The following is a 57,671-nucleotide window of genomic DNA, read 5'->3' on the forward strand; positions in this document are numbered from 1 at the left end:
CGAAACGTGCGGTCCGGTCGGAGAGGGCTGGGTCGGCTTCGCACGTCGTTCATCGGAGAACCGGCGGTCGCGGATGAGACGGGCTGCGATCGCCGCGAAGGCCGGAAGGTGCTCGGGGCCTGCGCTCGTACCGACGACGCAGACGTTCACCCGCAGGGAGCAGGCGACAGTACGCCCCTGGCCCGACGGCGCCGGCCGGGCATGCCGAGGAGAGGTGATCGAACGGCCCGATTCGGGACCGCCCGGCCACGCGGGCCCGTGAGGCCGGGGCAACGTGGACGGACGCTGGGCTCGCCGCCCACGGACGGTCCGGTGAGGGCCCGCCACCCCGGGCGTCCGCACATCATCAACGGCCGTCGATCAGTACGAGTTCCTCGAGCGCCTTGCGTACCTGTGGGCGCCAGCTGACGTGGCCGACCTCGTGGTGGGCGGCGGGAAAACGGCGGACGGGAGGCTTCCTGTCCCAGGCGCGCTCATCAGGTGCCGCCCGCCGAACGTGGACCAGGGCCCCGACGACGTTCGTGTGGAAGACGACCTCCAGTTGTTCCGGCCGCCCGGGTCCGGGTGAGCGGTCCGTGAGGACGAAGGACTGGTGGAAGCCATGGCGCTGCTCCACCTCGGGGATGTAGGAGCCCACGACGTACGCGGAGTCGCAGTAGTACCCCTCCTCAGCGAACGCTTCCAAGACGGCCTCGTGCAGGGGCAGAGCCGAAATGTGCAACAGGTCGTTGTCCACATCCGCCCCCTCGTCGTTCCAGTCGCGGCGAAGTCTGCTCTTGACCGAGAGCACCACTCCCAGGGCCCGGCCGCCGAGTTCGCTCACCGGAGTCTCCCAGGGCAGCCGTTCGCAGAAGGTGAGCCGTTGCTCCTTGCCCTTGCGCAGGGTGAAGCCCGAGGGTCTGGCACAGCAGCTGTCGAACTCGTAGTCGCACTCCTCACCGTTGTAATTCGTGTACCGGACCGTCATACGCAGATAGACGGCATCGATCGGCGTGTCGCGCGACCCGCCTCTGAGGAGGACCTCACCCTTCACGTCCCCGCCCGGATACACCGGTCCCAGGATCTGGGTGTCCACCTCGATCGCTTGGTCCGGATCCCCGATCCCGAACAGCCGCTTGAACCCCACGCGCGCCCCTCCCCGAGTCCGCGATGACCAGGTCAGAAGGCTAACAGCGGAGCCCGTTGTGCCCGGCGCGGGCGTCAGGAACCTCGGTCGGACGGCGGCGAGCACTGTCTGCCCCGGACGACGAGCCCGGTTCGCCGTAGGCGTCGACCCGGGCGCAGCCGCAGAGAAACCGGGAGGCCGGCCCGGAGGCGGCTCGGACAAGTGGACGGGGCTTTGCGGGAGTTGGACGAGCATCGCTTACCTGCCAGGTCATCGACCCCGGTGCGCCCGCCTGTCATGATCGTCGGTGTACAGGCCGGACCGAACCCCGGAAGGACGTCATGCCCGCCTACGCCATCGCTCATCTCCAGGAAGCCGCACCGCACCCGGAGATCGCCGAGTACATCGAGCGGATCACCGCCACCTTCGAGCCTCACGGCGGCCGTTTCCTGGTCCACGCCTTGCCGCACGAGGAGAAGGAGGGCAGCTGGCCCGGACATGTCGTGGTCATCGGCTTCCCCGGGATGGACGAGGCCCGGGCCTGGTGGGACTCGCCCGCCTACCAGGAGATAGCACCGCTGCGCTCGAGGCACATCGCCGGCGACATCATCCTCGTCCCGGGCGTCCCCGACGACTACGACCCCGCTGCCACCGCCCAGGCGATGCGCGAGGCCATGTCCGCGCAGTAGCCGTCCACGGGCAGACCCCGGCAACCCCGGCGCGCAGGTCAGAGCTTCGTACCGAAGTCCTGTGTCCACCACGGTCCGCCCGTACCCGTGTGGACGCCCACGCCGATGTTCTTGAACGCGCAGTTGAGGATGTTGGCGCGGTGGCCGGGACTGTTCATCCAGGAGTCCATCACGGCCTGCGGGGTCTGCTGGCCCAGGGCGATGTTCTCCCCGTAGGCGGACCAGCGGTAGCCCGCGGCCGTGATGCGCTGCCCTGGGCCGAGACCGTCCGGGTTGGTGTGGTCGAAGAAGTCACGGGACGCCATGTCGTCGGAGTGGCCCTGTGCGGCCTTCTGCAGCTGCGGGTCCTGGGCGAGAGGTCCGCAGCCGGCCGCCGCCCGCTCCTTGTTCACCAGCGCGACCACCTGCGTGACGGTGCCCGAAGGAGCCGTCCGGGTCTGTGGTGCGATGGACGCGGTCCGAGTGGGCCGGGCGGCCTGCCCGGGGGTGGACGCGCTCGATGCGGCGGGGTGCGGGGTCTTCTTGGCGACGGGCTTCTTCGTCGCCGACGCGGTCGGCGCGGAAGGTGTCGTTCTGGTCGGTGGGGCGGTCTCGACCGGGCGCGGGACGGAGAGGTCCGCGACGGGATCGTCGGGGGTCTGTGCACGGGTCGCGCTGCCGTTCCCCGTCCCGGCACCGGTCCCGAAGTACCAGAGGCCGCCGCCCGCGACGCAGGCCACCAGCATGGCGCCGCCGACGGCCCGGCGCCGCACGCGCCGACGACGGCGCCTCTCGCCGCGGGAGCCGGCCCGGCCGCGGGCGGCCCGGTGCTTCGCCGCCGGGTCCGTGCCGGCGCCCCCGGCGGACATCCGCGCTGCGTATGCCGCCGTCGCCGTCCGGTCCGCGGTGGGACCCCACTTGGCGAGCAGCGCGGACGACACCGAGACCAGTGCCAGGCCCGCCAGGAGTCCCTCCGCGGGCATCAATCCGCTCCACAGGCCGGAGCACCGTATGCAGCTGCGGGCGTGCCGGGCTATCCGCTTGCGCCACAGTGCCGAGGGCCGGCCGTCCCAGGGATCCAGCATGCCCCGGAGTTCCTCGCAGGGAGGCTGCGCGTCGAGCGCCCGCACCACGACACGGGCCGCCGCCAGCTGTGCCTTCATGCGCTGTACCCGTACCGCGGTGTGCTGCGGCGACAGCTCCAGGGCCGCGGCGACCTCGGTGCGGGTCAGCTCGCCGGCGCACTCCAGCCACCACAGCGACAGCAGTCCTCGATCGTCCGGATCCAGCCAGCGAGTTGCTCGCGCGGTCTCCTGCCGCTGGCCGGACAACTGCAGCCGCACCAGGGTCAGGTCCACGAAGTCCGCACCCGGATCCGCGAGATCGGCGGCTTCCTCCACGGCGTCCGGCGCGGACTGCCGGGCCTGCCAGTGCGCCCGGACCTGGTTCATCGCGATCGCCACGAGCCAGGAGCGGAAGCGCTCGGGAGCACGCAGGTCACCCAACGCGTCCAGAGCCCGGAGCATCGTCTCCTGCACCACGTCGTCCACGTCGACCGAGCCGTTCAGAGCACGGCCCACGATGTTGTAAACCAGCGGAAGGTACGCGCTGACCAGGGCGTCCTGGGCCTCCGGGTCGCCTGCTCCGGCAGCGGTCACCAGCGCTGCCGACTCCACCGCATGCTGTGTACTCATCAAAAGCTTCCCTGTCCTCGATACCGAACGGCGCTGCCCGGCACATGGGAGACCGCGCGGCGAGCCCCGGATAACACTTCTTCGCAGACTCGTTCGAGCAGAGGCTCCTCGCACCGGTCGACGACCGCAATGGAGGAGATCACAGGGCCGCCAGTGGGCGCGTGATCGCGGGCGCGAGGGGCGGAAGGGGGAGGTGCGGTGGACGTCGGCGCCGTGCTGGACAACCTGGCGAAGCGGTGCGTCGAGGCGGTCCTGGTGGAGGTGACCGGATCGGGGGGCGAGACCGGGGTACAGCTGGCGGCCTGGCTCGACGGCGAGTTGGTGGTGGACGCCGGGCGGGGACGGCCGATGGGCTCGGACGCCTTGGTCCCGGCCTGGTCGACCGGGAAGGGCGTGGCGGCGGCCCTGGCCGCGGTGCTGGTGGACCGAGGAGTGCCGGCCTACGAGGCACCGGTGGCGCGGTACTGGCCACGGTCCGGCAGGGCCGAAGTGCTCATCCACGTCCCCGAGCACCTGGCGTCCAGGGTGGCCACCCGCTACGACGGTGGTCACCTGCGACGACGGCGGCCGGGCTGCGCGGCTGCAACGGATGCCGCCCAGGGCGCCGTTCTTAGACTGCGTTCCGCACAGGATGCTCCCTGTTGCCGAGCCGGCCAACCGCCGCGACGTCCGGGGCACGGCACTGCCGGCCAACGGCATCATGGCCGCACGCGGGCTGCCCGGATGTACGCGGCGCCGGCCCGCGGCGCCGGCCCGCGGCGCCGGCCCGCGGCGCCGGCCCGCGGCGGCGGCCCGCGGCGGCGGACTGCAAGGCGTGCGGCTGCCGTCGGCGACGACCTCGAAGGCGGCGGCCACCGGGTGGGTCGAGCGGGGTGGACACGGTGCTGGGCGCACCGCGGACCGTGGGTCACGGCTTCGGGGTGGGGGACAGCGCATCCGAACCGGCGTGCCCCGCGGGCGGCTTCGGCCACAGCGGGTCCGGCGCTAGCACGGCCTGCGCCGACCCGCTGACCGGGTTCGCCTTCGCGCTGGGCGGGCGTCGTGGTTGTGGTGGCTGCGGCGCTGGGCCTCGGGGTCTCGGGGTCTCTGTACTCCTTGGGACGCCGACGGCCGGAGACGGTGTCCCCGTCAGGAATCCGGCGCGGCCTTGTAGAGCCGTACCGTGGTCGCGACTCTCCGTACGGTCGCGTCCGGTACCTCGTCGGGCACGTTCTTGGCCCCGACGAACGACCAGGAGACCAGATCCCCTGCGGTGTTCTTGAAGGCGAAGGTCCATGCCTTGCCGTCCGTGGCGCACTTCTTCGACTTCTTCACGCCCACGGACCAGGCAACGCCCAGCCTGCCCTCCAGGCCGGAGTTCGTGGTGAACGCCTCGACGGGGGCGGACTTCACCTTCGCCTTGTCCGGCTGCGTGTAGGCCCCGTACACCCAGGTCTCGGGGTCTGAACCGGCGATCTCCTGAGTGGACCGGTAACCGTTGTTGCCCCTCGTACCCACCTCGGCCAGTGGTGTGTCCTCCGGCGTGCCGTCCCGGTTCCCGTCCGAGGAACACCACTTCTTCTCCAGCATCGCGACATTGCGTATCGCGATGAGTGGTTTGTCGTCCGGGTCCCCGTCCTTGGAGACATAGGAGACCCAGCCGGACGACTGGAGCTCCCATTGGGGCGGGACATCGAACGCGATTCCCTGGGTCGGGTTCACCACGACCTTCCAGCCCTTGACCGTGGCGGTCCGGGTGTCGGATCCCCGGGGATCGGCCGAACTCCGCGACGGTGATGCGACGTCGGTCGGCTTCGGGCCGGGCCCGTCGTGCCGGTGGCCGTCGAGCACGAGGAATCCGGTGACGCCCGCGGCGAGCACGACGGCCGCCGCGGCGACGACGGCGACGAGTCCGGTCCGGTTCCGGGCGCCGCCCTTCGACGGGGGCACGGGTGCGCCGGCTGCCGGCTGCGTGGACATCTGCCAGGACTGGGGCTGCCCGTAGGAGTCCGGCTGGAACGTGCTGCCGGGGCTGGGCTGCTGGTACGGGTTCGACTGGAACGTGCCGGGGTCGGGCTGCTGGTACGGGTTCGACCGGCCTCCGGCCGCGGGCTGCTGCGGATTCTGTCCGTCTCTTGACGACTGCTGTCCTGGCCACATGCGCCGTAACGATACGACAGCCGCTTCCAGCCACAACGACCAAGGGTGTCCGGGGCGTTGCCGGGTTTGCCGGAGTGACGCATCCGCTGAGGGCCGGACCGCCGGCGGTGCCCACTCACGGACGGCGTCAGGCGGCGGGACGAGCCGCCGCCGCGCTCACCCGGTGGCCGTGTCCGGGACGGTGACCGCAGCCCCATGCCGGTCGGCCCGGGGCGAGGAGGCCCATCCGCCTGCTCGGCGAGGAGGAGACCTGCGGCCAGGCGGCTCCTGGTGGCGGTGCAGCCGGCTGCGATGCGTTCGGCCGCCCACGCAAGTGGGCCCGCCTCGGGGCGCCGGACGCCGCGCCAGACCCAGTCGACCGCCCCCAGCGCGTCACCCGCTGCGCATCCTCAGCGGGCGCCCGGCACTCAGTCCTGCCGGCCGCAACGGTAGAGGGCGAAGCTGCCCCTGGTGCGCCAGCCGTAGGCCCCGGAGCGGATACGCGTGCAGTGCGACTTCACCCAAGCCGTGGCGGGGGTGGCGGGCCGCCGGGGGGTGAGAAGCGCGTAGCTCAGTTGGTGAGTGGCGACGAGGGTGCTCAGCTGCCGGGCTGTGGGGAAGGGGGTCTTGCCGGTGAATCCGCCCATCACCAGCGTCGGGTGGGAACGGGCACGCAGAAGGCGCTCCGCGGGATAGGCGGCCTGGGTGGCGAGCAGGTACTTCTCGCCGTGGCGGTGCGCGGTGAGGTAGTCGAGCAGTGCGGTGTCCCGGCTGCTGGGACGGTCGAGCTCCACCCGGCGCAGAGCGGATCGGTTGTGGACGGCGCGGTGATACGTCTTGCCGACCGGACCGGCCGTGGGTGAAGTGGAGGCGCCCGCGTAGAGCGGGTCGAGGCAGGAGACGGCCCAGCCGACAGGTACGAGCAAAGTGGCCGCGATTCCGGCGGCCAGAGCCCCCTGGACCATCCGGTAGGAGGCGCGCGGACCGAGGACCCACAGGCCCAGCGCGGCGCACATCCCAAGGATCACGGCGAGCAGCAGCAGCAAGGAGAGGAACCCGGTCGGCCAGTCGAGCACCAGCGCCCAGGCCACCGTCAGCACGATGGCCGACGGAAGCGCGATGCGCCGCCGACCGCCCGCCTCGTACTCGGACCGGAAGAGGGCGAGCCCGCCGCCCGCCAGCGCGGCGAGTGCCGGGGCGATGACGGCGGTGTAGTACGGGTGGTTGCCGTTGGAGACGCTGAACACCACGGCGTGTATGGCCAGCCAGCCGCCCCAGAGGAGAAATCCGGCCCGCAGCACGTCGGTGCGCGGCTCGCGGGCGCGCCAGACGAGGCCCAGCACGGCGGCGAGCACGGCGAGCGGCAGGAACCAGGCGACCTGCGGGCCGACGGTGTGATTGATCAGCATTCCCCAGCCGGTGTTTCCGGTGGTCCGGCTGGCGGCGGTGCCCGGAACGGCACCGAAGGCGTGGGGATCGCTGCTGAAGCGGCTCATGCCGTTGTATCCGAAGACCAGACTGAACGGATTGTTGTTGGAGGTGCCGTCGAGGTAGGGGCGGTCCGCGGCGGGGGTTGCCCAGGCCAGCAGCACCCACGAGCAGGAGACGAGGAGTGCGACCGCTCCGCCCAGCAGGAAGCGCAGAGCCCGCTTCAACGGGGTGCCGGGCGCGGTGATCTGGTGGACGACGGCGAAGACCGGCAGTACCAGCCACGCCTGCAGCATCTTCGCCTGGAAGGCGAGTCCGACCCAGATGCCGCAGGTGATCAGCGGCAGCAGCCGCTCGGTCCGCGCTGCCTTATGCAGAGCACCGGCGGCTGCCACCAGCAGCAGGGTGAGTGTGGTGTCCGGGATGGTGGCCCGGTTGAGTACCACGGTGACCGGGGTGAAGGTGAGCGTCAGTGCGGCGACCAGTGCGGCGAACGGGCCCGCCCAGCCCCGCACGATCCGATGCAGGAGCCAGACGGTGAGCACGCCCTCGGCGACCTGCGGCAGCGCGGCTGCCCACGTGTGCGGGCCGAAGAGCCAGACGCCGGCGGCCTCGGGCCAGAAGGCGCCGGGCAGCTTGTCGAGGGTGATCGAACCGCTGGGGTCGAGGCCGCCGAAGAAGAAGGCGCGCCAGCTGGTGGCCATGGACCGTATCGCCGCACTGTAGTAAGGGTGGATCGCGGCGTGACCGATGCCCCAGGCGTACAGCAACGCGGCGACGGCCAGGACCGCGGCGAGCGCCGGGCGTTCCCAGCGGGCAGGGGCTTCCGGCCGGCCGCCGCGGCGGTGCGATGTCCGGCGGCGGCCGTGGGAACCGGCGGGCTGGGCGTGGGAGGTGGTGGCCATGGGGAAGGGTCCTCGATCAGTGGTCAGGCGGGGCGGCGGCGGGGTACGGGCGGCGGGCGGCCCGGAAGCCGCGGTGCACGGTCGGTGGCGCCCAGCAGTACGCGGCCCGGCGGATGGTGCGTGCTCGGGGCGGCGGCCCAGCGGCCGGGGCCCAAGCGGCGGCGGCTGTGGTCGACGAGGCCCCGGTACGTGCGGCAGTGGTCGCCGGCCGCGGCCGGCGACACCGCGCCGCCGGCGTCGGTACGTCAAGGGTGTCCACGGCGTCGCGGATGCCCACGGTGCGTCCGGTGCCGTGCGCTGCCACGGATGTCCGCGGCGGTCTGCCGCGCTCCCGGCGGCACGGCCTGCGGAATGCGCCCGGAACCGATGCCGCCCAGGCCTGCCCGGGTGGGAACCACCACCGGGGACGGCAGCGCGATGCGCGGGGCGACCGGCAAGCGCACCCCGTCGAGCAGCGGCACATCGGCGGGACGGAGGGTGCGGTGTCGGCGTGGCGTCCGAGAAGCGGTGGCCAGGGCAGCGGATCCTCTCTCAACCGGCGACAAGCGCTCGAACGTTCGACAAGTGCACACATTAGCCGCACGAGATCACACGACCATCACACTCGCGACCATCACACTTACGACCCTTCGCCGGGGCCTCCACGTCGTTCCCCCAGCGGAGACCGGGCCCCTCGTACGAGGCCCGGTCTCCGGATGCACGGTCAGCGGACGAAGGAGATCTCCGGGTAACTGCTGGCGGGTCCGTCCAGCAGGGACCTGTGCTTGTGGCGCAGCTCCTGGTCGAAGAAGGCAGCGAGGTAGACACGCTGGATCTTGATCGCTCGGTCCGGGTCGATCGTGCCGTACATCTGGTCCAGCTGGTCCGGGGAGAGCCCCAGCAGCTCCGCTTCCTGCGGCACCAGCGTCTCGCTGTCGCTGAACGACAGGTGCTTGGAGCCGTGGAGCTGGATGTCGACCCGGTATCCCTTGAGATGGGACCACAGCGTGCGCCACGACGCGTCGTTGTTGCGGTTGTGCGTGCCGGAACTGAACAGCATGAAGGGCCGGTCCAGGTCCTTGCCGGGCGCCGAGCCGAAGAACTGGCCGTCCAGGTTGGCGCCCGCGTCGATGCGGTGGTCGAGCTGCATGGCGGTGTCGACCGCAGCGCCGCCCAGCGACCAGCCGAACATCCCGATGCGGGACGTGTCCACGGCGTGCGACAGACCGGAGGGGAGCTTGGCGTGGTCGACGTCCGGGTTGCCCCCCTGGGCGATGACGCCGAGCTGGTTGATGACGAAGCGGATGTCGGCAGCGCGTACGTTGAGCGTGTCGGAGGAGTGCGCACCGGCCGGCATGGTGCTGAACTCGAGCCGTCCGTTCGGGAACTGGACCTCATTGGCGTCGTGGGTGTGATCGACGGTGACGACGATGTAGCCCCGGCTGGCGAGGTCCTGGACGAGCGCGGTGCCCATCGCACGGTCGGAGTGCAGCCCGGTCGAGTACAGCAGAACGGGCAGCTTGCCGAGCGTGGTGTCGACCGGGGCGAGCATGTGGCCGGCGGTCTGCGGCAGCGCCACCTGCTGCGGCGTCAGGCCGCGTGTGGCGAGGAAGTGACCACCGGAGACCGACGGCATCCACGGTGCCCGTGCGTGGCCGGACGTGGAGGAGGCCGGATACCAGATCGTCACCATCAACTCGCGGGCCCTGTTGCCCGGTACGTAGGGGTCGATGCGGGACCTGTCGACGAGGTGCTGGCTGAACCTGCCGACCGGGTGGCGTCCGCTCGGCGCGGGAAGCGTGAGCTGGAGAGTGGAACTTCCCTCCTGGTCGGGTGTGACGGCCGGGTGCACGGCTTCCTGCGGTGGCGTGGCGTCGTTCTCCGGTGCCCAGGGCGCGGCCTGGTCGGGCGCGGTGGCCGTGCTTTTCCGAGGCGTCTTTCCAGAGGCCATCGCCGGGGTGATTCCGGCACTTACTGCAACGGCCAGCACGCCTGCGGTACCGACCGCTCGGGCTATACGTCTGCTGCGGTGGCGGGGTCGGCGGTGTCGCATGGAACTCCCCTGGTTGGTCATAGGCCACGGGCCCGACGAATGTCTGCGGCACACCGTACCGCTGCCCGGGGCCACCGGGTCCGGGACCATGTGTCTACCGCGCCCACCCGCGACAAGCAAGGTCGGATCACGGCCAGTGCCTCATCCGGCAGCCGCACCGCAGCCGCCGCGGTCACTCCGCAGCCACCCCTGGGAAGCGGGCCTTTGCCGGTGGTCCTCCCACCGCCCTCGGCCGGGTGACGGCTCGTGAGGAGCGGTCCGGTCGACTGCCGGCGGGCGCTTTTGCGGCGGAGGAGTCACTCGATGCCGACGCACGGGGAACCATGCCCGCGCCCGGCGTCGTCGTCCGCACGGAACGTCTCCTCGACGAGCCGGTGGTGAGGAGGACCGGACGCGGAGCCAGGCTTTTCCATCTGGAGGGCCAGCACCTGCGGGCCCGGCTGGGAGATCCGGCTGCTCCAGGTGACCGTCTCGGGCGCGGCAGCCGAACAGGGGCCGCTGTGAGCGGGCCGACCTGGTCGCCCCGCTCACAGCGGCCGGTGCGGTGACCGGCCGGCCATGACGTGTGCCTGCGGGGAAAGCCCCGTCGGCGCCGAACGGTTCAGGGCAGCGGGCGGCCACGCGCGGCGACCCACAACTCGTACCACTCCTCGTGGGTGAGGTCCGGCTCGCGCAGGACCGCGTCCCGGCAGGCGCTGATGCGCTCGGGGCGGGAGGTGCCGATGACGGGGGTGATTCCGGCCGGATGGCGTTGCAGCCACCACAGGAGGATGGTCTGCGGTGTGGTGTCCTTGCGCCGGGCGAGGTCGGCGACGAGCCGGTTCACCGGGGTGTCCGTACCGGTGGTGAAGCGCCCCTGGGCGAGCGGGCCCCAGGCCTGCAGCCGGATGCCGCCGGACGCGCAGGACTCCAGCGTGCCGGGAGCGAAGCCGTTCTGCGTGGCGGCCGGCGTGTTGAACAGGACACCCGCCTCCACCCAGTCGCGCTGGGCCAGACTCATCTCCAGCTGGTTGACGACGAGCGGGACGTCCAGGTGCGCTTGGAGGGAGGCGATCTGCGGGCCGGTCATGTTGGACACGCCGAACTGCCGGACCAGGCCCTGGGCCCGCAGCGAGGTCAGCGCCTCGGCGATCTCGACGGGGTCGGCGAGCGGGTCGGGCCGGTGCAGGAGGAGGACGTCCAGCACGTCCGTGCGCAGCCGGCCCAGGCTTTCCTCGACCCGCCGCAGGATGCTCGCCGCCCGCAGGTCGTAGTGTCCGGGCTGGTCGCCGTCGGGCATCCGGATGCCGCACTTGGTCTGCAGGACGATGCGTCCCCGCAGCCCGGGCGTCCGGGCGAGCACCTCGCCGAAGACGGCCTCCGACTTGCCGTACCGGTAGATGTCGGCGTGGTCGAACGCCGTGATCCCGGCGGCCAGGGCCGCTTCGACCGTGCTCTCGGCGTGCTGGACGTCCTCGGCCGTGTACGGCCGGCTGTCCCAGCCTCCGCCGAGTCCCATGCAGCCGTGGATCAGCTTGTGTGCGCGTATGTCGCTCTGTTCCGCCATGGCGGTCTCCGTGATGAGTGCGGGTGGTGAAGGGACGGTCAGGCGCGCAGGGTGTCGGCGAGCATCTCGGCGACGGCCAGGACCGGCAGCTGGGTGTTGGCGGCGGGTACCGTCGGCAGGACGGAGGCGTCGGCGATCCGCAGTCCGGCCACACCGTGGACCGCGCCTTCCCCGTCGACCACCGACTGCCGGTCGTCCGCCGGGCCCATGGCACAGGTCCCGACGGGATGCCAGTACGTGCCCACCCGGTCGCGGAGATCGGCGTCGGCCAGCGCGTGAACCGGTGCCGCGTCCGCGGGCGCTGCCAGCGGCTTCATGACCGTCGCCAGCTGCTGCGCCTTCTCCAGCCCCGACCGCAGGACGGCGAGGTCGCGGCCGTCGGGGTCAGTGAGGAACGCCGGGTCGATCTGCGGGGGTTCGAGGGGATCGGCCGAGCGGAGCCGGACGTGCCCGCGGGAGACCGGCTTCATCAGGAAGGCGGAGACACCGGCCTCGTACGTCCCCGGCGCGAGCTTGCCGAACAGGGGCGGACCCGCCGTGGGCAGCAGGTGCAGGTCCCACGCCCCGTCCGGACAGTGCTCGCTGGCCGCCCGGACCAGCATCCGGCTGACGTACAGCTCCCCGGCCCTCTCCTTGGCGGCCAGCGCCGCGTTCAGTCCGTCCGTGGGCGACAGGGGTATGAACACACCGGGCTGGTCCGACAGGTTGGCGCCGACACCGGGCAGATCCGCCTCGCACCGGATGCCGGTCTCCTTCAGGTGCGCGGCGGGTCCGATGCCGCTGCGCAGGAGCACGGCGGGGGAGCCGAAGGTGCCGGACGCCAGCACGTACGTGTCGGCCGCCAGTGTCACCTGCTGCCCGTCGACGACGACGTGCACGCCGTGCACCCGGCCCGCGCGGACGACGAGCCGGTCCACCACGGCACCGGCGAGGACCGTCAGGTTCGGCCGCGACCGGGTCGCCGGATCCAGGTAGGCGAAGGCGGCGTTCCAGCGCAGGCCGTCGGCGGTGTTGAGCAGCGGCCGACCGTAGCCGGGCCGGCCGGGCGCGCCCATGTCCACCTCGGCGTAGCCGAGTTCGCCTGCTGCCGCCAGGGCGGCCAGGGCCCAGGCGGACAGTTCGCGGTCGGGGACGGTGCGCAGGCCCATCCGGTCCACGGCCCGCAGACGGTACGGCTCCAGCGCCGCGGCCGACCACCGCCGGCCGCCCGCGTGCGTCCACTCGTCATGGTCGGCGTGCGAACCCCACGTGTTCCACGCGCCGTTGATGCATGAGGAACCGCCGAGGACCCGGGCCCGGATGCGGTAGAACGCGGTGTGCCGCTCCCACACGTCGTCACGCGGCAGGGCACGGGCGTTCAGCAGCTTCTGCGGCCACTCCTGCGGCCGTGGCCCGTAGTCGGGGCCCGCCTCCACCAGGCACACCGACCGGCCCGGGTCCTCGCTGAGGCGGGCCGCCAGCACGCATCCGGCCACCCCGCCGCCGAGAACGACGACGTCATAGCCGGAGGGGGTGGATGAGTGGTTCGTCATGGTTGCTCCGTCGAGGTGTCGGCGCCGGGGGAACGGCGGTCGGAGGAACGGTGGTCGGAGGAACGGTGGTCGGGGGACCGGTCGAGCCGGGGAGGGCGGAGGCGGAGGAGGGCCCGCAGGCATCAGGCAGGCGGCACTCCGAGTTCGGCGAGGAGCAGACGCCGTTCGATGTGCCGCGCGGTCGCCGGGTCCGCGGCGGCCTTCCAGCGCCTGACCGCCGCGCGGAGCGCTTCGGTGTCCGCGTGGCGCAGGGCCGCCGCGAACCGCTCCGGTTCCCGGCCGCCGCGCGCCTCCTCGGGGGTCGGTACCGGACCGGCTGCCGGCGTCCTCGCTGCGACCGGCTCGCCGACCAGCGCGGGGACCAGCTCCGGGGAGAACAGGCAGGCCAGCTCCGTACGGCGCTCCGGGCCGGCCAGGGAGCGCAGCAGCTTCACGGCCAACGGCTCCTCCGCGTGTCCGCGCGGCGAGCCCCAGGAGGCGATGTCCGCGGCGGGCAGCGTGCTGAGCGAGGCCAGCAGAGCCAGCGCCGACGCACCGGGCCGGCCGCGCAGCGCCCGCCCGGCGCGGTCGCACCAGCGCGCCAGCCGCTGCCGTGCGGCGGTGTCCGGTGCACCGCCGGCGGGCAGCGGCGAGAGCAGGATGCTCCAGCAGTCCAGTTGGACGTCCAGGACCTCCTCGATGAGTGCGGACGCCCGCGGGAGGTCTGCCTGCCGGTCGTCGGCCAGCGCGGGAACGATCTCGCTGTACAGCAGCCGTACGATCCGGTGCGGGCTGCGCTGGACCCGCCAGCAGTCGTCATGGGCGTGGTCCGCCAGCAGCTCCTCCACCGTGACCGGCTCCGCCGCAAGGCCGGTGCGCACGCCCCCGTCCTCCGCCTCGAAGTGGTAGAGCTCGTCGAGGTGTTGCCCGGGCCGCAGCGGGGCGGACACGCGCTCCACCTCCGCCAGCACCGCATCGCTCCGCTCCAGCAGTACGGCACGGCGCTCGGGCGTCATGGCCTCGGCGTACGGTTTGAGGCGGTCCAGTTCGCGCGAGAACGCCTGCAGCAGGAACGGCGTGGTCAGCCGGTGGCTCATCGGCAGCCCCAGGTAGGGGAAGACCGCACAGGTGCGGCACGCGGGGCGGTGTCCCACCTCCTCGTCCCGCACCCGGATCAGCTCCGGGTCCCGCACCAGTTCCCGGTACGGCCGTTCCCAGGCGAGCGAGGCGTCCCAGTCGTGGTAGCAGGGCAGCATCACCCGGCCGTCCGGACCGATGGTGAGAATGCGCGAGCCGGCCCCGCAGGCGGTCACGGTCGCCGGGTCGAGCGTGCGCAGATGGTGCAGGAAGGCCAGGTTCACCACGGTGCGCCGCTCGTACCGCTGCTCCGCGACCTTCCGCAGCAGGAGGGACGAGGGGACCTTGCGCGGCGCCTGGGCCGGGGCGGTCGCGTCGCTGCGCCCGTTGACGGCGGCCAGCTTGAGCATGCGGACCGAGCCGGCCGGGCGCACCTCGCTCTGCGCGGCGAAGTAGTCGAACATCGGCGCCAGGTAGATGTCCACCTCGTGCTGCTGCGCGTAGGCGACCACGTCCTGCAGTTCCGCCGCGTTCTGGTCGGTGACGACGCAGATCAGCTTGAGGTTGTCCGCCCCGTCGGCCCGGAGCTTCTCCACCAGGGTGAGGGTGCGGTCCAGTGTGTCGGTCCCGCGGATGCGGTGGTAGCGCTCGGCGCTGAGCGTGTCCAGCGAGATGTTCAGTGTGTCGACGAGCGGAACGATCTCGGCGGCCTGCGGGGCGAACCGGATGGCGTTGGTGGTGAGTTCCACGGTCATGCCGAGGTCACGGGCATGGCGCACCGCCGTGACCAGCTCGCGGTGCAGGGACGGTTCGCCACCGGTGATATCCAGGTAGGTGACGCCCAGTTCCGCGAGTTCCTCCAGGCAGCGGCGCAGTCCGTCGGCCGTCAGCTCCCGGTGTCCGTCGAAGACGGGGTCCTGCCAGACATTGCAGTATCCGCAGCGGGAGTTGCAGCGGAAGGTGAGGTACAGCCGGGCATGCCGGAAACGCGTGGGTGCTGTGGCCAAGGTGGCTCCTCGTGCAGGTGCGGGTTCAGACGGCGGAAGTCCCGGCGAACGCCGGCGCCAGCACGCGCGCTCCCTCGCGCACGCCCCGGACGTTGATCTTTTCGGTGGCGGGGAGATCCGCCAGCAGCTCGCTGGTGAGACAGGCGTTCACCGGGCGGGAGGCATAGCGCGTACGGGCCCGCGGCACCGGTGTCACCAGGCCCGTGGGGACGCCCAGCGCCCGCGCGATGACGGTGGCCCACTCGGCGCGTGTGACGCGGTCGGGCCCGCCCAGGTGCAGCACCGGGGGCAGCGGGTGTCCGGCGTGCAGGAGGGCGGCGGTCACCTCCGCCACGTCGTCCAGGAGGACCGGTGTCGTCCAGTGGTCGTCAGGGGCCTCGATCCGCTCACCGCGTTGCAGCCCGTGGGCGCAGGCGGCGAAGAAGTTCAGCCACTTGCCCGCGTCGGCCGGCTCGTGTCCGTAGACCAGGCTGACGCGCAGGACCACGGCACGGGGGGCGTTGGTGAGCAGCGCCCGCTCGGCCGTCAGCTTGGCCCGGCCGTAGGCGTTCGCCGGCGACACGGGGGTGCTCTCGGTGTTGTGGGCCGTCCCGCCGCCGAAGACGTTGTCGGTGGAGATCATGACGATCCGCGTGCCGGGCGCCAGGGCGGCGAAGGTGCCCGCCACGGCGACGTGCGCGGCCCGCGCCTCCTCCGGGTGGTCCTCGCACCAGGTGACGTCGGACGGGCCGTGCACCAGGACGATCCGCCCGGGACGCAGACGGTCGAGCAGCCCCTGGCAGGCCTCGGCGTCGGTGGCGTCCAGGGCGTCCCAGCGGGCTCCGTAGCTCTCGGGCGGCAGGACGGGCCGGCGGCGCGAGACGAGGGTCACGGCCTCACCCGCCGATGCCAGATGCCGGGCTATGCCGGTGCCGACCAGGCCGCTGCCCACCACGAGGGTGCTGTCAACGCTCACGGCGCCCCCTGCGAGGAGGACACCAGGGTCCGGTCCGCCAGCAGCCGGCCCGCACCGATCAGCCCGTGGTCGTCGTCGGCGACCCCGAGCGACACCATCCGGTCGATCTGGGCGGCATCGAGGCCGAAGCAGCCCAGCCGCACCAACTCGCCCACCAGCAGCCGCCGGTACGGTTCTCCGACGGCCAGGGCGAAGCCGCCCATCAGGATGAAGCGGCACACCGCGATCGCCGTGAAGACTCCCGTGATCGCCTGGGCGAGGCAGGTGAGGGTGGCGCGCAGCACCTCGGTGGCGAAGGGATCGCCCGCGCGTACCGCCGCGGCGACGGCCCGGTTGTCGATGTGCTCCGCACGGCCGTCGCACAGCGCGGCGAGGCGGGAGCCGCGGAAGGCGGTCCCGTCCGCGTGAGCGGCCCGGCGCGTCGCTGCCAGCACGCCCCGCCCGGAGGCGATGGCGCCCAGGTGGCCGCGTCCCCCGCAGTCGCACAGCGGCGCGTCCGGGGAGAGGTCGCAGACCCAGTGGCCCAGCTCGCCGCCGTGGCCGTCGGCGTCGACGAGGACCTCGCCGCCGCGGAACACCTTGTTGCCGATGCCGGAGCTGACGGTCAGCAGGCAGAAGTCCCCGGGTTCGGTGGCCGCGTACCGCCAGGCCGCCGCCGTCAGGTCGTTCACCACCACGGCCGGTGCACCGGTGCGTTCCGCCAGCAGCTCGCCGAGCGGCAACGGATCCCCGCGCCGCCCCCAGACGGTGGGGGCGGCGAGCACCAGCCCGGCGGCCGTGATCGGCCCCGCGAAGGCCACGCCCAGCGCCCGCGGCGGACGTCCGCCGGTGTGCACGGCGACCTCGCGCACGATCTGCTCCACCACCCGCCGCTGGAGCACCGGCACCGGTGCACCGGGATCGCGGTGCATGCCGTCGACCGGCACCCGGCGCACCCGTGAGACGGCGCCCGTCGCGGGGTCGTAGGTGCCCACCCGCAGCGTGGTGCCGCCGACGTCGAGCACGGTGAACACGTCGTCGGCCAGTATGCCGCTCACCCCAGTTCCTCCTCGAAGACGAGCAGTCTGAGGTCCCGCTCACCGTCGTTGAGCAGGCCGTGCTCCCCGTGGGCGGCGTTGACGACGACGTCGCCGGGGCCCACCGGGAACTCCTCGCCGTCGCGGTACATCAGGCCGCTGCCGTCGAGCACGACGTAGGTCTCGCGGTCGGCGCCGTGGCGGTGCCGGCCGATCGAGGTGCCCGGCGGCAGCACGGCCAGGTCGATGAAGTCCGCGCCCGGGGAGCCCGGCCGGCGTGCGAAGAGACGGTGGGCGAGGATCGTGCCGACACCGCCGTGGTCCTGCTCCTTGCCGGCCAGCAGGTCCCGCAGGTTGACCAGGGGCTCAGGCATCGGCGCGCTCCCCGTTCGCCGCCAGCGCCTCCAGCGCCGCCGTCAGGACGTCCCCGGGCACGTCCTCCAGCTCCTCCACGAAGGCCGCCTTGCCGATGCCCGTCGGGACGACGAGGTGCAGCTTGCGGCCCCGGCGCTGCCAGGAGGCGCGCAGGGCCTGGGTCATCAGCTCCGGTGTGCAGGTGCCGGGGTCGAACACCGGCAGTCCGATCCGCCGCAGCAGCCGGACGATGCGGTCGCAGGTCTCGTCGTCCGCCAGTCCCAGCAGGCGTGCCAGGTGCGCGGAGAGCGCCATGTCCACGGCGACCGCCTCGCCGTGCTCCAGGCGGTGTCCGCCGGCCGTCTCGACGACCGGGCTGAAGGTGTGGCCGAAGTCGACGAGCCGGGCCAGGTCGTGTTCCTGGAGGTTGGGGCAGAGTTCCTCCATCATCAGGCGCATCGACGTGCGCAGGACGTAGGTCTCCAGCTCCCCGTGGGAATGGTCCGGGCGGCCGTCGTCGTCGAGGCGCCGGAACGCGTCCGGGTGCCGTTCCAGCGTCCGGAACAGGTCCCCGTCCAGGATCACGGCCATCTTCACGATCTCGGCGAGCCCGCAGCGGATCTCCCGGTGCGGGAGCGTCGCGAGGAAGGCCGGGTCGTTCACGGAGGCGTGGGCCGGGTGGTAGGCGCCGAACATGTTCTTCGTCTGCAGGGCGTTCACTCCGGTCTTGACGCCCACGCCGACGTCCACCTGGCCCACGAGGGTGGTGTTGACCTTGATGTAGCGGATGCCCCGGGCGTAGATGGACGCGGCGAAACCGACCACGTCGGCGACGATGCCGCCGCCGACGGCGAGCATCACACCGTGCCGGTCCAGCCCGTCCGCCTTGGCGAGCGCGCAGACGTGCTCCGCCGCGGCGAGCGTCTTGTGGTGCTCGCCGGTCGGTATGACGTGCAGGGTCCACTGGCCGTGCCGGCCGTGGGCGTCCAGGTAGGCGCGCAGCCGGTCGCCGTAGAGCCGGTCGACGGTCGGGCTGACGAAGGCGACGACCCGGCGGCCCTCCAGGTAGCCGGCCAGCAGGGCGTTGTGCGGGTCGAGCGCGCCGGTGGTGACGTCGACCCGGTAGCGGACGCCGTCCGGGGCTCTCAGGTCGAAACCGCCGGGGTCCTCGCGGACCCCCGCCGGCGGATGGCCGACCCGATCAAGAACCTGGCCTGACATGTCTCTCCTCAACTGTTCTCACGGTTGACGCCGAAGTCCGCGAACACCCGGGACACAGCGGCCACCAGGGGCCGGCCGGGCAGGTCCTCCAGCGGTACGGGACGGCCCTGGTCATCGCTCACGGGCAGCCGCCAGTTGGGGTGCACCGTCGATGTGCCGGGAATGTTCTGAGGTCTGCGGTCGCCGGTCGCGTCCGGCAGCCACACGCCGAGCAGACGTGCCGGGGTGCGGCACAGGAAGCGGTGCAGCGCGACGACCTCGCCGTCCGGATCGGGCAGCAGCCCGAGCCGCTCCAGCTCGGCCAGCCAGGCATCGCGTTCGGCGGCGGCCTCCGCCTTCTCCTCCGCTTCCGGGCGGGTGAGCAGGCCCAGCCGCGCGCGGAGTTCGACGTGCTCACCGCTGAGCCAGGCGGCGGTCGTCGGCAGGTCGTGGGTGGTGAGCGTGGCCAGGCAGTCGTGCCGCCACCGCTCGGGCGGCAGCGGACCCAGCCGGCCCTCCGAACCCCCGAGATACTCGAACCGCTGCACGGACGTGCCGAGGACACCGCGCTCGTCGAGCGCCCTGCGTACGCCGGCCTCGACCGTGCCGAGGTCCTCACCGATGACGGCCGCGCCGGCGCGGTGCGCCTCCACCATCAGCACACCCAGCATCGCCTCGGCGTCGTAGCGGACGTAGGTGCCCTCGGACGGCGGCCGGCCCTCGGGCACCCACCACAGGCGGAACAGGCCCATCACGTGGTCGACGCGCAGGGCGCCCGCGTGCCGCAGCCCGGCCCGCAGCAGCCCGGCCAGCGGCCGGTAGCCGGACGCGGCGAGTCTGTCCGGGCGCCACGGCGGCTGGCCCCAGTCCTGCCCGAGCGGGTTGAAGTCGTCCGGCGGCGCGCCGACGCTCATCCCCGTGGCCAGGCAGTCCTGCAGCGCCCAGGTGTCGGCGCCCTCGGGAGCGACCCCGACCGCCAGGTCGTGGATCAGGCCGATGCTCATCCCGGCCGCGCCTGCCGCTGCCTGCGCGGCGGCGAGCTGCTCGTCGGTGACCCAGGCGAGCCAGCGGTGGAAATCGACCTCGGCGGCCAGCTCCTTGCGGGCGTGGGCCACGGCCGGGGAACGCGGGTCGCGCAGCTCGGCCGGCCAGGAGCGCCAGGCCCCACCGTGCACACCGGCCAGCGCGCACCAGGTGGCGAAGTCGGTCAGGTCCTCGCCCTCGCGTGCGGTGAACTCCGCGAAGGCGGCTGCCCGTCCGGGCGGCAGGGGCACTTGGTGCACCACACGCAGCGCCTCCTGCTTGAGGAGGCGCACACTCTCCCGGTCGATGAGCAGGTCGCCGCGCAGCACACCCTCGTTCAGCGCCCGTGCCCGCGTGACACACCGGTCGGCGCTGCGGCGCGCCGCACCCGTCAGGTAGGCGTACTCCGGGATCGCCTCCACCCTCAGATGCAGAGGGTCGGGATACCGGCGGGAACTGGGCCGGTACGGCGACGGGTCCGGCAGCGGCCCGGGCTCGACGGCGTGCAGCGGACCGAGCTGCACGAAGCCGGCCCCGAGGGCGCGTCCCGACCAGGAGGCCAGCTCCGCCAGGTCACCGAGGTCCCCCATGCCCCACGAGCGCCGCGACAGCACCGAGTACAGCTGGACCAGGAACCCCCAGTGCCGCCCGGCCGGCACGGGCAGCCGTTGCGGTACGACCAGCAGCGGCGCGGACTGCCGGCGCCCCGGTGCACGGACGTGCAAGGTGTGCCGGCCGGTGGGAAGGGATCCGGACAGGGCAGCCGCGCCGCCCCCCTCGAGCTCCACCTCCGCCGTGGCGTCACCGGGCAGGCCGAGCCGGGGCACGGCACCTCCCCGCAGGACCACGCACTCGGGCAGCAGCCGGGCCGCCGTATGCTCGCGGTGGGCCGCCAGCGCGGCACGGGCCGCCGCGTCGGTGGCCGCGTCCACGCCGCAGGCGGCGAGCACGGCCACGAGCGTGTCCCGGGCCACCGCCACCCGGTGCCCCCGGTCGGTGGTGTAGGCGGTGGATACCCCGTGGGCCTGGGCCAGTTCGTGCAGGATCTCGGTCATGAGGCGGGCTCCGCGGTGCCGAAGAGGCGTTCCAGGACGACCGCGACGCCGTCCTCGTCGTTCCCGGGCGCGATCTCGTCGGCCATCGCCCGCAGTGCCGGATGGGCGTTGCCCACGGCCACCCCGTGCCCGGCCCAGGCCAGCAGCGGGATGTCGTTGGGCATGTCGCCGAACGCGATGGTCTCGGCCGCTTCGAACCCGAGGAGCCGCGCCGCCCGCTCCACCCCGGCCGCCTTGGTGGTGCCCGCCGGCAGGACCTCCACCATCCCCTGCACCGAGTGCACGACGGTGACCTCGTCCCCGCACAACTTCCGTGCGACGGACTCGACTTCGTCCTCCGGCACGCTGGTGTGGTGCAGCACCAGCTTGTCTATGGGGTCCGTCCACAGCAGCCGCCGGTCGGTCGTGACGTCCCAGCCGTGCCGGACGCGTTCCCCGAACCGGGGGGTGACCTTGAAACGGCTCTCCGGGGGTGCCGTCACGACACCCAGTTCCACGGGCCCCAGCGCCGCCTCGACCCGCTCGACCACGCGCCGTGCGAGGTCCAGGTCGAGCGAGGCCGAGCTGAGCAGCCGGTCGGCGCCGACGTCGTAGAGCTGGGCGCCCTGCCCGCACACGGCGAGCCCGCGGTAGCCGAGCGCGGCCAGGTACTGCTTGCAGGCGGCGGCGGGTCTCCCGGTGACCACGAGATGCCGGGCTCCCGCTTCGGCCGCCCCGGCGAGGGCGCGCAGGGTGCGGTCGGAGACGGTCTGGTCGCTGCGCAGCAGGGTGCCGTCCAGGTCGGTCGCCACGAGCCGGAACGGCGGCGGGCCGGCCGAGGACCCGACGGGGACCGTGTCCCAGGTGACACGTCCCGAGGCCAGGGTCAGCATGACGAGCAGATGCTGCCCGGCCGGCGGCCCGTCCAGGACGCCCCGGAAGACTCCCGCGCCTGCCCGTTCCAGGGGCACCAGGACGGTTCCGCTGCCCGTGGGCACGGCCTCGTCGGAGGCGATGGCCTCAGCCCGGGACTCCAGGCCCGAGGGACAGGTACGGGTACCGGGCACCGCCACCTCCACGTGCCGCGCCTCGGGGTGCCGGTACTCCACGCGCCGGCGGCCCGCCGGACCCGGACGCACCGCGTACCGCCCGCGCACCCGCGCCGCCCAGTCCTCCCGTCCGGCCGCACGCGCGGTCTCGGCGCAGCGTACGAAGTCAGCCCGCGCCCAGGCGGCTGCGAACAGACGCTCGTAGGCGCCCTCGTCGAGCGGTGCGCACCGTCCGTACGCCGTCACGTCACCCAGCTCGGCGGCGGACCGTGCGATGAGCTCCCGGTGCCGGATCCAGGCGGCGGGGGGCAGGCCGTCGAACCAGCCGTACCGGATCGCGTCCTCGGCAGGGAAGGGCCTGGGCCGGCCCCGCAGCAGATCCGCGAAGGCCGCCAGGCGCCGGTCCGCGCTCTGTGCCCAGGTGAACTCCCGGGCCGTGGCTCGGGAGTTGGCCGACAGCTGGGCGTAGTCGTCGGGGGCCGCGCGCCACAGGGCCGCGGCCTGGCGTATGCGCTCGGTGAGTGCGCGGGTGAGGTCCGGGTCGTCGTCGCGGAACGAGCCGGGCAGCGAGAACCCGGTGGCCCGCGGATCGTCCTCGGGCAGGGCGTGCCCGAAGTGCGCCGTGACGCTCTGCGCGGTCGCGATCGGCACCGCGCCGCACGCCATCGCCTCGGCCTGGGCGATGAGGAACCCGTCGAGCTCGAACTTCGAGGGGAAGACACAGAAGTCGGCACACGCGGCCTGCTCGAACAGGGTGTCCTCGTCGGCCAGACGCCAGTCCAGGTGGATCCGCCCGGGGTGACGGTCGGCGACGCTCTGGAAGTACGCGTTGCCGACGGGTGCCGCCTGCCCGCCGCCCCCGCTGGTGGCGAAGCGCAGGACGAAGGCCGCCTCGGTGCCGCTCGCCAGGACCTCCTCCACGGCACGGACCAGCTCCAGCTGCCCCTTGTGGTGCACCGCGTACCGGGCGGCGTGGTAGAAGACCGGCAGGGAGGGATCCAGGCCCAGGGAACGCAGGACCGCCTCGCGGTCCACGGCCGCCGGATCGCGCGCCAGCCAGCTGTCGGATATCCCGCAGCCTCCCATGAACAGTCTGTGCGCCTGCTCCCGCAGCGTGCGGGACACTCGCAGGGTGGGGAACAGGCCCTCGAAAGGGGTGTCGCGGAAGGTGCTGTAGTAGTCCCGCTGGCCGGGCGAGACGAAGTCGACGAGATCGGCGTACGCCAGCACCAGCGGCAGGAAGGCGATGTGGTCGGGGCCGTACTCCACGTGCATCCGGGTGCCAGCCAGAGCCCGCGCCATGGTCGCCTCCGCACTGTCCTCGGCGGGCGGCGGATCCTCCAGGGCGTCCAGGTCCGCGCGCACCCCGAACAGGCCGAGCAGCCGTTCCACCTGCGGGCGGTACACCTTCTGCGCAACGGGCGCGTTGGCCGCGACCGTGCTCACGGTCCGCAGGGACGGGTCGTCGGCGAACAGGGCCGGCAGGAGGTAGTGGTAGTACGGCTCGAAGCCGTGCACCACCGCCTCCTCGCCTCCCAGGTACCGCTGGACGAAGTGCGCCCCCGCGACCTGGAAGACCAGGGGCTTGAAGTACGCCAGGTCCCTGCCCTCGGTGCCGGGCGGGGGATACAGGCGGTCGGGCAGCAGGTCCAGGAAGGCGTCGGAGAGGAAGTAGACGTCCACACCGTCGAGCCGCAGCCGGTGGGCCCGGGTGGTCAGTTCCAGGGTGATCTCGGACGGGTGCTCCGGCCACACCTTGGGGTCCAGCACGAGCGGGACGCGGTGTTCATGGACGTAGGGGAGTTCCTCGATCGGGTGGTCGCGCCGCAGCGCAGCGAGGAGCCCGTGCGCCGGAGTGACCAGCGACACGCGGTGACCACGGGCGGCGTACTCACGCGACAGGTTCCACACCAGCGGGGACAGCCCGCCGCGCATCAGGCGGTTGTCGAACCCGCCGCATTCGAAGGCGAAGTGGATGATGTGCATGCGCCGGTGCCTCACCAGCTCGCCGCGGCGCGCGCACTGGCCGCGCGCAGCCCCGGCAGGTCGATGAACTCGGTGTGGGTGCCCACGCTGCCGCACACGAACGCCCCGGCCACCGATCCGGCCAGCACGCAGTCCTCGAGCGCACGGCCCTCGAAGAAGGCGTGCAGGAAGGCGGTGACGAACGCGTCACCGGCACCGTTGCTGTCCACGACCGGACGCTCGGGACGTACGGCGGGGAAGTGACGGATCGTGTCGTCGCCGCGCTCGAGCAGGTAGCAGCCGTCGGCCCCGTCGGTCGCGACCACGAACCGGGCCCGGCCCTCGTCGATCACGGCCCGGAGCACGGTGTGCAGCCGGTCGGGGATCGCCGCCGCGCTGAGGAAGACGTAGTCGGAGTTGAGGGCGTAGTGCCGGTGGTGCGGGTTGTCTCCGTCCCAGTCGTGCAGGTCGGTCGAACTGGTCACGCCGAGGCGGTGGATGTCCTCGTACATGTCCTGGTTGTGGCCGATGATCGACAGGTGCACGTGGGCGGCCCGCTGGAGGAAGGGCAGGTAGAAGTCGCGGGGCAGTCTGAGATCGGCCGGGTGCCGGCCGTCGTAGAACGAGAAGCGGCGGCCCTGCGGGTCCACGAGGTTCGCCGAGCGGGGGGTGCCGTACGGCGAGACGAGATGGCTGAAGTCGAGGCCGTGGCGGTCGTAGTGCTCCAGCACCATACGGCCCTGCGGGTCCTCGCCGAGGAAGTCGATGAACTTGGTCCGCAGACCGAGCGCGTGCCAGCCGAGTGCCACGCCGTTTCCGGTGTGTCCGACGTAGTCCCTCAGCGGCTCCACGAAGACGGAGTCGCCCGGCGGTACGCGCAGCTCGTCCACGCGCACGATGGTGTCCACGCCGACTCCGCCGACCACCAGGACGTCGTAGTCGCTCGGACGCTGTTCGCTGCTTCGGTGCTCGGTCAGGGTCATGCGCTCACTCCTTGGGCAACGTGCTGAATGTGTCCGTCCTCCAGGACGACGGCCGCGTCGATGTCGGCGCCGGGCGGTATCACCGCGCCGGGCAGCACCACGCTGCGCCGCACCCGGGCGCCCGCGCCGACCCGGACCCCGGGGAAGAGCACGCTCTGCGCCACCAGCCCGGCGTTGACGAGGTCCGCCGGGACCAACGACGCGCGCACTCCCGGGGCGTCGGCGACCCAGCGCCTTGCGACCTGTGGCCGCACCGTCCGGGGCATCCGCTCGACGGGCAGCGGCGCCCGCGGCCCCGAGACGAGGGCCAGGTGCGCGCGGTGGTAGCGCTCCACCGTGCCGATGTCCTCCCAGTGGCCGCACACCTCGTGGCCGCGGATGTGCTCCCCGGCCGCCAGCATCGCGGGGATCACGTCACGGCTGATGTCGTGCTGCCAGTCGGTGCCGTCCAGGTCGCTCAGGTACCGGCGCAGTACGGCGGCGTCGAAGACGCAGAAGGCTGCGAAGACCAGGTCGGAGGTGGGGTTCTCCGGCTTCTCGACGAACTCGGTGAGCCGGCCGCCGCCGTCGAAGCGGACCATGCCGAACAGGTGCACCCAGCGTCTGTCGATGCGCTGGTAGGCGATGGTCAGCGCCGCGCCGGAGGCCCGGTGCGCCTCGACCAGCGGGCCGTAGTCGTACCGGTAGACGTGGTCGGCGTGCAGGACGAGGACGTCCTCGACGCCCTCGGTGAAGATGTACTCACCCTTGCGGATCAGCGCGTCGGCGGTGCCGCGCTCCAGCGGCCAGGTGCGCTGCGGGATCCGCACCGGCACCTCCCGGCCTCGGTAGGCGGTGTCGTACGGCCCGAAGTGCACCCGGAAACCCGGCCCGGTGTTCCACACCCGGTGCAGGTCGTCCATCAGCAGCCGCTCCTCGTACTGGGAGAGCAGCAGCACCTCCGAAAGGCCCGAGGCGCGGGCGTTGGCCAGGCTGAAGTCGATGAGCCGGCAGGTGCCGCCGTAGGGGACCAGCGGCTTGAGCCGCCCGGTGCCCAGCGGGCCCATCCGGCGGCCCTCACCGCCCGCGAGCAGCACCGCGCGCACGGCACGCAGATCAGCCATGACGCACCTCGTCCCAGGTCACCCGGCCGGTGGACAGCGTGAGCAGCAGCCGGCCGCCGGCCTGCGGAGCCTCCCCCGTGAACACGCCCGGCCCGGTGCGTTCCAGGGTGCGCACGTTCGGCAGGGCCCGTGCCGAGCCCCGCCGCGGCTCGACGACTTCCACCCGTTCGGCGTGCGGCAGCCGGTACTCCAGACGTCCGTCGGTGAGGATGCGGGAGCGTTGGCGCAGCCGAGCGGTCTCCGCCGCGGGCACCGCCTCGGGGTTCCGGTCCAGGACCCGCTCGCAGGCGGCGAAGTCGGCCCGCTGCCATGCGGTACGGAACATCCGCAGGGCCGCATCCGCGTCGAGCGGGGTGCGGCGCTCATAGGCCTCGATGTCACCGTGCTCGATCGCGGCCGCGCTGGTGACCTGCTCGTCGGTGAGCAGGTCGAACCATCCCTGCCTGAGCGCGAGTTCGGGGGACAGAGCCGTGGGCCGGCCCTCCCACAGGCGCGCGAACGCCGCCAGGTGCAGGTCGGCGCAGTGGTCCCAGGTGAAGACCCGGGCGACGGCCGCGGCACGCTCGGACAGCTCCCGGTAGCGGGCCGGTTCGTCCGACCACAGTGCCGCCGCCTGCCGGATGCGGTCCGCGAGCGCGGCGGTGAGCAGTTCGTCGTCCTCCGCGAAGGAGCGGTTCACGGCGAAACCGGTGGCCGTGTCCGGGCCGTCGGCGTGCCGGAAGTGCTCCATGCCGCGCTGGTCCGTGGCGATCGGCACCGCGCCCACGGCCATGGCCTCGCCCTGGGCGATCAGGAAGGTGTCCATCTCGAACTTGGAGGGGAACAGGGCGAAGTCGGACGCCGCCGCGCAGGCGAAGACGCGTGCCTCCTCGACGCGCTCCCACTCGAAGTGCAGCCGGCCCGGGTGGCGGGCGGCGACCTCGTGGAAGAACGGGTCGTCGATCCCGTTGCCGGAGATGCAGCGGATGACGAAGTTGGCCGCCAGGCCCTCGCTCAGCACGCGGTCCACGGCCCGCATCAGCTCTACCTGGCCCTTGTGGTGGACGGCGTAACGGGCGTTGTGGAAGAACGTCGGCAGCGCGGGGTCGAGGCCGAGGCCGCCGAGCACCTCCGCCCGGTCCACCTCGGCGGGATCCCAGGCCAGCCACTGGTCGGAGATGGCGCAGCCGCCGACGAACATCTTGTGGGCGTTGCGGCGCACCACGTCGGCGATCGGCAGCCGCCTGAAGAGCGCCTCGAACGGGGTGTCACGGAAGCCCGCGTAGAAGTCCAGCTGACCCGGCGACAGGAAGTCGATCAGATCGGCGTGCTCGGCGGTCAGCTCGTAGATCGCCACATGGTCGGCTGGGTAGGTGTAGTGCAGGTGCGTGAGCTGCTGGTACTGGACGATCGCCGCGGGCGCGTCGGGCTCGGGCTCGGGAGCGGGGAGCTTGACGTCCACGTCGAGCAGTTCGAAGAGCCGCTCGACTTCGGGCGCGTACACCTTCTTGGTGATCGGCATGTTGCTCTGCACGTTGCTGACGACCAGCTTCGCCGGGTCCCCGCGCAGGGCGGCGGGCAGCAGGTAGTGGTAGTACGGCTCGTGCGCGTGGACGACGGCCTTCTCGTCGCCGAACCAGCCGCGCAGGAACCGCACGCTGTCCACCTGGAAGACCAGCGGCTTGAAGAACACCAGGTCCTGGCCCTTGGCGGAGTAAGGAGGGTAGAAGGTGTCCGGCAGCTGGTTCAGGTACTCGTTGGCGAGGAAGTACAGGTCCACGCCCTCCAGGCGGATGCGGTGGGCGGTGGTGCGCAGCGCCAGGTCCACCTGCTCCGGGAAGCCCTGCCAGACCCGGGGGTCGAGGACCACCGGCAGAGCGTAGACGTCCTCGTAGGGCAGGTCCTCCACCTCGTAGCGTTGTCGCAGGTCGTCGAGCCTGCCGTGCGCGGGCGTGACGATGGACACCCGGTGGCCGCGGGCGGCGAAGGTCCTGGACAGGTTCCACAGGTACACGGACGTGCCGCCCTGCAGGAAGGTGTGGTCGAAGCCGCAGCACTCGAAGTACGTCTCGATGATGTGCATCCGGGGCGCGTTCACGGCGGTCATGTCCTCGCGGGGGTCGTCGGGGCGGGGGAGGCCAGCGCGAGCGCGTGGCGCAGGTCGATCGCGGCGTGGTAGGGGCGGGCGTGGTCGTGGTTGTAGCCGAGCTCGTGCAGGAGCCGGCGCAGGTACAGCAGCCGCCGCAGCCCACTGCCGGAGGCGGGCCCGAGCAGCAGGTGCAGGACGCGCTCACGCCAGGCGTCGGCGGTGCGGAAGACGTTCTCCAGTACGGCCCGCCCCGCCGGCGGCAGACCGGGCGCGCCGTCCAGGGAACCGTTCATGGTCTGGGTCGAGTCGACGCCCAGGCGGCGGGCGCTCTCGAAGGCCGCCTCGTCGGCCGTGAAGTACTCCAGCGCGCGCTGGACGGCGACGAGGTCCTGAAGGGGCGACTGGGCGGCGTAGCCGGGACCGTCCGAGGACAGCGCGGGCGTGGACACGTCGATGACGCTCATCCGCCAGCTGCCGCCTGCTCCTTCCTCGCACAGCAGATGGGACAGGTGCAGGTCGCCGTGGCAGGGACCGGCACCCCGGGCCGTCGCCTGTCCGCTGAACTCGGCTCGGAGCGATGCCAGTTCGGACTCGAGCGCATCGAAGGCCGCGGTCCGGGCGGTGTGCGGGAGTGCGGAGTCCGCCCGGGCCAGCGCCTCCAGCCGCGCCGAGGCCTTGGCCAGGGCGTCGGTCACGGGGTAACCGGTGGCAGGACCGCCCAGCCGTGCCGACAGGTCCCGGTGGAAGGAACTCAGGAAACGTCCGGCCGTGCGCAACCCTCCCTCCAGCGGCCGCAGATGGGAACGTACGAGCTCCTGCGGGGCGCTGCCGTCCGCGAGCCGCGGCCACAGCGAGCGCAGGTTCTCGCGCAGCGGCGCGTCCATGCCGTACCCCGGCACATGCCGGTAGAGCACGCCCAACGGGTGCCGGGTCCCGCGCAGGGGGTCCGTGTACGTGTAGTCCCCGGCCCACTCGGGCGTGCGCCCGGTGCCGCTCATCAGCCGCAGCACTTCGGGCTCATGGATCGTCTCGTCCAGCCGCCGGTACGTCTTGTGGATGTAGGGCAGGCCCCCTATCTCCACCAGGGACAGGGCGTTGGAGGACCAGCCCTGGTCGAAGGGCAGCCACCGCACCTCGCCGGCCGGCGGCGAGGACGCGCGGCGGAAGTCCACGTAACCGCCGCGATGGGTCCGCAGCCGTGCGCCGGCGAGCACACGGTGCACGGCTGCGAGTCCGCAGGGCCCGTCACCGCGGGCCTGTGTCAGGGCGCCCGACGGCTCCCGGCGCACGGGCACGAAGATCCGCTCGCCCGAAGCGGGGCCGCCGACGGCCGCCACGACGAGCAGGAACTCGTCGGCGCTCAGCACGGCATGGTCGACCGCTTCGTAGCGGTGTGCGGCGCGCAGATCGCGGGGCATCCAGGCCGCGGTGCGCAGCAGCGGTTCGAGGTGTTCGTCGCAGATCACGTGAGGGTCAACTCCCGGTCATCTCGAAGGCGTTGACGCCGCGCCGCCACACGGTCAGGGCGAGGGCGAGGGCACCGGCCGTCACCGGCGGCAGCCAGACCACCAGCCCCGTGTCGCCGGTCAGCAGGTAGACGCACGGCACGTACGAGGTGAAGGCGAAGGGCAGCACCCAGGTCAGCAGGGCGCGCAGCGAAGGGTGGTAGATGTCCAGCGGATAGGCGGCGAACTCCGACACCTGGTTCGCCGCGTACATCGACGGCAGGCTGGTGACGGTCCAGAAGGACAGCGAGGCGAACAGCAGCTTCACCGAGGTGTGGATCAGGGCACCGCACAGCACCAGCAGCGGGGCGACAGCCCACTGCACGGGGGTGAGATGCAGGCCGAGTTCACTGCCGGACCAGCCCACCAGGACGGTGCCGACGACCAGTTCGCCCAGTCCGTCGGGGTGGAAGAAGCGTTCCGAGAGCAAGGAGAACAGCGGGCTCACGGGGCGGATCAGATAGCGGTAGAACTCGCCGCGCTGGACCAGCTTCCGGCCCAGCTCCCACAGCTGGTCGGTGAACAGATGGTCCAGCCCGCGCGGCAGCAGGGAGAAACCCAGCAGGAACAGCACCTCGTGGTATGTCCAGCCGCCCACCGCGGGGACCTGACGGAAGACCAGGCCCACCACCGCCGTCTGCAGGCCCACCCGGATCAGGAAGGCCCCCGCGCCGAGAGCGAAGTCCACGCGGTACGCGCTCAGCCGGTGCAACCCGACCCCACCGAGGAAGAAGGCCAGCCGCAGCCGGCGCCACACCGTGCGGGTCATCCGCCGAGCACCTCCAGACGCCTCAGCGAGGCCCGCCACAGCGCGGCGCTCAGCAGCGTGAGACCGGCTACCCAGCCGATCTGCCGGGTCAGCACGCCGACCGCGCCGGCCACCCCGTCGTAGCGGCCGAGGAGCAGGACGAGAGGGCCGTCGACCATGCCGCGGAAGGGCAGCGCGGACGCCAGGGCCGCGAGCGGCCCGGGCATCAGCGCCAGGGGAACCAACTGCCCGGCGAAGAAGGCGACCACGCTCTGCTTCACCATCCGTACCCCCCAGGTGTTGGTGGTGACGAACCCCGTCATCCCTGTGAGCAGGTTCACGAGGAAGGCGAGCAGCACGGACAGCACGGTCGACACCAGGAAGAGCAGGACGTCCACCGGCCGCGGCACGGTGAGCGGCACGATCAGGGCGAACAGCCCGAGGACGGGCAGGCCGACCAGCACGGCGTTGGCCGCGACGACCGGCAGGCAGGCGAAGAACCGCACCACCGGATAGCTGACGGGCCGCACCAGCATGACGGCGACGTCACCGCGGTAGACCTCGGCCGCGACCTCGTCGTCCACCCGGTTGGCGTGCAGGATCTGCAGCACCTGGGCCATCAGCAGGTACGTGGTGATGCCTTCGGTGCTGAAACCGCCGGGGCCTTCGCCGGGCGCGGCACCCGCGTACACGGCCCGCCACAGGAAGACGGTGACCGCCGCGCCGGCCGCGGCCGTGATCCCGGTCATCACGAATGTCGAGCGGTACTGCAACAGGGACTGGAGCCCGCCGGTGGCGAAGGGCAGGTAGCGCCGGGCACGCGCGGACGGCAGGGCGGGCGCGCGCCTGTCCCGCTCTGCCACGAGGCCGGTCATTGCGCCCCCTCCCGGCACCGGTCCGGGGTCTGGGCCGGGACCGGCTCCTGGCGCCCGCTGCCGTAGATCCGCCGCAGGACGTCCTCCAGATCGGGTTCGGGCGCGTAGCAGTCCGCCAGGTCGAAGTGTTCGAGCAGGAAGGCGAGCACCTGCCGCGAGGTGAACCGGTCCACCGGATAGTCGACCCTGATCCGGCCGTCCTCGGCGGACGTGGCGCTCACCCCGGGCAGCCCCCGTTCGATCTGTGCGCAGGTGTGCTCGGGCGGTGGCCCGTTCCGGTGCTCGAAGAGGACGCAGCGCCGGTCGGCGGTGCGCAGCAGGTCCCGGATGCTGCCCTGGTGCACCACGCGCCCCCGGTCCACGACCAGGGCGCTGTCGCAGATCGCGGCGATGTCCGTGATGTCGTGGCTGGTGAGGACGACGGTCGTCCCCAGCTCCCGGTGGACGTGGTTGACCAGGTGCCGCACCGCGTCCTTCAGCACCATGTCGAGGCCGATGGTCGGCTCGTCCCAGAAGACGACCGCCGGATCGTGCAGCAGGCTGGCCGCGATCTCCGCCCGCATCCGCTGTCCCAGGCTCAGCTGGCGCACGGGCGTGGTGCCGAGGGCGTCGATGTCCAGCAGCTCCCGGTACAGGGCGAGATTGCGCCGGTACACCGCGTCGGGGATGTCGTAGATGCGCCGCAGGATGCGGAAGGAGTCCGGCACGGACAGGTCCCACCACAGCTGGCTGCGCTGGCCGAAGACGACGCCGATGCCACGGGCGTTGGCCTGCCGGTGCCGGTAGGGCTCGATGTCCCGCACCAGACAGCGCCCGCTGGTCGGCGTCATGATGCCGGTGAGCATCTTGATCGTGGTGGACTTCCCCGCCCCGTTGGCGCCGATGTACGCCGTCTTCGTGCCGGCCGGGATGGTGAAGGACACGCCGTCGACCGCACGGACGATCCGGTGCTCACGGGTGAAGAGGGTGGCGAGACTGCCGACGAGGCCCGGTCTGCGCTCGGCGATCCGGAACTCCTTGACGAGGTTCTCCGCGACGATCACGTCAGCACCCGCTCCAGGGCCTGCTCCAGGAGCCCGACGCCCTCGTCGAGGAGTGGCTCGTCGATGGTGAACGGCGGGGCCAGGCGCAGGATGTGTCCGCCGAGGGCCACTCTGAGTCCCAGGTCGAGGGCGGTGGCGTACACGGACCGCGCGATGTGCGGCGCGGGTGTCCGGCTCTGCCGGTCCGTGACGAACTCCAGCCCGTACAGCAGCCCCAGGCCGCGCACCTCACCGAGGTTCTCGAAGCGGGCCGGCAGCGCGGACAGCCGCTCGTGCAGCAGTTCCCCGAGCACCCGCACGCGGTCGACCAGGCGGTCGCGCTCGATGACCTCCAGTGTGGCCCTGGCCGCCGCGATGCCGAGCGGGTTGCCCGCGTACGTCGACGCGTACGCGCCGGCCCCGGAGGCCGCCGGATGGTGCAGCAGGTCCGCCCGTCCCGCCAGGACGGCGAAGGGGAACCCGCTGGCCATGCCCTTCGACAGGGTGACCAGGTCCGGTTCGATGCCGAACTGCTCACTGGCGAGGAACGTTCCGGTCCGGCCGCCGCCGGTCAACACCTCGTCGGCGACGAGGAGCACTCCGTTGGACCGGCAGGCGTCGGCGATCTGCTCCCAGTAGCCGGGGGGCGGCACGACCACGCCGGCGGCACCGAGGACGGGTTCGAAGACCAGCGCGGAGATGTTCGGCTTGTCGGCGATGTGCCTGCGTACGAGGGAGGCGCACCGCAGCCCGCACGAGGGATGGGACAGCTCCAGCGGGCAGCGGTAGCAGTAGGCCGAATAGCCGAGGACCGAGTTGCCGGCGAAGGACTGGTGGCCGACGTCCCAGTGCACGAGCATCCGGGCGCCCGTCGTCTTGCCGTGGAAGCCCCCGCGCAGGGCGCCGATCCGGTTGCGGCCCGGCTCGGCGGTGGCCTGGACCACACGCAGCGCGGCCTCGACGACCTCCGCGCCGGTGGAGAACAGGGCGTAGGTGCCGAGCCGTTCGGGCAACAGCCGGGCCAGCAGTTCCAGGAGCGCGGCACGGTCGGGCGTCGCCGAGTCGTGCACGTTCCACAGGCGCCGGGCCTGCGCTGTCAGCGCCTCCACGACCTCCGGGTGCCCGTGGCCCAGGGACTGGGTCAGGGTACCTGCGGCGAAGTCGAGGTACTGGTTGCCGTCGAGATCCGTGAGGAGCGGGCCGCGTCCCTCGGCGAACACCCGGCGTCCGACGGCCGCTTCCTCCGAAGCGCCCGGTGCCAGATGTCCAGCCTCCCGCTCCAGCCGTTCCAGCTGCTGCCGACCTGTCACTGCTGCTCCCAACTTCTGTGCGAACTCACTTGCCGCGCAGCACCGTTGGGCGATGCCGAGGGGAGTGAAACATCAATTGCCCAGTGGCTGCAAGAAATTGCTGAAAATTTCAGAGCAAGCTTGCGGAAGATGCGTTCCCTCTGCTTGAGTCAAGATCAGCTCAACCGGTGACACCGCGACTTTCGTTCGAGGAGAGATCCGTGAGACAACAGACACAGCCCCCTCCACGACACCGGTGGCCGACGTGAAAGCCCTGGTCCTGGCGGGTGGCACCGGCAGCAGGCTGCGGCCGTTCACCCACACGCGTGCCAAACAGCTCCTCCCCATCGCCAACCGGCCCGTGGTGCACTACGCCTTGCAGGCGATTGCCGACGCCGGTATCGAGGACGTGGGAATCGTGGTCGGCGCCCACGCCGACGACATCCGGCGCGCCGTCGGAGACGGGTCCGCCTTCGGGCTGCGCGTCACCTACCTCCACCAGCACCGACCGCTCGGCCTCGCACACGCGGTGCTGATCGCACGGGACTTCCTGGCGGACGACGACTTCCTGCTGTACCTCGGGGACAACTACCTCGAGGACGGCGTGAGCGGCTTCGTCCGGCGTGCCACGGCCGGCCGGGACGCCGCCCGCCTGCTGCTCACCCAGGTGCCCGACCCCACCGCCTTCGGTGTCGCGGAGGTCGACGACGAGGGCCGGGTACGGCGGCTGGAGGAGAAACCGGAGCGGCCCCGCAGCGACCTGGCCCTGGTCGGTGTCTACGCCTTCACCCCCGTTGTGCACGAGGCGGTGCGTGCGATACGGCCCTCCGCCCGGGGCGAGCTGGAGATCACCCATGCCCTGCAGTGGATGATCGACCACGGCCTCGGTGTGCGGTCGGAGACGACCACCGGGCCGTGGCGCGACACCGGCAGTGTCGATGACCTGCTGGAGGTCAACCGGCATGTACTGGACCGCATGGAGGGGCGTGTCGACGGCAAGGTCGATCCGCACAGCGTCCTGGTGGGCAGGGTCCGTATCGCCGAGGGCGCGGTGGTCAGAGGGTCGCGGATCGTCGGCCCCGTGGTGGTCGGAGCGGGCACGGTCATCAGCAACTCCAGCATCGGCCCGTACACCGCCATCGCCGAGGACTGCCGGGTCGAGGACAGCGCGATCGAGTTCTCGGTGCTCCTGCGGGGTGCGTGCGTGGAAGGCGCTTCTCGTATCGAAGGGTCGCTCATCGGCCGCGAAGCGGTCGTCGCCACGGCGCCCCGTCCTCCCCAGGCCCATCGTCTCGTCATCGGCGACCACAGCAAGGTGCAGCTCACCTCATGACTCCTCGCATACTCGTCACCGGCGGAGCCGGCTTCATCGGTTCCGCCTACGTCCGGGCACTGCTCGGCCCGTCGGGGCGGCCCGGCGTCGCGATCACCGTGCTGGACAAGCTCACCTACGCGGGCAGTCTCGCCCGCCTCGACCCGGTGCGCGGTCATCCCGGCCTGACCTTCGTGCAGGGTGACGTGTGCGACGTCCGGACGGTACGGCGGTTGGCGGCCGGGCACGACGAGATCGTCCACTTCGCCGCCGAGTCGCATGTGGACCGCTCCATCGAGGACGGCTCCGGGTTCACCCGCACCAATGTCCTGGGCACCCAGACCCTCCTGGACGCGGCGCAGCGGCACGGTGTGCGGACGTTCGTCCAGATATCCACCGACGAGGTGTACGGCTCGATACCCGAGGGCGCGGCCCGCGAGGAGGATCAGCTGCGGCCCAGCTCGCCGTACGCCGCCTCCAAGGCCGCGGCCGACCTCGTGGCGCTCGCCCATCACCGCACCCACGGCCTGGATGTCAGGGTGACCCGCTGCTCCAACAACTTCGGCCCCTTCCAGCATCCGGAGAAAGTCGTTCCACGCTTCGTGGCCACTTTGCTGACCGGCGGGAATCTGCCGGTCTACGGCGACGGGAGGCAGGTGCGCGACTGGCTGCACGTCGACGACCACGTCAGGGCGGTCGAGCTGGTGCGCACGGCGGGGCGGCCGGGGGAGACGTACAACATCGGTGGCGGCACCTCGCTGACCAACCTCGAACTCGCGCACCGCCTGCTCACCCGGTGCGGCGCGGCCCCCGAACGGATCACGCACGTCACGGACCGCAAGGGCCACGACCGCCGTTACGCGGTGGACGACAGCAAGATCACCGCGGAACTCGGATACCGGCCGCGTGCCGACTTCGAGCAGGAGCTGGGCGCGACGGTGGACTGGTACCGCAGTCATCGTTCCTGGTGGGGGCCGTTGCTCGCGGCGGTCTGAGCGGTCGCGGGGCGCGGTGGCGGTTGCCGTGGCGCCCGCCGGACGTGCGCCCGGTCCGGCTCTGCGCCCGGTCCGGGCGCGAACTGAGCGTTCGTCGAGTGGGGATGGGCACTCCGGCCCACCGGCCGGGCGCGTCGGGACGGCGTGGTGCGCGGCCCCTCGGCCGGGGGCCGGAGTGGGTTGAAGGTAACACCCTGAAAACACTTGCGAAAGAGATTTCGCCCTCTCGATTCAACTACCGCCTCGTGAACGGCGGTTCGTGCGCGAGGGGTTGACCTTCCGTAGGGGGCGTCGTACGGTCTCGACCGCAATTTCTTGCAGCAAGAACCAACGAACGGCCTACTCTGGCATGGCGCGTTGCCCGATCGAGGCTGGACTCCGGTTACCACCCCACTTCTCGAACTGGAGAAACCATGGCCAGAAAGACCGTGGCCGCTGCACTCGCCTTCATGGCGGGAGCCGCTGTGGCCGTCACGGCACCCACGTCGGCGCAGGCGAGTGCCCCCGGCGGCAAGGACGTCACCGCGGTGATGTTCGAGTGGAACTTCAACTCCGTGGCGAAGGCGTGCACGGACGAGCTGGGCCCCGACGGGTACGGCTACGTTCAGGTCTCCCCGCCGAACGAGCACATCCAGGGCACCTCCTGGTGGACGGCCTACCAGCCGGTCAGCTACAAGATCGGCACGAAGCTCGGCAACCGCACCGACTTCAAGAACATGGTGGACACGTGTCATGCCGCGGGCGTCAAGGTCGTCGCCGACACAGTGATCAACCACATGGCGAACGCTTCCGGCACGGGCACCGCCGGGTCGTCCTTCAGCAAGTACGACTACCCCGGCACCTACTCCGCAGCCGACATGGACGACTGCACCAGCACGATCACCGACTACACGAACCGCTGGCAGGTCCAGCACTGCGAGATGGGCGGCCTGCCCGACCTCGACACGGGTGAGGAGTACGTCCGCAAGACCATCGCGGGCTACATGAACGACCTGCTCTCCCTCGGCGTCGACGGCTTCCGCATAGACGCCGCCAAGCACATCGACGAGGTCGACCTCGCCAACATCAAGTCCCGGCTCACCAGCCCCGGTGTGTACTGGAAGCAGGAGACCATCGGGGCCTCCGGAGAGGCGGTCCAGCCGACCGAGTACTACAACACCGGCGACGTCCAGGAGTTCCACTACGCCTACGACCTCAAGCGGGTCTTCAACGGCGAGAAGCTCGCGTACCTGAAGAACTTCGGTGAGGCCTGGGGGTACGTCTCCAGCGACAAGGCGTCCGTCTTCGTCACCAACCACGACACCGAGCGCAACGGCGCCACCCTCACCTACAAGGACGGCGCCAACTACACGCTGGCGCACGTCTTCATGCTGGCCTGGCCCTACGGCTCGCCCGACGTCCACTCCGGCTACGAGTTCAGCGACAACAACGCCGGCGGTCCCAACAACGGCCAGGTGAAAGCCTGTTACACCGACGGCTGGAAGTGCCAGCACGCCTGGCGCGAGATCGCGAGCATGGTCAAGTTCCGCAACACGGCTGCCGGGACGGCTGTCACCAACTGGTGGGACAACGGCAACAACCAGATCGCCTTCGGCCGTGGTGACAAGGCGTACGTCGTCATCAACCACGAGGGCTCCACGCTGACCCGCACCTTCCAGACGTCCCTGCCCGCCGGCAGTTACTGCGACGTGCAGAGCGGCAAGGGTGTCACGGTCGACTCCGCCGGGCAGTTCACCGCGACCCTCGGCGCCAACTCGGCTCTCGCCCTGCACGTCGGGGCGAAGAACTGCGACACCACCACCACCCCGACCGCCCCCGCCCCCGCCACCGGCGCCTCCTTCAACGTCAACGCCACCACCCAGTGGGGCGAGAACATCTACGTCGTCGGCAACAACTCCGCCCTCGGCAACTGGAACACCTCCAACGCCCTGAAGTTGGACCCGTCGAGCTACCCCGTCTGGAAGCTTGATGTGTCCATGTCTGCGGGGGCGTCGTTCGAGTACAAGTACATCCGCAAGGACGCAAGCGGCAACGTCACCTGGGAGAGCGGCTCCAACCGCACGGCCACCGTCCCGTCCAGCGGCCTGATCACGCTGAACGACACCTGGCGCAACTGACCGCGGTCCCCGCGACGCGTCCCTGACCGCCGGCGACGGACGGCGGTCACCGAACAGGACCGCCCGGCCCGCTCCCCCGGTGCCGGGCGGTCCCACGGCCCGCCTCACGGCGGTGCCCCGTCCTTGCCCACAACCACCCTTCCCGAGGAGATGCGTCACGTGGTCGGCAGACCCAGACACCATGCAACCGCCCTGGCCGTCGCGCTGTTAACCGCGGTTCTGCCACCGCTGGCGCCCCGGGCGGCGGCCGAGGGGGCACCCCCGCCGCCGTCCGACGCCCGGCTCGCGCAGGAGCCGGCCCGTCCGGCCGCGAGCAGGGAGCAGTTCTACCTGTTGCTGCCCGACCGGTTCGCCGACGGATCCCCCGCCAACGACCGAGGAGGCCTGACCGGTGACCGCACGGCCACCGGATACGACCCCACCGACAAGAACTTCTTCCAGGGCGGCGACCTCAGAGGCGTCATCGACCACCTCGACTACATCAAGGGCCTCGGCACCACCGCCCTCTGGCTCGCGCCCGTGTTCAAGAACAAGCCCGTGACGGTCCGCGACGGCAAGACGATCGGCAACTACCACGGTTACGCCATCACCGACTTCACCCGGGTCGATCCCCACTTCGGCACCGAGGCCGATCTGACGGAGCTGATCGACAAGGCCCACGCCAAGGGCATGAAGGTCTTCTTCGACGTCATCACCAACCACACCGCGGACACCATCGACTACGCCGAGAAGCGGTACGGATACCGCAGCAAGGGCGCCTACCCCTATCTGGACACCGAGGGACGCCCCTTCGACGACAGCACCGGCATGCACAGCACGGACGCGTCCGGCGCCCCCTACATCCCGCAGGTCTCCACCGACCCGCAGGACCGCAAGGTGCCCGCCTGGCTGAACGACCCGGCCATGTACCACAACCGCGGCAACTCCACCTTCGCCGGGGAGAGCGCCCTGTACGGCGACTTCATGGGCATGGACGATCTGTGGACCGAGCGGCCCGAGGTCGTGCACGGCATGGAGAAGATCTACGAGAAGTGGGTCGACGACTTCGGTGTGGACGGCTTCCGGGTCGACACGGCCAAGAACGTCGGCATGGACTTCTGGACCCAGTGGGCCACGGCGCTCGACCGGTACGCGGCGCAGCACGGCCGTCGGCACTTCTTCCTCTTCGCCGAGGCCTTCTCGGCGGACGCGTCCATCACGGCCCCCTACGTCACCCAGGGCCGGCTCGACGCGACGCTCGACTTCCCCTTCCAGGCCGCCGCCCGCAACTTCGCCTCCCGCGGCGGACCCGCCGGCGACCTCGCCCACGTCTTCGCGCAGGACTACCGCTACAGCACGGACAAGACCAACGCCTACAGCGAGGTCACCTTCCTCGGCAGTCACGACATGGGGCGCATCGGCACCTTCGTCGCCCAGGACAACCCCGGCGCGGACGACGCCGAACTGCTGCGGCGCGACCGCCTCGCCCACGAGCTGATGTTCTTCTCGCGGGGCAACCCGGTGATCTACTCCGGGGACGAACAGGGATTCACGGGCTCGGGCGGGGACGTGGACGCCCGCCAGACGATGTTCGCCTCCAAGGTCCCCGACTACCTCGACGACGACGAGATCGGCACCGATCGCACGGCGGCCTCCGACGCCTACGACCCCACGCACCCCCTCTACCGGGCCATCGCCGCCCTCTCCCGGCTGACCCGGCAACACCCCGCCCTGCGCGACGGCGTCCAGACCGAGCGCTACTCCCAGGACTCCGTGTACGCCTTCTCCCGCACCGACGTCCGGCGGGGGCGCGACTACCTGGTCGCGTTCAACAACGCGACCGAGGCCAGGACCGTCACACTGCCGACCGGCTCTGCGGACATGGCGTACCAGGCGCTGTACGGCACCACGGGCAGGGCACGCAGCGACGCGGACGGGAAGATCACCGTGACCGTGCCGGCCCTGTCGTCGATCGTGTACGAGGCGACACGGCCGCCCGCCCCGCCGACGGCCAAGCCCTCCCTCACGCTCCACGCCCCGGACGCGGGCGCCAGCGCAACCGTGGAGGTCTCCGCCGACATCAGCGGCGGTGGATACGACCGCGTCGTCTTCGCCGCGCAGGTCGGCAACGGCGCCTGGCAGACGCTCGGCACCGCCGACCACGCTCCTTACCGGGTCACCCAGAACATCGCCGCGGACGTCCCGGCCGGCACAGCGCTCAGATACAAGGCGGTCGTCGTCGACCGCGCCGGCCGAACCGCGAGCGACCTCGCCACGACCACCGCGGGCCAGGCGCCGGCGGTTCTGAAACCGACGGCGCAGCGCCACTGGGCCGTCGTCCACTACCGGCGGCCCGACGGTGAGTACACAGGTCTGCGGCTGCGGACGACCGACGGCCGGACCGCCGACTTCAGCGGCCGGGACGCCTACGGAGCCTTCGCCTGGTTCAGCCCGCCCGAGGGCGCCACCGAGGTCCTCTTCACCGTGGAGAAGGACGGCGCCGCCGACGGCCCCGAACGCACCCTCGACTTCGCCGCGGCGCCGGAGGGCTGGACCGAGCAGGGCAGTGACGCGGTGACGCAGACGCGGCCCGCGGGCGCGTATCCGGCACAGGACCCGACGAAGGCGGTCATCCACTACCACCGGCCCGACGGCGACTACGACGGCTGGGGCCTGCACGCCTGGACCGGAGCGGCGAACCCGCCGGAGTGGAACGACCCCATCCGGCCGGTGGGCCGGGACTCCTTCGGTCTGGTCTTCGAGGTCCCGCTGACCGAGCACGCGGACTCGCTGAGCTACATCCTGCACAGGAAGGAGGAGAAGGACGTCCCCACGGACGAGGCCCTCGACTTCTCCCTCTACGGGCACGAGGTGTGGCGCGTGGCCGGCGACCCCGCCTACCTCACTCCGTCCCTCGGCGGCGCGTTCGGCCTCGACCTCGGCACGTCCGCCGCGACCTGGCTGGACGACACCACCGTCGTATGGCGGGGGACCGGCGCCGGAGTCGCCAGTCAGCAGCTCGTGTACGCGCCGGACGGCGGCATCACCCTCCAGCACGGGTCCCTGTCGGACGAGGGCCGCTGGTTGCGCCTGAACCCCGCGCAACTGACCGACGCGCAGCGGGCCGCCCACCCGCAGTTCTCGGACTACCAGGCCTTCACCGTCGACCCCCGTGACCGCGGCCGGATCGCGGAGGCACGGGCGAGCCGGCAGGTGATCGCCACCCAGCGAGGTCAGGACGGTGCGCTGCTCGGCGCGACCACCGTGCAGCCGCTCGGCCACTGATCCGGAAACCGCACCGACCGAAACCGCTCCCACCCGAAGCGCACCGACCGAAACCGCTCCGACCCGAAGCGCACCGACGAAAGAAAAGAGCCGCAACGTGACCGCACAACGCACCAGCCGCGACAACCCGGGCCGACCACCGGTCGAACGCCGCCTGAGCCGCCCGGGCACCGTCACCCGCTCCACCGCCGCGGCCGTCACCGCCGCGCTCCTCGCCACCGCCCTGCACGCCGCCCAGCCGGCGAGTGCGACGGAGCGGCCCCCCGCTCCACCGTCGGACGCCCGACTGGCCGCGGTGGCGGCCCGGCACGACATGACCCGTGAACAGTTCTACTTCCTCCTGCCCGACCGGTTCGCCAACGGCTCCACCGCCAACGACCGGGGCGGGCTCACCGGCGACCGTACGGTCACCGGATACGACCCCACGGACAAGGGCTTCTACCAGGGCGGGGACCTCAAGGGGCTGATCGACAAGCTGGACTACATCAAGGGCCTCGGCACCACCGCCATCTGGCTCGCCCCGATCTTCAAGAACAAACCGGTGCAGGGCAATGGCGAGAGCGCCGGCTACCACGGCTACTGGATCACCGATTTCACCCGCGTCGACCCCCACTTCGGCACCAACGCGGACCTCACGGAACTCATCCGCAAGGCCCACGCCAAGGGTATGAAGGTCTTCTTCGACGTCATCACCAACCACACTGCCGACACCATCACCAACGCCGAGAAGAGCTTCGGGTACCGCAGCAAGGGCGCCTATCCCTACCTCGACACCGAAGGCCGCCCCTTCGACGACAGCTTGGGCATGCGGAAGGTCGACGTGCGTGGCCTTCCCTACACACCGCAGGTCGCCCCGGCCGAACGGGAGGTCAAAGCCCCGGCCTGGCTGAACGACCCGACGATGTACCACAACCGCGGGGACTCCACCTTCGTCGGTGAGAGCGGCCTGTACGGCGATCACACAGGCCTGGACGACCTGTGGACCGAGCGGCCCGAAGTCGTGCACGGCATGGAGAAGATCTACGAGAAGTGGGTCGAGGACTTCCGTATCGACGGCTTCCGTGTCGACACCGTCCGTAACGTCGACATGCCCTTCTGGACCCAGTGGGCGACGGCCCTCGACGCCTACGCCGCGCGGAAGGGCCGGAAGAACTTCTTCATCTTCGGCGAGACACTGTCCTCCGATCCCGTCGTCACCTCGCCGTACGTGCGACAGGGCCGCCTCGACGCCACCCTCGACTTCCCGCTGCAGGACGCGATCCGCCAGTACGCCTCCCAGGGCAGGACGGCCGACCGGCTCGCCGACGTCTTCGCGCAGGACTACCGCTACACCACCGACAAGGCGAACGCCTACGAGGAGGTGACCTTCCTCGGCAACCACGACATGGGCCGCATCGGCGGCTTCCTGCTCAAGGACAACCCGAAGGCGGACGACGCCGAACTCCTCCGACGGGACCGCTTCGCCCACGAACTGATGTTCTTCTCGCGGGGCAACCCGGTGATCTACTCCGGGGACGAGCAGGGCTTCACCGGCGCCGGCGGCGACAAGGACGCCCGCCAGACGATGTTCGCCTCGAAGGTCCCCGACTACCTGGACGACGACGAGATCGGCACCGGCCGCACGGCCGCCTCGGACGCGTACGACACCTCCCACCCGCTGTACCGCGCGATAGCCACGCTGTCCCGGGTCACCCGGCAGAACCCGGCGCTGCGCGACGGCGTCCAGACCGAGCGCTACGCCAAGGACTCCGTGTACGCGTTCTCGCGCACGGACACCCGCCGGGGCGACGACTACCTGGTCGCGTTCAACAACGCCTCCGAGGCCAGGACCGTGGACATCCCCACGAGTTCGGCCGGGCTGACCTACCAGGGCCTGTACGGCACCAGCGCCTCGGTGACCAGCGGGCCGGACACCAAGGTGACCGTCACCGTCCCCGCGATGTCGTCCATGGTCCTGAAGGCGACGCAGCGGCTCGGCACCCCGGCCACGCCGCCCTCCCTCACGCTCCAGGCCCCGGCGCAGGGCACGACCGGGGACGCCGACGTGTCCGCGCAGGTGAGCGGTGGCGGCCTGAACCGCGTCGTCTTCGCCGCCCAGGTCGGCAACGGCCCGTGGCACACCCTCGGCACCGCCGACCACGCCCCCTACAAGGTCACCCAGCACCTGCCCGACACGGTGAAGCAGGGCACCCCGCTGCGCTACAAGGCCGTGGCGGTCGACCTCGCAGGGCGTACCACGAGCGCCCTCGCCACCTCCACGGCGGGTCAGGCTCCGGTGGCGCAGCCGCCGAGCGCCGTGCACCGTGACTACGCCGTCGTGCACTACCTGCGCACGGACGGCGACTACACCGGCTGGCGCCTCGAATCCTCCGGCCGGTCGGCCGAGTTCACCGGGCGCGACGCCTACGGCGCCTTCGCCTGGGTCAAGCCGGAGGACGGCGCGAAGAGCCTGACGTACACGGTCACCGGGAACGGCACCGCGGACGGCCCCCAGCGCACCATCGACCTGGAGAAGACGGGCGAGGTCTGGATCAGGCAGGGCGACGACGGCCAGACGGACACGGCACCGCAAGGGACGTACCCGGCCCCCGACGCGGCCAAGGCCGTGATCCACTACCACCGGGCCGACGGCGACTACGACGGCTGGGGCCTGCACACCTGGACCGGCGCCAAGACACCCACCGACTGGTCGGCTCCGCTCGCGCCGGTCGGGAAGGACGCCTTCGGGGTGACCTTCGAGGTGCCGCTCGCCGAGGGCGCGACCTCTCTCAGCTACATCATCCACAAGGGCGACGAGAAGGACATCGCCGCCGACCGGTCGCTGGACTTCGCCACCTACGGCAAGGAGGCCTGGCTGATCAGCGGTGACAGCGACTACCTGCTGCCGACCGTGGGGAGCGCGCCCGACCTGGACCTGGGCACGGCCAAGGCGCGGTGGATCGACTCGGACACGGTCGTGTGGAAGGTGAAGGCCACCGACTCCACCAGCCAGCAACTCGTGTACGCCCCGCAGGGAGGCATCACCGTCAAGGACGGCGCGCTGTCCGACGAGGGGTACTGGCTGCGGCTGATCCCGTCGAAGCTGACCGACGCCCAGAAGGCGGCCCACCCGGAGCTGGCGGACGACCCGGCGTTCACCATCGACCCCCGCGACCGCGACCGCATCCCTGCGGCTCTGCGCGCCCAGGTGATCGCGACACAACGGGCAGCCGATGGCGCGCTGCTCGCCGCCAACGGAGTCCGCATCTCCTGAGCGGCCCCGGGGGCGTCGGCACCGGGCAGAGAGCCGGCCGACGGTCATCGCGGGGTCGGCGAAGGCGGGGGAGGAGGTGAACCAGCAGGCGGCTTCGACGTACGAGGCCGTGCCCGGCCGGTGCGCTCCGTCCGAGGACGAGCGGGACGAGCACGGCTGGGCGACGACCTCGCCCAGCCGCAGGTGTCCCGCCGGACCGCTCGTGCGCGCAGAGGCGCACCAGCGGCCCCGCGGACATGGCGTCGGCCGGGACGGCGCCGCCCGTCGACCCCCGCCGCCTGCTCTGCGATGTGCGCGACCGACCGACGGCCCCGGCCACCAGCCCGTCGGGGCACCCCGCACGCCTACGGATTTACGCACCACCGGGTATCTGCTGCTCCGCCCAGATGGTCTTGCCCGTGGCGGTGTACCGCGTGCCCCAGCGCTGGGCGACCTGCGCGACCAGGAAGAGACCGCGGCCTCCCTCGTCGGTGCTGTGGGCACGGCGCAGGTGGGGCGAGGTGTTGCTGGCGTCCGACACCTCGCAGATGAGAGCCCGCTCGTGGATCAGCCGCAGGCCGATCGGCCCGCAGGCATGCGTGATCGCGTTGGTGACCAGCTCACTCACGATCAGCTCGGTGGTGAAGGCGACCTCCTCCAGCCCCCACGCGGCCAACTGGCGGGCGGTGTTCTCGCGCGCCTCGTGCACCGCCCGGGGATCGAGCGGCACCTCGAAGGAGGCCACGCAGTCGGGTGGGAGGGCGCGGGTCCTGGCGACGAGGAAGGCGACGTCGTCGTGCGCACGGTCGGGCAGCAGGATGCGGACCATGGTGTCGCAGATCTCCTCCAGCGGCTGGTCGGGGTGGGCGAGGGCGAAGCAGAGCCGTTCGAAGCCGACATCGACATCGCGGTCCGAGGCCTCGATGAGTCCGTCGGTGTAGAGGGCGACGACGCTGCCCTCCTCCAGTTCGAGCTCGGCCGATTCGAAGGGCAGACCGCCCAGGCCCAGCGGGGGGCCGGCGGGGATGTCGGGCAGTTCCACCGGCTCGCTCAGGTGCGCGATGGCGGGAGTGGGGTGCCCGGCGCGCGCCACGCTGAGCTTGCGCGAGATCGGGTCGTACACGGCGTAGACGCATGTCGCGCCGACCACCACCGGGCCGTGCGCGACCGCCTCCGCCTCGTCCGCCAGGCGCAGGACGAGGTCGTCGACGTGGGCGAGCAGCTCGTCGGGAGGCAGGTCCAGGTCGGCGAGTGTCTGTACCGCCGCCCGCAGCCGGCCCATGCTCGCGGCGGCGTGGATGCCGTGCCCGACGACGTCGCCCACGACCAGGGCGACGCGCGCTCCGGACAACGGGATGACGTCGAACCAGTCCCCGCCCACACCGGCCTCGGCGTCGGTCGGCAGATAGCGGTAGGCGACCTCGACGGCAGACAGTTCGGGCAGTTCGGGCGGAAGGAGGCTGGTCTGGAGGGCGAGGGCCGCGTTGTGCTCACGGACGAAGCGCCGGGCGTTGTCGACGCACACCGCGGCGCGGGCGACCAGCTCCTCCACAAGCAGCAGGTCGTCCTCGTCGAACGGGTTGGGGTTCTCCCAGCGCAGCAGCGTGACCACTCCCATGGTCACGCCCCGTGCCCTGAGCGGTACCACGAGGTGCGTGTGCACCCCGAGTTGGACGATCTTGGTCAGGCGCTCCGGATCATGGGCGAGCCACCAGGTCGTCGGGGACAGGACCGGATCACGGATCGGCCGGCCCGAGGTCAGACAGCGCTCCTGCGGCGACTTCGGCGGGTACCTGCTGGGCTCCCCGACGGGGACGATCACCTCGGGCATGTCCTCGTGGATCGACAGGTGTGCCGCCCGCTGCAGCGCGCCGCCCGTGACCGGACAGGGGGTCAGGTCCTTGGCCGCGAGGACGCCCTGGAAGAGGTCGATCGCGACGAAGTCGGCGAGCTGCGGCACGAGGACATCGGCCAGTTCCTGCACCGTGCGGTCGAGGTCCAGCGTGGTGCCTATGCGCTGCGCCGCCTCGTTGACCAGGGCCAGCCTCTCGCGTGCCCGGTCCTGGGTGGCGAAGTCCACGGCGGTGTGACACACCCCGAGCGTCTTGCCCTCGAAGCCCCTCAGCGGGAACGACGAGCGCAGCCTGAGCCGGCCCGCCGAGTTCCGGCTGGACATGCCCTGCGGGGATGCCACGCGCTCCACGGCCGGAGTGATGCGACCTGACGCCAGCGCCTGGCGCGCCTGCCAGCCCACGGCCGGCGGCACCTGCCCCAGTACGGGGGGTGCGCCGGTGCCGGCGGCCGGCATATCGGTGCTGTCGGCCCCCTGGCACGACGACAGGCCCTCCATGGTGGCCAGCACCTGGTTCACCCACTGAAGCCGCAGCTCACTGTCGAGTACGGCGATACCGATCGGTGACTCCTCCAGAAGGCCGCGCACCACTGCCTGGTCCAGCTCCCACCGGCGCGAATCGGCGAGGTCACACAACACGACGAGCCAGGCGCAGCCCTGCTCCGCCCGCAGCGGACACGCCCGCAGGGCCAGCTCGACCGGGTGACCCGTGTCGTGCCGCGCGGTGATCAGGCCCTCCCAGCCCTCGCCGAGCCGCTGCGCCGCGGACAGCGCGGACGCCAGCGAGCCCTCACCCATGAGAACGGAGGCCGCGGGACGGCCCAGTACACCGGACGCCGGATAACCGAGAAGGCTTTCCGCCCGCCGGTTCCAGTAGCGGATCAGACCGTGCGGGTCCACCAGGACGACGGCGGCAGACGTGATGCCGAACGGGTCGCCCCGGTGCTCGTCGGCCAGGTCTCTGAGCCCCATGATGTCGGCCCCATCCGCGGACGGAGTTCCTGGCACCTACGGTCTCACACAGTCCGCGGTGTGTCTTTGGACGCAGGGCCCTGCCTCTGCGTACCGGCCGGCCCGAAGCGGTCAGGGGCGGGCGGTGGCGGGCTGTGCGACGAAGACCCGTTCCAGCAGGGCGTACAGGGTCGTGCGCTCCTGCTCGTCGAGCCGGTCGAGGCCGTCGAGCGTGTGGTGCATCTTCCCGCGGATCACGTCGATGACCCGCTTCCCCTCGGAGGTGAGGACGACGTTCTTGACGCGCCGGTCGGAGGGGCTCGGCTCGCGCTGCACCAGGCCGCGCTTCTCGAGGCGGTCGACGATCCCCGTCATGTTGGAGGCGTCGCAGGTCAGTGTGGTGGCCAGCGCGCTCATGGAGGCGGGTCCCCGGCGCAGCACGCTCAGGGTCTTGCCCTGGCTGGCCGTGAGGCTCTCGCTGGCGGCGGCGAGGGTGAAGTCGCCGTAGTAGGCGGCCAGGGAGACGGAGAGCAGCTCCATGAGCTGGGCAGGGTCGACGCGGGGGAGTGCCGTCATGCGCATCAGCTTACGCCGCAAAACTTGACGATCTCAAATATCGGCGGCTACGGTCCCGAGTATTACTTGAAGTACTCAAGCTTCGATGTATGAAACAGGTTGCGGAGGTCCTCGGCGGATCCCGCACCTCGTAATCCTCAGATGCCGAGCCGGTGCCGCGACCGGCTCCGTTCCGCCTGAGCCCGCAGCTTCTCCGAGAGGAAGGCCCAGATGAAGACGCCCGACCACACCGATCACGCGTCCGACGTCACCTCGGTCGATCACCGCACGGCGGTCGCGGCGGAGACCGCCCGGTTCGTCGCAGTGGTGAAGGACGCCGACCTGGCCACGGCGGTACCCAGCTGCCCCGGCTGGACCCTGGCCGACCTCGTCAAGCACTCGGGCAGCGTGCAGCGCTGGTTCTCGGCCCTGTTGCACGCGCGCATCCAGGAGCCTCCGCGCAGCCGTGACGTGGACCTGCGCCTCCCGGACCGGCAGGCCGGATACGCCGACTGGCTGGCCGAGAGCGCGACGGTGGCCGCGGACGCCTTCGCGGCCACCGATCCGGACCTGCCGATGTGGGCATGGGGAGCCGACCAGCACGCCCGCTTCTGGGCACGCCGGATGCTCTTCGAGACCCTGCTGCACCGGGCCGACGCCGAGCTGGCACTCGGCCTGCGGCCCTCGATCGACCGCCCGCTCGCGGTCGACGGGATCGACGAGTTCCTCGTCAACCTGCCTTTCGCCACCTTCTTCGCCCCCAAGGTGGCCGACCTGCGCGGACCCGACAAGACCATCCGCTTCCACACGACGGACGGCGACGACGCCTGGCTCGTCCGTATCCGGCCCGACGGCTTCGGGCTCGACACGGACCACTCGGCCACGGACGCCGCCGACGCGACCGTCCGGGCAACCGCGGCCGACCTGCTCCTGCTCGTCTACGGCCGCCTGCCCTGGACGGCCGAGTCCCTTGCCCATGAGGGGGATGAGCAGCTGCTGGCACACTGGTTCGCCCATTCGGCCTTCTGAGACGCCGGCCGGCGGCGGCCGGCGTACGGCGTGGCATCGGCCTGTGCTGCTCGCGGGGTGTCGAACGGGCGAGCCGTGCCTGCCCGTTCGGGGTCGTGCGCTTCCCCTGCCCTCAGTGGTGCCAGGGCAGTTCAACAGGATCGGCAGGGACATTCCCCGCCACGAGCTCGGCCGCCAACTCGGCCAGGCCGAGGGGCTGGACAGTCTCACCGGTGGCCGCCAGATCGGCCATCGGCCACCAGCGGTACCCGGCGTGGTACGTGCGCTCGTCCGCTTCCTGCCCGGTCACATCGACCTGGTGGCTCGTGACACGGAGATGAAAGAAGACGTCCCGGAAGAACCCTTCAGCCCATCCGAGATCTGCGTACCCGGAGGTCTCCGCAACGCGCCGTCCAAGGGCTTGCGGCTCCACAGACAGGCCGGTCTCCTCACGCAACTCGCGGGCTGCCGCATCCGCCCAGGTCTCTCCCTCCTCCACACCGCCGCCGGGCGTGCACCAGCCGTGACCCCTGTCGGGGGCGTCCGGATCGACGTGGAACTTCAGCAGCAGCAGGCGGTCCCGCTCATCGAACAGCAGAACGCGGGCGGAGTCACGTCGACAACTCTCCTGACCGGACATTCCAGCAGCGTAGTCGAGGCGACTCCGACAGGCCGCTGTCTTCCGCGCATGACATCGACCGGGGCACGGTCAGGGCGCCTTGGGCACCGAGTCGGCCGGTGAGCCCCCGGCTGCGGCGGCACGGCCCGGCGGAGGCCGACGATGACGACGTCGGTCGCCGAGGGTCGTCGAGCCGAGACCGAGGCCGAGGCCGTGGGTGCCGTGGAGCAGGAACATCGTCCGACAGGAGCGAGACGACGGACGCAGCGTATGAGCGGGCGTCGACGACCGGGGCCTTCGGAGCGCTGAGCGCCGGCATCAGGACACCCGCCAGTCCGGGCCCCGCCACGGCGCAGGAGCCGACGCTCGTCCTGGCACGGTCCGGACGCCGATCAGCGGGGCGGGCCGAGGCAGGGGACGAGTTGCAGGAAAGGCGGCGCTGCGGGGCCATCGGTCGTCCGAAGCTGTGTCCGGTCCGGCCCACGCCGACCGGTGGGACTGGACCGAACGCCCCGGCCGGGAACGAGTTCCGGCCGGCGCGCGTCGCGTACCGCGTTCTTTTGTCAGCTCAGATGCCGGGCGAAGAACTGCAGGGAGCTGTCCACTTCGAACGACGGCACATCCCCGTGCCGGCCGGGGTTGGCGTGCAGTGTCTTCTCGGCCGAGGCCAAAGCGTCGAACAAGGCCAGGCTCTCGTCCCGCGGCACCATCTGGTCGTCCCACTGGACCACGAACTGCACCGGCACGCTGATGCGCGCGGCGTCCTCGGCCAGCCCGCGCACACCGAGCAGGCCCAGCACCGCGGCGCGGATCCGGGGCTCTGCGGCGATGAGCGGGATGCCGAGCCCGCAGCCCATCGACATACCGCAATAACCCACCGGGCCGACGCCGACCTGGTCGAGGCGCTGCACGGCAGTCAGGACCGACTGCCAGTCGGCGACAGCCTGGCCGGCCAGATAACGGTGCATGCCGGCGACCAGCGCACCAGGATTCTCGCCGGAGGCCATGCCGGCCCGCATTCCGGCCGCCATCCGGCCGAACTCCTCGTCCTTGGGCCGGTCACCGTGGTCGGGTGCGTCGATCGCGACGACCGCGAAACCCTGGGCGGCGTAGCGGCGCGCGCGGGACACGGTGCCGGGGGCCGTTTTGTGCTGCCTGCCGCCGTGGCCCAGCAGGATCAGAGGACGAGTGCCGTCGGCGCCATCCGGGGTCCACAGCACGCCGGGGATCTCGTCGAGGGTGAAGAACTGTTCGGTGACGCCCTCCGAGGACGTCCGGGAGATGAAGCGCATCAGCGTTTCAAGCCTTTCGGGAATGCCTTGTGCGGGCGCTCCCTAGGCCATGCAAAGGAGGGAGAACCGACGCGTCACAGTGTTGATCGGTCTCACCTCCTCGAATGCGCAGTCGTGCACGGCGGCGCCGAGATTATCACGAAGATCATCACTGGCGCCTTCGCGAGGCGAACACTGCCTGACACGGCACTAGAGGCCGTGGGAGCCGGGACTCCGGTACGCCGTTGGCGGTCGGCCGAGGAGCCTCTTGAACGCGGCCGTGTAGGCGGCCGGGTTGTCGTAGCCGAGCATGCTCGCGATGCGCGTGACAGGCATGCCCGTGCCGATGTGCTGCAAGGAATGGAGAATGCAGGCGCGTTGCCGCCACTGAGAGAAGCTCAGGCCGGTGCCGCGCTGGAACAGGCGGGCGAGGGTGCGTTCGCTGATGCTGAGGGCCGTGCACCAACGTGCCGGCGGCTCGTGGATGTTCGGCTGCCGCAAGAACGCCTCGCACAGGCTGCGCAGTTGTGGATCGGAGGGCAGCGGTACATCGAGCGGCAGCGGGGCGAGGTTCTTGAGCTCGTGGAGGATGAGGGTGGCGACTGCGGCGTCACGGCTGTGCTCGGGGTAGTGCGGTTCCATCTCGACGGCTTCCAGTATCAGCGCCCGTAGGAGGGTGGAAACGTCGACGGCCCGGCAGCGGGCGGGCAGCCACGGCACAGCGGAGGGCTCGATGTACAGGCTGCAGGTGCTGACGCCCGTCATCGTGACCTGATGCCTGGTCAGCGGCGGGATGAGGACCGCACGGTCGGTGGGAATCGTCCAGCTGCCGTCCGCTGTCTCGACCTGCATGACGCCGGTGGCCGCGTACAGGACCTGTGCACGGCGGTGCTCGTGCCAGGCGAGCAGGTGGTGCGGGGGGTAGTCGGTGCCGATGGCGAGCACGGCACGATCGAGGCCGTCCACCTCCGCGAGCGGGACATTGCGCATGCCGCGAGGTTACGTGCGAGTACGTGATCTGTCTGCTGCACGTAGGAAGTCGGCAGTTCATCGATTGTCTGCCAGTCCTGGTGAACCCTAGCGTTCCACCAGTGCTGACCTCGTTCTCCACTCTTCTGTTGTTCGGGTGCCTGACCGGCATCACGACCGTGCTCTTCGGCTTCGGCGGCGGCTTCATCACGGTCCCCGCCGTCTACGCCGTCCTGAAAGCCGCGGCGCGTCCGGGACCGGACGCCATGCATACCGCGGTGGCAACCTCCGCAGCGGTCATGGTGGTGAATGCCGGGGCGGCGGCGCTGGCCCAGTGGCGTCGGGGCCGGCTGCGCCGCGCGTACCTCTGGCCGCTGGCGGCCTACATCACGGTCGGCGCCGCCGCCGGCTCCTTCGTCGCCACGCTGATCGGCGGTACGGCGCTGCGCATGCTGTTCGCCGCCTACCTGCTGGTGACGATCGCCGACAGTCTGCTGCGGCAGGGCTTCCTCACCGTGGCGCACCGGACACGCCCCGAGCCCCTTGGCCGGGGCACCGTCACGTTCGGCGGAATGGGCATAGGCCTGGTGGCCGCCGCCCTGGGCGTGGGCGGCAGCGTCATGACGGTTCCGCTCATGCGGCGCAGGGGCCTTCCCATGGCCGAGGCGACCGCCATGGCCAACCCCCTCAGCGTCCCCGTCGCCGTCGCCGGCACCCTCGTCTACGCCCTCGCCCCCACCACATCCGCCGGTGCGGGGCAGCTGGGTTACGTCGACCTGACCGCGGGCGCCGCCCTGCTCGCCGGATCGCTGCCCACCATCGCCGTGATGCGGCGGGTCACCGGCCGCGTCCCGGACCGCGTTCACTCCGCCGCCTACATCATGCTGCTTGTGGTCGTCCTGATCGTCGCACTGCTGCCCTGAACCCGAAGCCTGTCGCTACTGACGCCTTGGTGGCTGTGGCAGCGACTCACCGCGCAGGCCTCGGGCGGCTCTCCCGCGAGTGGGCAACCGCAGGTCTGCCGCGCGGTGTGCGGCTCACAGCTTCAAGGTGAACCAGGTCGTCTTGCCCTCGTCCGTCGGCCGTACTCCCCAGCTGTCGGCGAGGGTGCGTACCAGGAACAGGCCCCGGCCGGACTCCTCGTCCTCGGCGGCGAGGCGGGGCTGGGGGAGGTGCGGGTTGCGGTCGCTGACCTCCACGGTGAGGTCGGTGGCGGTGCAGCACAGGCGCAGTCCCACGGGACCCTCGGCGTGTTGGACCGCGTTGGTGAGGGTCTCGGACAGCAGCAGGAGGGCGTCGTCGGCGGGCGCGGTGCACTCCCAGGAGGTCAGGGTCCGGCGCAGGAAGTCGCGGCCCTCGGGGACGGAGGACGGGGTCGCGGCCAGGTCGGTGGTGACGGCGGCGAGCGGCGCCGCCGGGAGCTGGGCCAGGAGCAGGGTCACGTCGTCGTTGTGGCCCTCGGCGTCGGGCAGCAGCTCGGAAAGCACATGGTCGGCGGCTGCCTCCAGTCCGGTGGCCTGCGGGAAGAAGGTGTCGAGGACGGCGGTGAGTTCACCGAGCCGGGCTTCGATGTCGCTGCCGGGCGTCTCTATCAGGCCGTCGGTGTACAGCACGAGTGTGGCGCCGGGAGCGATGTCCGTGCAGGACTGTTCGTACAGGACGCCGCCCACCCCGAGTGGGGCGTTGACCGGCGTGGCCAGTTCGCGGACGCCGTCCCAGGGGCCGACCACGAGGGTCGGCAGATGTCCGGCGGAACAGACCGTGACGGTACCGTCGTCAGGCGCGATGATCAGGTAGCAGCAGGTGACCAGTTGGTCAGGGACGTCCAGGTCGGTGACCACGGTGTCGAGGGCCTGCATCAGCTGGCGGGGCTGCATGCCCGTCTTGGCGAGCGCGTGTGCGGCCGAGCGCAGCTGGCCCATCACGGCAGCCGCCTCCAGCCCACGACCCATCACGTCACCGATGAGGACACCGACCCGTCCGGCGCCGAGGGGTATGAGGTCGAACCAGTCGCCGCCGACACCGGCGCCCTGGGTGGCGGGTCGGTAGCGGCTGGCGGTGTCCAGGCCGGGCAGGGCGGGTGGCGTCCCCATGAGACTGCGCTGCAGGGTGAGGGCGATGTGCTGCTGCTGTTCCAGCAGGGCCGTCAACTCGGCTTCCGCGCGCTTGCGGTCGCTGATGTCGCGGACGATGGCGCACGCGCCGACGACCTTCCCGCTGGTGTCCCGGGTCGGCCACAGGGTGACGTCGACGTCCAGGAGTGTCCCGTCCTTGGTGACCCGCAGCGTCTCGAAGTGCTCGACCTTCTCCCCGTGCCGCAGCCGTTCCAGCAGCGCCCAGATGTCGGCCTGCAGTTCGGCCGGGGCGAGCAGGGTCACCTGCCGGCCGATGACCTCCTCGGCCGTGTAGCCGTACAGCCGTGCGGCGGCGGCATTCCAGTAGGTGATCTCCCCGTCGAGGGTCTTGGCGAGAATGGCGTCCTGGGAGGACTCCACGAGCGCGGCCAGTTCGTTGATGCGAGCCTCGGCCGCCTTGCGGTCGCTGACGTCGCGCACGGCCGCCGACACCAGCAGACCGTCGGTCGTCTCCAGCGGGCTCAGGCTGATCTCCACGGGGAACTCGCTGCCGTTCTTGCGCAGCCCGTGGAGTTCCAGGCCCGCTCCCATGGGGCGCACCTGCCGGTTGGCGGCGTAGCCGTCGCGATGCCGGGTGTGGTGGTCCCGGAAGCGGTGCGGCACCAGCAACTCGACCGGCCGGCCGAGCAGTTCCTCGCGCCGGTAACCGAAGAGCGCCTCGGTCTGGGCGTTGACCAGTCTGATGAGGCCGGTGTCGTCGACGATGACCATGGCGTCCGGCGCCGCTTCCAGAAGTCCGCGGAACCGTTCCTCGGCCGACGACGGCCCGGCCTGCGGCAGCTGGGCGCCGCACCGGCACCGCGCCAGGACTGCGGGGTCCGCCGAGCGTGTCGGCTCGTCCACGAAAGCGTTCATCTCCACCGCCACGTCGCTCACTATGGTGCGGACATCCCAGCGCAAGCCGCACACCTTTTCCTGGACTTGTCGCGTCATGGCCGGGCGGTGGCCGAATCACGTCGAACGGTGGACGAATCAGTCCACAACCCGTCCTTGGATGAACACATACGGTCACGCAAGGGTGCCGCAGCCGTCACTGTCGTCGCGTGCGCGCACTCCCGTGACGAGCGCCGAGGCGGGGGTACGAGTGAGGTGTCCACCACGGACACGGCCCCGGAAGCATCGCACCGACGACTCGAAACGATTGTCATGTGAGGGAGCGCGCACGCTGTCCCCGGGACGACGGCAGAACGCCGACCGCTGCGGCACGAGCCGAGGCGCCGAGCAGGAGAGAAAATGAGGCATGGGTACGACGGACTCCTCCCGAGCAGGCGACGGCCGGCCAGCGATGGGTCCCGCCACGCCGCCCAGTGGCCTGCTCGATCTCCTCAGCGTCGCTGCGGTGGTGCTGGACGCGCGGGGCCAGGTCGTCTTCTGGAGCGCGAAGGCCGAGGAACTGTTCGGTTACACCGCAGCGGAAGCGCTGGGGCAGTACGCGGCTCCGCTGACGGTCCACGAGGAGCACCGGGACGAGGTGATGAAGCTGTTCGCCGATGTCCTGGAAGCCGGCACCGACTGGGCTGGGGCCTTCCCGATCCGGCACAAGGACGGCAGCACCCGCATGGTCGAGTTCCGCAACATGCGGCTGCTGGACGACCTCGGCGACACCTACGTCCTCGGCCTTGCCGCGGACCAGGCAGCCGTGGAGCGGGTCGAGCGAGATGCCGCCCTGGCCATGCGCCTGGTCTCCCAGTCCCCGATCGGGCTGGCCATCCTGGGCCCGGACCTGCGGTACCTGGCCGTGAATCCCGCTCTCGAACGCATCACCGGGCAGTCCGCCGCCGAGCGTCTCGGCCGGCCGGTCAGCGAGGTCCTGACCTACCTGGAAACGGACCCCGAGGCACGTCTGCGTCGTGTTCTGGAGACGGGCGAGTCGGTCGTGGACCGGGACATCGTCTGCCGTCCCCCGGCCGACCCGGACCACGAGCACGCATGGTCCGTCTCGTACTACCGGCTGGAGGATTCCGCCGGGCGGGTGCTGGGCCTGGCCTACTCCGTCATCGATGTCACGGAGCGTTACCGTGCCGCTGACGAGGCGGCGCGGGCCAGGCAGCGGCTGGCCCTGATCGCCAGGGCTTCCGCCTCCGTGGGCACCACCCTCGATCTGGAGACGACAGCGCGCGAGCTCGCCGACGTCGTGGTGCCGGTGCTGGCCGATGTGGCAGCCGTGGACGTACTCGACAGCGCCCTTGACGGCAGGACCGCGCCTCATGAGGGTCCGGCCCTCTTCCGCGCCCTCGCCGTCTCGGCGGTCCGCTCCGCCGAGGCGGTCCGCCTCGCGGCCGACCCGCCAGGGGAAGTCGCCACCTACGGCAGCGACCGCCTGATCACCCAGTGCGTGCGCACCGGCCAGCCGGTACTGGTGCCCCACACCACCCGTCGGGACCTGGGGCGCATCGCCCGCCACGGCGAGGCCGCATCCCTCCTCGCGACGGCCGGGGTGCACTCCTACCTGGCCGTACCGCTCATGGCGCGGGGCGAAGTCCTCGGCGCTCTCGACCTCAAGCGCACCTCGAACCCCATCCCATTCGATGACGACGACGCTTTCCTCGCCTGGGAGTTGGCCGCCCGAGCCGCGGTCTGCATCGACAACGCCCGCGGATACCAGGCCCAGCGCCATGCGGCCCTCACCCTCCAGCGCAGTCTGCTCCCCGAGCCCCCCTCGCACCTGCCCGGCCTGGAAGTCGCCTGCCGCTACCAGCCTGCCGGCGCCACGAGCGAGATCGGCGGCGACTGGTACGACGCCATACCTCTCCAGGGGGACAGAACCGCCCTGGTCGTCGGGGACGTCATGGGCAGCGGCATCAATGCCGCCGCCACCATGGGGCAACTCCGCAGTGCTGCCCGCGCCTTCGCCGAGCTGCGCCTCGCCCCCGCCGAGGCCCTGCGTCACCTCGATCACCTGACCGAAGGGGTCGGGCAGACCATCACCACGTGCATCTACTGCATCTACGACCCTCACCAGGGCCGGTGCGAGATCTGCCTGGCCGGCCACCTGCCCCCGGTCCTGATGCGCTCCGGTCACGCAGCACAGCTTCTCGACCCTCCCACCGGAGCGCCGCTGGGCGTCGGCGGGGTGCCCTTCGAGGCCACCACCATCGCCTTCCACCCCGGTGACGAACTGGTCCTCTACACCGACGGCTTGGTGGAGACCCGGAGCGAGCCCATCGACGCTCGCCTGGGCACCCTCCTCGACGCACTCACCACGACACGCGGCCACGACCTGGAGGACACCTGCGACCGCCTCCTGGAGATTCTGCGCTCGCCCGGTGGTGAGGACGACGTCGCGCTGCTCATCGCCCGGGCCCGGGCCTGAGCCACCACGCGGAGGGCTCACCTGCCCGAGCGAACGCACCGTGCCGTGGGCCGACGTGTGTGTCGAAGGCGTACACTGCCACGGTGACGCCCCCTCGCTGGACCATCAGGCCGGGCCGGTCGTTGACCGTACGCTCCGGAATCGTCACGCTGTCGGCCGACCTGCCGGCGATATCGACGATGTGATGCGCGATCCGCTCGGTGTCCGGGTGCCGGGGTCATCGGTTCGAGTGTGACGAGGAAGGCCACGCCGACCGACTCGTCCAGGTGACCAGCTCGCCCGGGTCTGCTGGGACTGCCGGGTCTGCCATGGCGGTTACGGGCGTTCGTCGGCCCACCGGGTTCGACCGGGCAGCGCCTCGGGATCCATTCGCCCGCACATCGTTCGCGTACGACGCCGTCCGAGCCGAACAGCAGGCAGATGCGGCTGGTGACGCTCGTCAGCCAGACGCGGGGCCGCTCCTGCCCGGACACGTCCCACCAGCGGGTGCAGGCCGTCCTCGACGGGGGCTCGGCCCCGGTCACACAGCCGGGATTCCGCAGGCGACACCCATCAGTTGACGCCGCTCGGAGGCTCCCTGGGCCGGGGATCCGCCCTCACCGACCTCATGACGGCCTGTGTCGTCGTCCTGCTCGGAGGATCACATCCTCCAGGAAACCCACGTGAGAGATGAAGGAGACCGATGAGCCACCTCGAGAGCATCGCCGACCGCATCGAGATCGAGACGCTGCGCGGCGAGTTCACGGATGCTGTGATGATGCGTGACTACGACCGCCTTGCGTCTCTCTTCGCAGACGA

At 71.4% G+C, this 57,671-nt stretch carries 37 protein-coding genes and 2 pseudogenes (1 of these 39 only partly in view); 11 read left to right on the forward strand and 28 right to left on the reverse strand.

Going from position 1 to position 57,671, the window contains the following annotated elements; translation table 11 throughout:
* Positions 1-346 precede the first annotated feature (346 nt).
* Positions 347-1,126 carry a sporulation protein gene (locus K7G59_RS15530; protein WP_225834506.1) on the reverse strand — a complete coding sequence of 260 codons (780 nt, stop codon included), beginning with the start codon at positions 1,124-1,126 and terminating at the stop codon, positions 347-349.
* A gap of 320 nt (positions 1,127-1,446) precedes the next feature.
* On the opposite strand from K7G59_RS15530, the gene K7G59_RS15535 reads away from it, so the two are divergent.
* Complete coding sequence (locus K7G59_RS15535) at positions 1,447-1,794, forward strand: DUF1330 domain-containing protein (RefSeq protein ID WP_225834508.1); 348 nt, start codon at positions 1,447-1,449, stop codon at positions 1,792-1,794.
* Positions 1,795-1,832: 38 nt separating this feature from the next.
* Here the strand turns inward: K7G59_RS15535 and K7G59_RS15540 are convergent, their stop codons facing one another.
* The gene (locus K7G59_RS15540; RefSeq protein ID WP_225834510.1) at positions 1,833-3,467 is read right to left on the reverse strand and encodes a sigma-70 family RNA polymerase sigma factor; all 1,635 of its coding nucleotides are present in this window, start codon (positions 3,465-3,467) and stop codon (positions 1,833-1,835) included.
* A gap of 261 nt (positions 3,468-3,728) precedes the next feature.
* Here K7G59_RS15540 and K7G59_RS35340 point away from each other — a divergent pair, with 261 nt between their 5' ends.
* Positions 3,729-4,478, forward strand: coding sequence for a serine hydrolase (locus K7G59_RS35340; protein WP_225834658.1), 750 nt, complete (start codon positions 3,729-3,731; stop codon positions 4,476-4,478).
* A gap of 117 nt (positions 4,479-4,595) precedes the next feature.
* Here K7G59_RS35340 and K7G59_RS15550 read toward each other — a convergent pair whose 3' ends face one another.
* The 20 genes from K7G59_RS15550 to K7G59_RS15650 all read right to left on the reverse strand — a co-directional run bounded on the left by K7G59_RS15550 (position 4,596) and on the right by K7G59_RS15650 (position 33,301).
* Entirely contained in the window at positions 4,596-5,606 is a 1,011-nt protein-coding gene (locus K7G59_RS15550) for a hypothetical protein (protein ID WP_225834513.1), read from the reverse strand.
* Between the two features lie 407 nt (positions 5,607-6,013).
* Entirely contained in the window at positions 6,014-7,918 is a 1,905-nt protein-coding gene (locus tag K7G59_RS15555) for a glycosyltransferase family 39 protein (protein ID WP_225834514.1), read from the reverse strand.
* 703 nt (positions 7,919-8,621) lie between these two features.
* A complete protein-coding gene (locus K7G59_RS15560) occupies positions 8,622-9,848 on the reverse strand; it encodes a hydrolase (protein WP_225834516.1) in 1,227 nt (408 codons plus the stop codon).
* A gap of 703 nt (positions 9,849-10,551) precedes the next feature.
* Positions 10,552-11,496 carry an aldo/keto reductase family oxidoreductase gene (locus K7G59_RS15565; protein WP_225834518.1) on the reverse strand — a complete coding sequence of 315 codons (945 nt, stop codon included), beginning with the start codon at positions 11,494-11,496 and terminating at the stop codon, positions 10,552-10,554.
* Between the two features lie 38 nt (positions 11,497-11,534).
* Positions 11,535-13,028 (reverse strand): GMC family oxidoreductase, encoded by a 1,494-nt coding sequence (locus K7G59_RS15570; RefSeq protein WP_225834519.1) that lies wholly within the window; start codon positions 13,026-13,028, stop codon positions 11,535-11,537.
* A 122-nt stretch (positions 13,029-13,150) separates the two neighbouring features.
* Positions 13,151-15,091, reverse strand: a complete 1,941-nt coding sequence (locus K7G59_RS15575; RefSeq protein ID WP_225834520.1) for a radical SAM protein — start codon at positions 15,089-15,091, stop codon at positions 13,151-13,153.
* 25 nt (positions 15,092-15,116) lie between these two features.
* Positions 15,117-16,046, reverse strand: coding sequence for a sugar nucleotide-binding protein (locus tag K7G59_RS15580; RefSeq protein ID WP_225834521.1), 930 nt, complete (start codon positions 16,044-16,046; stop codon positions 15,117-15,119).
* The gene (locus K7G59_RS15585; protein WP_225834522.1) at positions 16,043-17,083 is read right to left on the reverse strand and encodes an ROK family protein; all 1,041 of its coding nucleotides are present in this window, start codon (positions 17,081-17,083) and stop codon (positions 16,043-16,045) included. Before K7G59_RS15585 ends, K7G59_RS15580 begins: the two co-directional genes overlap by 4 nt.
* Positions 17,080-17,436 carry a cupin domain-containing protein gene (locus tag K7G59_RS15590; protein ID WP_225834523.1) on the reverse strand — a complete coding sequence of 119 codons (357 nt, stop codon included), beginning with the start codon at positions 17,434-17,436 and terminating at the stop codon, positions 17,080-17,082. Before K7G59_RS15590 ends, K7G59_RS15585 begins: the two co-directional genes overlap by 4 nt.
* Positions 17,429-18,637 (reverse strand): sedoheptulose 7-phosphate cyclase, encoded by a 1,209-nt coding sequence (locus K7G59_RS15595; protein WP_225834525.1) that lies wholly within the window; start codon positions 18,635-18,637, stop codon positions 17,429-17,431. The genes K7G59_RS15590 and K7G59_RS15595 overlap by 8 nt, the downstream gene beginning before the upstream one ends.
* Positions 18,638-18,645: 8 nt before the next feature.
* Positions 18,646-20,694: a 4-alpha-glucanotransferase gene (gene malQ, locus K7G59_RS15600; protein ID WP_225834527.1), complete on the reverse strand. Its 2,049-nt coding sequence runs from the start codon at positions 20,692-20,694 to the stop codon at positions 18,646-18,648.
* Positions 20,691-23,708: a Cof-type HAD-IIB family hydrolase gene (locus K7G59_RS35050; RefSeq protein WP_308295044.1), complete on the reverse strand. Its 3,018-nt coding sequence runs from the start codon at positions 23,706-23,708 to the stop codon at positions 20,691-20,693. Before K7G59_RS35050 ends, malQ begins: the two co-directional genes overlap by 4 nt.
* Before the next feature lie 11 nt (positions 23,709-23,719).
* Positions 23,720-24,670, reverse strand: coding sequence for a carbohydrate kinase family protein (locus tag K7G59_RS15615; protein WP_225834529.1), 951 nt, complete (start codon positions 24,668-24,670; stop codon positions 23,720-23,722).
* The gene (locus K7G59_RS15620) at positions 24,667-25,773 is read right to left on the reverse strand and encodes a sugar phosphate nucleotidyltransferase (RefSeq protein WP_225834531.1); all 1,107 of its coding nucleotides are present in this window, start codon (positions 25,771-25,773) and stop codon (positions 24,667-24,669) included. Before K7G59_RS15620 ends, K7G59_RS15615 begins: the two co-directional genes overlap by 4 nt.
* Positions 25,766-27,850, reverse strand: coding sequence for a glycogen/starch synthase (locus K7G59_RS15625; RefSeq protein ID WP_225834533.1), 2,085 nt, complete (start codon positions 27,848-27,850; stop codon positions 25,766-25,768). Before K7G59_RS15625 ends, K7G59_RS15620 begins: the two co-directional genes overlap by 8 nt.
* 5 nt (positions 27,851-27,855) lie before the next feature.
* On the reverse strand, positions 27,856-29,307 hold the full coding sequence (locus K7G59_RS15630; protein WP_225834535.1) for a hypothetical protein: 1,452 nt from the start codon (positions 29,305-29,307) through the stop codon (positions 27,856-27,858).
* A 7-nt stretch (positions 29,308-29,314) separates the two neighbouring features.
* Positions 29,315-30,115, reverse strand: a complete 801-nt coding sequence (locus K7G59_RS15635) for an ABC transporter permease (protein WP_225834536.1) — start codon at positions 30,113-30,115, stop codon at positions 29,315-29,317.
* A complete protein-coding gene (locus K7G59_RS15640; protein ID WP_225834538.1) occupies positions 30,112-30,969 on the reverse strand; it encodes an ABC-2 family transporter protein in 858 nt (285 codons plus the stop codon). The genes K7G59_RS15635 and K7G59_RS15640 overlap by 4 nt, the downstream gene beginning before the upstream one ends.
* Positions 30,966-32,012 carry an ATP-binding cassette domain-containing protein gene (locus K7G59_RS15645; RefSeq protein WP_225834540.1) on the reverse strand — a complete coding sequence of 349 codons (1,047 nt, stop codon included), beginning with the start codon at positions 32,010-32,012 and terminating at the stop codon, positions 30,966-30,968. Before K7G59_RS15645 ends, K7G59_RS15640 begins: the two co-directional genes overlap by 4 nt.
* Positions 32,009-33,301: an aspartate aminotransferase family protein gene (locus K7G59_RS15650; RefSeq protein ID WP_225834542.1), complete on the reverse strand. Its 1,293-nt coding sequence runs from the start codon at positions 33,299-33,301 to the stop codon at positions 32,009-32,011. Before K7G59_RS15650 ends, K7G59_RS15645 begins: the two co-directional genes overlap by 4 nt.
* A 244-nt stretch (positions 33,302-33,545) precedes the next feature.
* On the opposite strand from K7G59_RS15650, the gene K7G59_RS15655 reads away from it, so the two are divergent.
* The 5 genes and pseudogenes from K7G59_RS15655 to K7G59_RS15675 form a co-directional block, all read left to right on the forward strand.
* Positions 33,546-34,613 carry a glucose-1-phosphate thymidylyltransferase gene (locus K7G59_RS15655; RefSeq protein ID WP_225834663.1) on the forward strand — a complete coding sequence of 356 codons (1,068 nt, stop codon included), beginning with the start codon at positions 33,546-33,548 and terminating at the stop codon, positions 34,611-34,613.
* Complete coding sequence (gene rfbB / locus K7G59_RS15660; RefSeq protein ID WP_225834544.1) at positions 34,610-35,587, forward strand: dTDP-glucose 4,6-dehydratase; 978 nt, start codon at positions 34,610-34,612, stop codon at positions 35,585-35,587. The genes K7G59_RS15655 and rfbB overlap by 4 nt, the downstream gene beginning before the upstream one ends.
* Positions 35,588-36,000: 413 nt before the next feature.
* Positions 36,001-37,704: a carbohydrate-binding module family 20 domain-containing protein gene (locus K7G59_RS15665; RefSeq protein ID WP_225834546.1), complete on the forward strand. Its 1,704-nt coding sequence runs from the start codon at positions 36,001-36,003 to the stop codon at positions 37,702-37,704.
* A gap of 150 nt (positions 37,705-37,854) precedes the next feature.
* Positions 37,855-40,962, forward strand: a pseudogene (locus K7G59_RS15670) (alpha-amylase family glycosyl hydrolase); the annotation flags it as partial.
* Positions 40,963-41,122: 160 nt separating this feature from the next.
* Positions 41,123-44,212, forward strand: a pseudogene (locus tag K7G59_RS15675) (alpha-amylase family glycosyl hydrolase); the annotation flags it as partial.
* Positions 44,213-44,573: 361 nt separating this feature from the next.
* Here K7G59_RS15675 and K7G59_RS15680 read toward each other — a convergent pair.
* The gene (locus K7G59_RS15680) at positions 44,574-47,024 is read right to left on the reverse strand and encodes a SpoIIE family protein phosphatase (protein WP_225834548.1); all 2,451 of its coding nucleotides are present in this window, start codon (positions 47,022-47,024) and stop codon (positions 44,574-44,576) included.
* Positions 47,025-47,135: 111 nt separating this feature from the next.
* Positions 47,136-47,579, reverse strand: coding sequence for a MarR family winged helix-turn-helix transcriptional regulator (locus K7G59_RS15685; RefSeq protein WP_225834550.1), 444 nt, complete (start codon positions 47,577-47,579; stop codon positions 47,136-47,138).
* Between the two features lie 210 nt (positions 47,580-47,789).
* Here K7G59_RS15685 and K7G59_RS15690 point away from each other — a divergent pair, with 210 nt between their 5' ends.
* On the forward strand, positions 47,790-48,587 hold the full coding sequence (locus K7G59_RS15690) for a maleylpyruvate isomerase family mycothiol-dependent enzyme (protein WP_225834553.1): 798 nt from the start codon (positions 47,790-47,792) through the stop codon (positions 48,585-48,587).
* A gap of 112 nt (positions 48,588-48,699) precedes the next feature.
* Here K7G59_RS15690 and K7G59_RS15695 read toward each other — a convergent pair whose 3' ends face one another.
* The 3 genes from K7G59_RS15695 to K7G59_RS15705 all read right to left on the reverse strand — a co-directional run bounded on the left by K7G59_RS15695 (position 48,700) and on the right by K7G59_RS15705 (position 51,446).
* On the reverse strand, positions 48,700-49,206 hold the full coding sequence (locus K7G59_RS15695; protein WP_225834554.1) for an NUDIX hydrolase: 507 nt from the start codon (positions 49,204-49,206) through the stop codon (positions 48,700-48,702).
* Positions 49,207-49,748: 542 nt separating this feature from the next.
* Positions 49,749-50,477: a dienelactone hydrolase family protein gene (locus tag K7G59_RS15700; RefSeq protein ID WP_225834555.1), complete on the reverse strand. Its 729-nt coding sequence runs from the start codon at positions 50,475-50,477 to the stop codon at positions 49,749-49,751.
* A 189-nt stretch (positions 50,478-50,666) separates the two neighbouring features.
* Positions 50,667-51,446 (reverse strand): helix-turn-helix transcriptional regulator, encoded by a 780-nt coding sequence (locus K7G59_RS15705; protein WP_225834556.1) that lies wholly within the window; start codon positions 51,444-51,446, stop codon positions 50,667-50,669.
* 101 nt (positions 51,447-51,547) lie between these two features.
* Here K7G59_RS15705 and K7G59_RS15710 point away from each other — a divergent pair, with 101 nt between their 5' ends.
* Positions 51,548-52,348 carry a sulfite exporter TauE/SafE family protein gene (locus K7G59_RS15710; protein WP_225834558.1) on the forward strand — a complete coding sequence of 267 codons (801 nt, stop codon included), beginning with the start codon at positions 51,548-51,550 and terminating at the stop codon, positions 52,346-52,348.
* Between the two features lie 114 nt (positions 52,349-52,462).
* Here K7G59_RS15710 and K7G59_RS15715 read toward each other — a convergent pair whose 3' ends face one another.
* Positions 52,463-54,415, reverse strand: coding sequence for a PAS domain S-box protein (locus K7G59_RS15715; protein WP_225834666.1), 1,953 nt, complete (start codon positions 54,413-54,415; stop codon positions 52,463-52,465).
* A 385-nt stretch (positions 54,416-54,800) separates the two neighbouring features.
* On the opposite strand from K7G59_RS15715, the gene K7G59_RS15720 reads away from it, so the two are divergent.
* Together K7G59_RS15720 and K7G59_RS15725 are read left to right on the forward strand one after the other, a co-directional pair.
* Entirely contained in the window at positions 54,801-56,873 is a 2,073-nt protein-coding gene (locus K7G59_RS15720) for a SpoIIE family protein phosphatase (protein ID WP_225834560.1), read from the forward strand.
* Between the two features lie 682 nt (positions 56,874-57,555).
* On the forward strand, positions 57,556-57,671 hold the start of the coding sequence (locus K7G59_RS15725; protein ID WP_225834562.1) for a nuclear transport factor 2 family protein. It continues 343 nt past the right edge of the window; the window shows 116 of its 459 coding nt (coding positions 1-116); the start codon lies at positions 57,556-57,558; the stop codon falls past the right edge of the window.

This window comes from Streptomyces sp. NK08204 (assembly GCF_020400585.1).
Classification (GTDB): domain Bacteria; phylum Actinomycetota; class Actinomycetes; order Streptomycetales; family Streptomycetaceae; genus Streptomyces.

Bases quoted from the DNA above. Each gene is read 5' to 3' on its own strand.
- K7G59_RS15635 (WP_225834536.1), bottom strand. From the start codon at position 30,115: ATGACCCGCACGGTGTGGCGCCGGCTGCGGCTGGCCTTCTTCCTCGGT.
- K7G59_RS15565 (WP_225834518.1), bottom strand. From the start codon at position 11,496: ATGGCGGAACAGAGCGACATACGCGCACACAAGCTGATCCACGGCTGC.
- K7G59_RS15685 (WP_225834550.1), bottom strand. From the start codon at position 47,579: ATGACGGCACTCCCCCGCGTCGACCCTGCCCAGCTCATGGAGCTGCTC.
- K7G59_RS15665 (WP_225834546.1), top strand. From the start codon at position 36,001: ATGGCCAGAAAGACCGTGGCCGCTGCACTCGCCTTCATGGCGGGAGCC.
- K7G59_RS15550 (WP_225834513.1), bottom strand. From the start codon at position 5,606: ATGTGGCCAGGACAGCAGTCGTCAAGAGACGGACAGAATCCGCAGCAG.
- K7G59_RS15620 (WP_225834531.1), bottom strand. From the start codon at position 25,773: ATGGCTGATCTGCGTGCCGTGCGCGCGGTGCTGCTCGCGGGCGGTGAG.
- K7G59_RS15700 (WP_225834555.1), bottom strand. From the start codon at position 50,477: ATGCGCTTCATCTCCCGGACGTCCTCGGAGGGCGTCACCGAACAGTTC.
- K7G59_RS35050 (WP_308295044.1), bottom strand. From the start codon at position 23,708: ATGCACATCATCCACTTCGCCTTCGAATGCGGCGGGTTCGACAACCGC.
- K7G59_RS15690 (WP_225834553.1), top strand. From the start codon at position 47,790: ATGAAGACGCCCGACCACACCGATCACGCGTCCGACGTCACCTCGGTC.
- K7G59_RS15535 (WP_225834508.1), top strand. From the start codon at position 1,447: ATGCCCGCCTACGCCATCGCTCATCTCCAGGAAGCCGCACCGCACCCG.
- K7G59_RS15595 (WP_225834525.1), bottom strand. From the start codon at position 18,637: ATGTCAGGCCAGGTTCTTGATCGGGTCGGCCATCCGCCGGCGGGGGTC.
- K7G59_RS15570 (WP_225834519.1), bottom strand. From the start codon at position 13,028: ATGACGAACCACTCATCCACCCCCTCCGGCTATGACGTCGTCGTTCTC.
- K7G59_RS15555 (WP_225834514.1), bottom strand. From the start codon at position 7,918: ATGGCCACCACCTCCCACGCCCAGCCCGCCGGTTCCCACGGCCGCCGC.
- rfbB (WP_225834544.1), top strand. From the start codon at position 34,610: ATGACTCCTCGCATACTCGTCACCGGCGGAGCCGGCTTCATCGGTTCC.
- K7G59_RS15540 (WP_225834510.1), bottom strand. From the start codon at position 3,467: ATGAGTACACAGCATGCGGTGGAGTCGGCAGCGCTGGTGACCGCTGCC.
- malQ (WP_225834527.1), bottom strand. From the start codon at position 20,694: ATGACCGAGATCCTGCACGAACTGGCCCAGGCCCACGGGGTATCCACC.
- K7G59_RS15560 (WP_225834516.1), bottom strand. From the start codon at position 9,848: ATGGCCTCTGGAAAGACGCCTCGGAAAAGCACGGCCACCGCGCCCGAC.
- K7G59_RS15590 (WP_225834523.1), bottom strand. From the start codon at position 17,436: ATGCCTGAGCCCCTGGTCAACCTGCGGGACCTGCTGGCCGGCAAGGAG.
- K7G59_RS15715 (WP_225834666.1), bottom strand. From the start codon at position 54,415: ATGAACGCTTTCGTGGACGAGCCGACACGCTCGGCGGACCCCGCAGTC.
- K7G59_RS15705 (WP_225834556.1), bottom strand. From the start codon at position 51,446: ATGCGCAATGTCCCGCTCGCGGAGGTGGACGGCCTCGATCGTGCCGTG.
- K7G59_RS15640 (WP_225834538.1), bottom strand. From the start codon at position 30,969: ATGACCGGCCTCGTGGCAGAGCGGGACAGGCGCGCGCCCGCCCTGCCG.
- K7G59_RS15680 (WP_225834548.1), bottom strand. From the start codon at position 47,024: ATGGGGCTCAGAGACCTGGCCGACGAGCACCGGGGCGACCCGTTCGGC.
- K7G59_RS15695 (WP_225834554.1), bottom strand. From the start codon at position 49,206: ATGTCCGGTCAGGAGAGTTGTCGACGTGACTCCGCCCGCGTTCTGCTG.
- K7G59_RS15720 (WP_225834560.1), top strand. From the start codon at position 54,801: ATGGGTACGACGGACTCCTCCCGAGCAGGCGACGGCCGGCCAGCGATG.
- K7G59_RS15615 (WP_225834529.1), bottom strand. From the start codon at position 24,670: ATGACCCTGACCGAGCACCGAAGCAGCGAACAGCGTCCGAGCGACTAC.